Here is a 57,671-nt window from a genome sequence, read left to right as displayed (position 1 = left end):
TGGCCTCCGCGGTTTTGGGCTGTAATTTCTTCCAGTTTTCTATAATCTCCGGGTCGTTTTTATAAAGGAAATGGAGCATGGGGCCATCTTCCATTTTTAGGGTATCGTGTATGTAATCGGGATCTGCGGCCCACATGAAATCATGTACCATAGGGGCTTTAAAATGCCAAGTAAGTGTCTTCCCCTTTACTTTTTTGACCTTGGTGCCCGGGGCTTCATACCCATGGCCTATTTCTTGCGCATTTTGGAGATAACCCGTTCCGCCCACAACATAATCCTTATCCAAGGTCAGTTTTACGTCAAAATCGCCCCATACCCCATGAAATTCACGGGCGATATAAGGATCGGCATGCCATCCTTCAAAATCATATTCGGCCATTTTAGGGTACCATTGGCTCATCGATAAGGCTACGCCTTCGGCATTATTCCGCCCAGAACGGCGAATCTGTACGGGAACTTGACCTTTGAAATCCATCTCAAAAGTGGTTTTACCCCCAGATGGGATAGGCTTGGCCAATTCAACGACCAAAACAGTACCTTCTTCCTTGAATTCGACACTTTGTCCGTCCTGTGATAAGGAAGTTACATGTAAGTATCCTATTTCTTCGGGTGTCAATGCAGCAATCCTACTTTTACCTTCCTCTACCATCCTACGATCGGGATCCTCGATACTTTGAAGACGGATGTCCATTTCACTTCCGGGTTGGAAGGCATTGAAAAACAAGTGGTAATACACCCGGGACAACGCTTCCGGAGCATTGTTCGTATAGACCAATGTCTGCTTTCCGGTATATTGATAATTTTTGACATCCATATCGACGTTCATGGTATAGTCGACATGTTGTTGCCAATACGGAGTATTGTTTTGGGCTTGCCCAAATACAAAACAAGACAATAGGGTTAGGAAAAGGATGGTTTTTTTTGATTGCATAGTTATATCGAGGATTTAGATTTATTTACCACGGGCTATTTGTTGGGCCATGATCAATGCGTTGTAGGCATTCACAATTTTACCCGAGGTACAAATTTGATGAAATGTGCTGACATTGTTGGTGTCCCCTCCTAGTAGGATTGCGGTTTTGGTACTAAGTCCAGACTCCAAAATGATTTTCTTTATTTGGGAAGCACTTAGACTTGGATATTGCGACCAAACCAAAGCGGCTACGCCAGCCACTGCAGGTGAGGCCATGGATGTACCTGGCATAAATTCATATTCGTTATGGGGTATGGTAGAATAAATATCGGTTCCCGGAGCAAAGATATCAACATTCACTTTCCCATAATTCGAATAAGAGGCTACCATTTCAGAACCAAATTTAGGATCCAAGGCGCCTACGGTGATTACATTATCCGCAAATTCCGGACCGTTGTTGATTTGGTCGTTGGGAAAATTAGGGTTTTTGGGGTCATCCAGATCAACACCATCGTTACCGGCTGCATGAACGATCAATACGTCCTTTTCTGCGGCATATTTTATGGCATCGTACACCCATTCGGCATTTGGGGAATACGACTTCCCGAAACTACAATTGATGATCTTTGCCCCATTATCAACGGCATATCGTATACCTAAGGCGATATCCTTGTCATATTCATCTCCGTTGGGAACGGCACGGATACTCATGATTTCCACATTATTGGCTACCCCTCTGGCTCCTATGCCATTATCCCTTTCGGCAGCAATGATACCGGCAACGTGGGTACCATGACTTTCGTCCTCAACCCTGTTCTGGGGGTTTCCGTTTCCATATTTGGTATCCATGATGTCGTAGGGGTCGTCACCCACGACTTTTCTTCCGTCAAAATCAACATTAAGGTTATAATTCAACTGATCCGTAAAATGATTTATTCCGCCTTCGAGTTGTTCCATTATTTCAGGGATGCTATCCGCAAAACCCAACATTTGCGTCAAAATGGCCACATTTCTTTGCATGGTTGCATCCGTTGTTTCAATAGCGGCAAGATCTTCTTTGGTGTATTCCGTTTTGCCCAAATGTTCTTTTACGGCAGCATCGGCACCTTTTACGGCCTGGTAGATCTGCTCGTACTGTTGTTTGTTGGCAAGTGCCTCAGGGTATTCTTTGTCCAATTCGGCTTTGGCTTTGGCCTGTAATTCGGCATCCCCGATTTTTAAACGAACGATCCTGGCATATTCCAATTGTTCATTATAGGATTCCCCCAAAAGGTTATACCCATGAATGTCGTCTACAAAACCATTTTGGTCATCATCAATATTATTGCCCGGTTTTTCTTTGGTATTCGTCCATAGCACATCGTCTAAATCCTCATGGTCAAGGTCGATACCCGAATCCAGGACAGCGACGATGATCTTCGTTCCTTTCTTGTTACCGATAAGTTCGCTATAAGCTTTGTCAACGCTCATCCCCGGAATGGTGTCGGTAACCAAATCGGCATGGCTCCAGGATTTTTTTTGATTTTCGGTTATTTCCGCGATTTTCAGCGGCATGGAATCAATGTTTTCAATGGGGGTTGAAACCAAGGTGGTTGCACCACAACCCATTAAGATACTCGCTGTGAAAAACCCCAGTAGGGATTTGGACATATGATGTTTCATTTACTGTATTGAATTAGTGTTTGTAGTTTATGTTCAAAAAAGTTTTATCGAATGTTGTGAAATCCTTCACGTAGTGCATTAACCGAACAATTCATCAAAAGTGTATATTTTGTTTAAACGAGCCCCTCTTTCCGTGCTTTTAAGGGTACATATTTGATGGTGTGCATCGTGTTCCAAGAACAGATAGTATTCATCGGTTACGGCCTTGTCCACAAATTCCTGTTTTTCCTTTAAGCTCAATAAGGGTCGGGTATCATAACCCATTACATAAGGCACGGGGATATGGCCTGTTGTGGGAATAAGATCGGCGGCAAAGACCACGGTTTTCCCCTTATATTGAATAAATGGAAGCATTTGTTTGTCGGTGTGCCCGTCCACGAATAAGATATCAAAACCCAATTCGGGACTATGGATAAAGGAGCTATTCCCCCGATCCACGAATTTCAGCTGTCCACTTTCTTGTATGGGCAACAGGTTTTCCTTTAAGAACGAGGCTTTTTCACGCATATTGGGTTTGATCGCCCATTGCCAGTGGTCTTCATTGGTCCAAAAGTGTGCATTTTTAAAGGCGGGTTCGTAACCCGTTCGGTCTTTGTTCCATTGAATACTCCCCCCACAATGATCAAAATGCAGGTGGGTCATAAATACATCGGTGATATCATCGCGGTGAAAACCATATTTTGCCAAGGATTTATCCAAGGAATGGTCTCCCCATTGGTGGTAATAACCGAAAAATCTATCGGACTGCTTGTTCCCCATACCGGTATCGATGAGAATCAATTTCCCGCCATCCTCGATCAAAAGGCTTCGAGCGGAAATATCTATCATATTGTTACTATCAGCAGGATTGGTTTTGTTCCAGATAGCTTTGGGCACAACCCCGAACATAGCACCGCCGTCTAATTTAAAATTACCGGTTTCTATAGGATATAATGTCATATGAGGGAATGGTAAAAAACTGCAAATTAATAAAAGCTAGTGGTTTATTTATGGGGTCCCCCGTATAATTAATAGTTTTTAACAAATCGTACTGGCATTTCCCGTCTTTGGGGCAAATCGGGATTTTGTTATCCTTTGATATGCCACGGGTCATGAGCTGCGGTAAAAGCACCGATCCTTTTGGATGGAATGGCTTAGACGGAATGGCCGGGAAAAGACCCGGATACTTTGGGAAAATCCGCGGGGTATAAATTGTACATTAAGTAAGAAAGAGGTATTTTTCGTTAAAATTTGATGCATGATTGAATTAGCAGGGATCGTAATACTTGGAATAATAGCACAATGGGTCGCCTGGCGTTTGAAATTACCGGCCATTTTGCCCCTAATATTGATAGGATTACTAGTAGGACCTGTATCTACCCTTTTATCCGAGGACGGGAGTAAATTGATCGAACCGATCTGGAACGGTAAAAAGGGATTGTTTCCCGGTGAAAGCCTTTACTATTTCGTTTCTTTGGCGATCAGTATCATTTTATTTGAAGGGGGATTGACCCTTAAGCGGTCCGAAGTGAGTGAGGTAGGGCCCGTAATCACGAAATTGATCACGGTGGGTTCAGTGGTTACCTTTTTCGGTGCCGGTTTGGCCGCGCATTATATTTTTGGACTTACCTGGCAAATGTCTTTTCTATTCTCCTCATTGATCATTGTTACGGGACCTACGGTAATAACCCCGATCTTAAGGAACATTCCCTTGAAAAAAGATGTTTCCGCAGTTTTGAAGTGGGAAGGTATCCTTATAGACCCCATTGGTGCGTTGGTCGCGGTATTGGTGTTCGAATTTATCAGCGTAGGGGAAGGGGAAGCCTATACCATGACCGCTTTGATCGAGTTCGGGAAAATCCTGCTTTTCGGTTTTACCTTTGGATTTACGTTTGCACACGGTTTGGCTTTTGCCATAAAGAAGAACCTCATTCCCCATTATTTACTCAATGTGGTTTCCTTATCGGTGGTATTATTGGTTTTTGTGGAATCCGATATTTTCGCCCATGAATCGGGACTGTTGGCGGTAGTGGTCATGGGTATGGTCCTGGGGAATATGAATTTGCCCAATATTAAGGAGCTTTTGTATTTTAAGGAGTCGCTGAGCGTACTGCTGATATCCATTCTTTTCATCTTATTGGCCGCCAATATCAACATGACCGATCTTGAACTGATCTATAATTGGAACACCGTAATATTATTCCTGATCATCGTCTTTTTAGTTCGGCCCTTGGGGGTTTTCCTGAGCGCTTGGGGCTCCAATCTGAAATTCAACGAAAAACTGTTCATTGGTTGGGTTGGCCCAAGGGGTATCGTCGCTGCGGGTATCGCATCACTTTTCGGGTCTAAACTGATGTTACGGGGGGAGACCGATGCGGAATATATTACCCCTTTGGTTTTTATGATCGTTTTGGGGACGGTCTTACTCAATGCCACTACGGCACGGTTGTTCTCAAAGGCGGTAGGGGTGTTCCTTACAAAATCGGATGGTATCGCCATTATCGGGGCCTCTAAGGTTTCCCGGTTGATCGGGCATTATTTGAAAAAGAACAATAGGCATGTAGTGCTGATCGACAATAACGAAGCCAACATCAATAAGGCAAAGAAAATAGGGCTCGAAGCTTTTACGGCGAATATCTATTCCGATACCCTTACCGATAATATTGAACTGAACGATGTTGGATATCTTATGGCTTTGACCGGGAACTCCGACATCAATAAATTTGCCATTAAGAAGTTCGAAAAGGAATTCGGTGAAAATGGTTCGTTCCGTTTGTTGGATTCCGATGAAATGAACGACCCTGATAAAAATCCCGAGGAAGGCCTGTTTTCACAGACCGATGATTTCATCAAATTAATGGAGGCCGCAAGAAGATACCCGGCCATACATGAAATTACCTTGAATGGCCAAGAGCATTATCGGGATCTAATCAAAATTGCCGGTGACGATAACGATATCATCCCTATTTTTCTTAAAACCCATGATGGGGAATTAAAGATCATATCTTCGAACAGCGATCACTTCAAACAAGTGAAAAAGGGATATAAGCTGGTCTATTTGGGGAAAATGTTCGATATCGACGAGTCGGCCCTTAAAGCGGAGGTACAGCAGTAAGATCTAAAATCAAAGGGTCGGGCCACTGACTGTAAAACGGTTTGGCGTAAGGGGGCTGCTTTTGAAGTGCGTAAATGGACTACCCGTTAAAAGGTTCTGCCTTTAAGACGGTCACGCTGATATCCTCGAGTTTTATTTCATAATTGTTGCCGGCCACCATATTGAAGAAATGAACGGATGATTCTCTCTTGATCTTATCGCCAAGCATGGCGGTATCGATTTCACCACTTTCCTGTCGCCACAAAAAAACCGAATTTTCCTCTACTTGGATAATGCGGTGCTTGGCCGTAAACTGAGCAATATAAAGCGTCATTGACTAAGGGAATTTCGCACAAAGATACGGCGGAATTTTGAATTTTTGTAAAGGAAATCGTTTATGGTCATTGGGGTCCCATCAACCATCAAACCCATTAAAAACCGTAGTTTACGGTAAAGACGATCCTTTGCCTTCGCGTATAAAAGCACTTTACCCATAAAAAGACCCGAATACTTCCCTGGCCCTATGATTCGGCAAAAAAAGGGATTTCGAATCTAGTCGTTCAGTTTTAAAACGGCCATAAAGGCTTGTTGTGGAATTTCTACATTACCCACTTGTCGCATCCGTTTTTTACCTTTCTTCTGTTTTTCCAACAATTTACGTTTCCGGGAAATATCCCCCCCATAACATTTGGCGGTAACATCCTTACGAAGTGCCTTAATGGTTTCCCTGGAGATGATCTTTGAACCGATGGCGGCCTGGATGGGGATATCAAATTGCTGTCTCGGGATGAGCTCACGTAATTTCTCACACATTTTCTTCCCTATATTGGTCGCATTATCGGCATGTATAAGGGCGGATAAGGCATCTACAGGTTGTGCGTTCAGGAGGATATCGACCCGTACCAACTTCGAGGTACGCATTCCGATCGGGGCATAGTCAAAGGAAGCATAGCCTTTGGATACGGTTTTTAACCGATCGTAGAAATCGAACACGATTTCCGCCAAGGGCATATCAAAATTCAATTCCACCCGTTCCGTAGTCAGATAGGTTTGGTTGGTGATGACACCTCTTTTTTCGATACATAACGACATCACGTTCCCTACAAAATCGGCCTTAGTGATTATGGTCGCTTTTATATACGGTTCCTCAACGCGATCGATCGTTGATGGATCGGGAAGGTCAGACGGATTGTTCACGATCAAGGGAACCTCAGGATCCTTTCGGGTAAATGCATGATAGCTTACGTTGGGAACGGTAGTGATCACCGTCATATCAAATTCACGCTCCAACCTTTCCTGGATGATTTCCATATGGAGCATTCCCAGGAAACCACAACGGAATCCGAAGCCAAGGGCGGCACTACTTTCGGGGGTAAACACCAAGGAAGCATCGTTAAGCTGTAATTTCTCCATGGAAGAGCGTAGCTCCTCAAAATCCTCTGTATCCACTGGGTATATCCCCGCAAAAACCATGGGTTTTACATCTTCGAACCCCTCAATAGGGTTTTTGGTGGGATTGTTGGCATCGGTAATGGTATCCCCTACTTTAACTTCCCTCGCATCCTTGATACCGGTAATCAAATAACCCACGTCCCCTGTCCGGATCACTTGTTTGGGCTGTTGTGTCAATTTCAAGGTACCTACCTCATCGGCATAGTAATCCTTATCGGTTGCCACGAATTTAATTTTTTGGCCTTTTTTTATTTCCCCATTAATGACCCTAAAGTAGGTTTCGACACCTCTGAACGGATTGTAAACCGAATCGAACACCAATGCCTGCAAAGGTTCATCGGCAACACCCTTAGGGGCAGGGACCCGCTCTATGATGGCGGCTAGAATCGCTTCGATACCGATACCGGTCTTGGCACTGGCGGGAATCACCTCTTCGGGATCACATCCTAAAAGGTCTACGATATCGTCGGTTACTTCCTCCGGGTTGGCACTTGGTAGGTCAACCTTGTTGAGTACGGGAATGATCTCCAGATCATTTTCCAGGGCAAGGTATAGGTTACTTATGGTTTGGGCCTGTATACTTTGGGCGGCGTCCACGACCAACAGCGCACCTTCACAAGCCGCAATGGAACGGGAAACCTCATAGGAAAAATCAACATGCCCCGGAGTATCGATAAGGTTCAGGATGTATTCTTCCCCTTTATAAATGTAATCCATTTGAATGGCATGGCTCTTAATGGTAATACCACGTTCGCGTTCCAGATCCATACTATCGAGAAGTTGCGCCTTTTTTTCACGTTCTGTTACCGAACCGGTAAAATCAAGCAACCGATCGGCCAAGGTACTTTTACCATGGTCGATATGGGCGATAATGCAAAAATTTCGTATTTTTTTCAACTTCTCTATAGATTAAATATCGGTTATCATTGGTCTAGCTTCCATAAAGAAGACCTTTTCCTTTAAAAATGCAAATATAATGCAAAATAAACCTTACTTGTTTTAGGGGGTGCATTTTAAAGCCAAGGATGGTGTGTAAAATGAGCGTCCACTGGCCATAGACCGAAAATTTTATTGCACTGAACCAAGGGGCGACCAAAATATTCATACGGCAATCGTTTATCGATAGCCGCCGTGCGAACGATCTTTCAAACTCCTGGAAAAGAGTATTTTGTAACTCCGGGATCCATGAAAAGGCCTGATTACCCTTCAAGGCAAAGTAAATATGGGGCCTTTGGCACCTATAGGGAATGGGGCCAATATTGAAAATATTGATTGAAACTTACATAAATCTGTAGGATAATTCAGTTAAAATTTGTTAAATTCACCAGCCAATTCAGTGTCTTCGTGAAATATAGCGTTCTAATCTTTATTTGCATATACCTACAGTTAGCCGGCAACCTTCTGCATGCACAGGAATTTTCAATCGAAGGTAAGGTAATGGATACTGATAATGAAGTCGTATGGTTGGCCAATGTACTGTTGTTGAGCCCCAAGGATACCCTCCTGATCAACGGCTCTTCCACGGATGAAAATGGGGCTTTCAAAATCAACCATGTACCCATGGGGGACTATTTTCTCAAAGCCAGTTACCTAGACAATGAATCCGAATATGTAGCGGTAACCATTGCTGCGGATACCAATGTTGGGGTGCTTTCGATCTCCAATACCGCACAGGCTTTGGATGAGGTCGTTGTCACTACCCAGAAACCAAGGGTTGAACGTAAGGTAGACCGTCTGGTTTTCAATATCGAAAATACCGCCTTTTCGGACAGTGATATATGGGATGCCCTAAAACATGCGCCAGGGGTCGTGGTCATTAACAATGAACTTTCGGTCAATGGCAATAAGGATATTGGGATCATGATCAACGGTCGAAAGGTAAATATACCCAAGGCCGATGTCATTAACCTCCTTTCGGGAACCTCGGCAAGTAATGTGGAGGCCATAGAGGTCATAACGAATCCCCCTTCGAAATACAGTGCGGAAGATGGGATGTTGATCAACATTACCATGAAAAAAAACCTGATCTCGGGGTATAACGGGGCCGTATTCAATAGGTATACCCAAGGGGTTTATCCCAAACATACCTTGGGTACGGATCATTATTTCAAGGGCAAAAAAATGGGATTTTCCGTAAATTACAGTTTCAATAAGGAAAAATGGTATACCCGTTATACCGACATTACCAATTATATGGAGGATGGGGAAGTTACCTCCACGTGGCAGGCCCAGGAAGATTACCTTCGAAAACGGGAACGCCATAATTTCAATGCGTTTTTCGACTATGCGTTTGATGACCGGAATATATTGACGCTGTCCACGTTAAACCAGTGGAACCCGAGGGTAGACCGGTTTTACCATACGGTAACCGATATTACCGATGCCGATGGGGAGGATGTTTCCAGTTTTATCACCACGAACGATAGCGGGGAACAGCAGCTCAATTCATCGTTTTATCTCGATTTCGTGCATAAACTCAAGAATAAAGGGGCAGAGCTGTCCGTCAACAGTCATTTTACGTTTTATGATTACGAACGGGGCCAGGATTTGAATACCGTCTTTTATGATCTTGACGGTACCCAAACCGATCAGAATGATTTTCTGACCAATTCCGAACAGCGCATCAATCTATTCAGTATACAGACCGATTTTGTTACCCCAGTGGGCACTACGTCAAAGTTTGAGACGGGACTTCGGTTTGCGGGTATCCACTCGGGGAACGACATCGCCCAATCGGGTTTTGATCGGGACCAACCGGGAATCGATCCCACCGAATCGGCCACTTTCGATTATGATGAAAGTATCTTTGCCGGCTATGCCAGTATAGACAATTCATGGGATAAATGGGATTTTAAGGCCGGATTGCGGGGAGAGCATACCCATACCATTGCGTCATTGGATATTTCGGATGATATTACGAAAAACGACTATTTTAAGTTGTTCCCCTCCCTTTCGGTCAAATATACCCCCAATAAGAACCACGAGTACCATTATTATTATTACCGAAGGATCACCCGTCCCCGTTACAATAGCTTAAATCCGTTCCAGGTTTTCCAAAGTTACAATTCGGTGATCGAGGGCAATCCGGAACTTTTGCCCGCAACGCGCCACTATATGGCCGGGGGCTATACCTTTAAACGGGCCTATACCTTTGAATTGTTCTATAAAAATAGGGTGAACAATACCGAATTGCTGGTTTTTCAGGATAATGACAATGAACTGTTGCGTTTTATCAATTCCAATATGATCAGGGACATCGCCTATGGTTTTAATGTAACCGTAAGTAAGAATATCACCAATTACTGGCATTTCTATTTTATGGCCTCTACCTCCTATATGGAGAATAATTTTACGGATCTTGATTCTGGTGAAGCGGTTGAGAATGCCCTGTGGAATACCTATATACGATCCAATAGTGGATTTTCCCTTTTAAGCGATAGGAGCCTAAAGGCAGATATCAGCGTGCTTTATTCTTCGCCCGTAGCCATCGGTAATTCGAGGCAGGAAGATTATTTCAATATGGGAATTTCCCTAAGAAAAACCGTTTTCAACAAAAAGGGGAGCATTTCTTTGGGGATCGAGGATATTTTCAACGAGGCCAGCCTCTTTAATACCAGGAATTACCTAAGCCAGAACAACACTTCGTATTACAAACCCGAAAGTAGGTTACTGGTCATCGGTTTCCGGTATAGCTTTGGGAATACGAAAATCCGCAGTAATGAAAAATCGAAGCGGGTAGAGGAGCGCAGTAGGATCTAATCTTGCCATTCGGCAATGAACAGGTTGGTGTCCCTGCCACCGCCGTTGTTTCGATTACTCGAAAATGCCAAATACCTGCCATCATTGGAAAAAACGGGAAATGCATCAAAGGTCTCCCCATGGGTAACCCGTTCCAGATTCTTCCCATCAATATCGATCAGGTACAGATTAAAAGGAAATCCTTTCTCTGCCTCATAGTTGCTCGAAAACAATATTTTTTCCCCAGAGGGGTGAAAAAACGGACTCCAATTGGCATTCCCTAAAAATGTAAGTTGTTTTAAATCGCTCCCATCGGCATTGCAGATAAACAGTTCCATTTCGGTGGGTTGTACCAACCCTTGGGCCAAAAGGTCTTTGTATTCCTTTATGGCTTCCGGGGTTTTGGGACGTGAGGCCCTAAAGATCAATTTGGTACCGTCCGGGGAGAAAAATGCCCCACCGTCATAACCGAGCTCATCGGTAATCTGGGTGACCCCACTTCCGTCCAAGTTCATGGTATAGAGTTCCAAATCGCCGCTTCGGGTAGAAGTGAACACGATTTTATCACCTTGTGGGGAAACCGTGGCTTCGGCATCATATCCGGGTTCATCGGTCAATTGAGCGGTGATATTGCCTTCTAAATCGGATACGAAAATATCGAAGGAATCGTATACCGGCCATACGTATTTTCCGTTTTTACGTAAAGGCACTTCAGGGCATTCGGCATCGGCCAAATGGGTAGAGCCGTACACAAAATGTTCGTTATCGGGAAGAAAATAGGCACAGGTGGTCCTGCCCATTCCCGTACTGACCATTGGGGGTTGGCTGTCTTTAAAGGTTTCCCCTACCTGCATCAGAAACATTTGGTCGCACCCTAACCCCCAAGCGGGGTTGTTCGACTGGAATATCATTTGTCGGTCGTCAAAACTCCAATACGCCTCGGCGTTGTCGCCCCCGAAAGTTATTTGGCGTATGCTTTTGAAGTGTTTTTCCCCGGCATAGATCAAGGTATCGGAGCCCGCCATCAATGAGGTGGGTTTTTCATTTTCCCCACGAACTTTTTTGGGCTCACTTTTACAGTTGACAAAAAGGAATACAAGTGCGAAATAGGGTAAAAATCTCATAAGATGTTTATTTTTGGTATAAACTCGGTACAAAAATGGTAAAAAAGTTAGTATTCCTGCTTATTTTAGGTACTAGTGTTTCCTGTAAGCAAGAAAAGGCGACCACCTACGATCTTCGCGACGATGTATTTTATTTGGCCAGTGATAGCCTTCAAGGTCGTGAAACCGGTACCCCCGGGGAACTTGTGGCTGCGGAATATATCAAGGAAAGAATGGAAGGATTACACCTTAAACCCGCAGGGGATTCGGCATCCTATTACCAAACCTTTTCTTTTAGTCCAAGGAAAGACCCCCATCAACAGGTTTCCTTTGACAAGGGGAACGGTACCGTTACGGGCACCAACGTTATTGGGTTTGTCGATAACGAAGCGGAAAATACGGTAATCATCGGGGCCCATTACGACCATTTGGGTTTGGGGGGAGAAGGTTCTTTGTACCGCGAAGGTGCGGCGATCCATAATGGGGCAGATGACAATGCCAGTGGGGTTGCGGTCTTGCTTCAATTGGCCGATAGCCTGCAACGGCATGGACCAAAGAACAAGAATTACCTGTTTATGGCTTTCTCCGGGGAAGAGATGGGGTTATTGGGAAGTAATTATTTTGCCAAAAACCCCACCCTGTCTTTGGAATCGGTTTCCTATATGATCAATATGGATATGGTCGGAAGGCTTCGGGAAGACAAGACGTTATCGGTAAGTGGAACCGGTACCTCCCCCATATGGGCACAAGTGCTCAACGCCACGAATCCCGGCTTTGAATTGGTCCTCAAGGAGTCCGGGGTGGGGCCTAGCGACCATACCTCTTTCTATTTAGCGGACATACCGGTATTACACTTTTTTACGGGACAACATAAAGACTACCACAAACCTACCGACGATGCCGATAAATTGAATTATGACGGTATGCAAATGATTACGGGATACATCTTGGAGGTCATTGGTGAACTGGATGACGACCCCAAACTTGTTTTTAAGAAGACCAAGAACGAAAGTGAGGAAGTACCCCGTTTTAAAGTCGCTTTGGGTGTGGTACCCGATTATCTTTTTGACGGCAAGGGGATGCGTATCGATGGGGTCAGCGAAGATAAACCGGCCTGGAAAGCAGGCTTGCAGAAAGGCGATATCGTGGTGCAACTGGGAGATAGTACCGTGGTCGATATGATGGGCTATATGCGGGTCCTTTCCACTTTTGAAGAAGGAAATACTACGAAAGTGACTGTAGACCGCAATGGAGAGAAGATTACCGTAGACCTTACGTTTTAATACCAAAACATCAAGTTTAGGTTAACCTTGGGTTTTGTCGTTGTATGTCTTTTTTGGTTTGGATACTTTAGTCCCGATTAATAAAAAGAACATATGTCAGCGATGAAATCCAAGGGTTGCTTTGTTGGTGCTCTTGTAGTGCTTTTCACTTTTTCCTGTAAAAGTAAATCCCAGCCCAATGCGGTCACCCTTCAAGAACAGGGGCATGGTCATGTACATGACTCCTATCACGGCGATGTCCCCGCCCATAAATTGATTTTCCCGTCAAAAGTACCCGATAGGATCATTGCCAACCTTACGGAGGACCCATCCCATAGTTTTGCCGTCAATTGGCGCACCGATCAACGTGTACAACAAGGTTTTGTGGAAATCGCCAAGGAAACCCACGGGCCCGATTTTCTTTTGGAAGGACAAAGGAAACGCATAATGGCCACGACCCTGACTTTCGAGAATGAAAATACCAGGGACAACGAACCTTTGGTAAAGGCCGCCTACCATGCTGCCCTGATTGATGGTCTAGAGGCGGGTACGACCTATGTGTATCGCGTGGGTGACGGTACCGAAAGTGATGTGGCCTGGAGTGAGTGGTTCCAGATCGAAACCGCCAGTGCGGATGCCAACGAATCGTTTGGGTTCATTTATTTTGGGGATGCCCAGAACAACGTAAAATCGATGTGGTCCCGGGTCATCCGAAAATCCTATCAAATGATGCCCAAAGTGGATTTTATGCTGCATGCCGGTGACCTTATCAACCATAGCGAGGCCAATTTAGAGTGGGGGGAGTGGTTTTATTCGGGCGGGTACATCCATGCTTCGGTACCGAGTATCATGACCCCGGGAAACCATGAATACCATGACGGGACCTTATCTTCCCTTTGGAAACCCCAATTCAACCTTCCCGAAAACGGCCCCATCGATGCGGTTAGGGAAACCTGTTATGCCGTGGACTATCAGAACATGAAATTGATCTCGATAGACGCCATTAGCCTGCAACGGGATGAAGCCTCGAAAGCGGCCCAAGTAAAGTGGTTGGATTCCGTTTTAGCCACCAACACCAAAAAATGGACAACCCTGACGATGCACTATCCCATATATTCCACAGCCGAAGGCCGTGACAATACGGTATTGCGGGAGGCCATAAAGCCGTTGATCGACAAGTACGGGGTAGATTTGGTACTTCAAGGCCATGACCATACCTATGCCCGGGGATATGACCGGAACAAAGGGCAGGGGCTTACCGTGGTCGAGGATGCCGGGACGGTCTATGCCGTATCGGTCAGTGGGCCAAAGATGTATACGTCACAAGATCGGGACTGGATGGTAAAAAGGGGGGAATTCACCCAGCTGTTCCAAATCATCACGGTCACCCAGGATACGATCCATTATGGTTCCTATACCCCATTGGGCGGTTTGTATGATGCCTTTGATTTGATCAAGGATGCCAAGGGCAATAAAACATTGATCAATAAGGATGCGGAAATACCCACACGCTTTAAAACCGATTTTAGTAAGCAGGAATAGGGCCGACCGTCTTTTGTAAGGGATCGGTCAGGACCATGCCATGCACCTTTTCACCTTGGTTGGGAGGGGTATTGGCCTGACCGTAAGGGCCAAAAATCTTAATTTTTTGTCTTCGGGGCACTTTTCCCGTATTTTTGCCCTCCAAAACAAAGAGATGCCTAAGATCGGAGACATTCAATTACCGGATTTTCCCTTATTGCTTGCCCCAATGGAGGATGTGAGCGATCCCCCTTTTCGTGCCTTATGCAAGGAACAAGGGGCCGATGTCGTTTACACGGAGTTCATTTCTTCCGAAGGCTTGATCCGCGACGCCGCAAAAAGTGTCATGAAACTCGACATTTACGAAAAGGAGCGTCCGGTGGGGATACAGATCTTCGGTGCCAATCTCGACTCGATGTTACAATCGGTAGCGATCGTTGAAAAGTCGAATCCCGATATCATCGATATCAATTTTGGGTGTCCGGTCAAGAAGGTCGTCAGTAAGGGCGCGGGTGCGGGCATCTTAAAGGATATCGATTTAATGGTATCCTTGACCAAGGCCATGGTAGAGCATACCAAACTCCCCATTACGGTAAAGACCCGATTGGGGTGGGACCAAGATTCGATAAAGATCGTTGAGGTTGCCGAACGGCTTCAGGATGTGGGCTGTAAGGCCATCTCCATACACGGGCGCACCCGGGTACAGATGTATAAGGGCGTTGCCGATTGGGCCCCCATTGCCGCGGTAAAGAACAACCCCCGTATGCATATCCCGGTCTTTGGGAATGGGGATGTGGATACCCCGGAAGCCGCCATGAAAATGCGCGATGAATTTGGGTTGGACGGTGCCATGATCGGAAGGGCCAGTATCGGCTATCCTTGGTTTTTTAAAGAGGTAAAACATTATTTTGCCACAGGTACCCATTTGGCGCCCCCCACAATGCAAGAACGGGTCGCTGCCGCCCGTAGGCATTTACAGATGGCCATTGATTGGAAAGGCGAAAAACTAGGGGTTTTTGAAACCCGTCGCCATTACACCAATTACTTTAAAGGCATCCCCAATTTTAAGGAGTACCGGATGAAAATGGTGACCAGCGACGAGGCTGCCGACGTGTTTGCGGCCTTTGATGAGGTATTGGACAAGTTCGGGGATTACGCCTTTTAGGGCTAATGGATGGAAATCAATTTTTTGGTGATCCTACTACTTGCAATTTTGGAGGCGATGATCCCCAGTACAACGATCGTTGCCAAGACAATCACGATATTGATCCACTGGTATTCTACGGGATAGGCCAGGGAAGGGGTGATCTTCAACCACCCAAAGGCCAATTGCGACCAGATCAACAACGATGCCAAGAGTACCCCAATGAGTCCGCCTGCCCCGGTAACGAGGACGCCTTGTACAAAATAGACCCTTCGTAGGTCCTTGATGGTGGCGCCCAAACTGTAGAGCGTTTTGGAGTTCTGTTGTTTGTCCAAGATCATCATGATAATGGCCCCGACCACATTAAAAAGGGCGATGATCAATACCAAGGTAAAAATGAGATAGGTGGCCAGATTTTCGGTATTGAGCATACGGTATAAGGAGCTGTTTTGTTCCTCACGGTCCTTTAGGGTAATCGTATCATCGAATACGGCAGTGATCTGTTTCCGAAGTTCCGGGGTATCGGCATCGGGAAAGAGTTTAAAGTCGATGCCGGAAACTTGGGTAGTGTCTTTTTCCAAAAGGGCCTGTACGAGGGCCAGATCGGTGAAAACGTATTTATGGTCCAGGTTTTCTTCCACCGAATAGACCCCACTGATCACCAGGGGGAGCTCATTATAGGGTTTTGATTGGGAAATGGAACCTTTGCCGGGTTTTGGGGCGATGACCACCAAAGGGTTCCGGGTTTGGTTAATGGTCAACCCCAATTTATTGGTCAGTCCAATGCCCGCCACCCCCTGTTGTGGCACAAAAAACCAATTCCCGAAAATGAGGGCGCTGTCGATTGCCGTGGTTTTGGTATAGCCTTGATCAACCCCTTTGATATAGGCAAAATGGTTCTTGCCTTTATGGGTAAAGGAAACCTGTTCTTCCAACTCCTTGGCATAGGAAAGAATACCTTCGATCTGTGAAAGGGCCTTATCCTGTTCGGGGGTAACGCTAAAGAACTTTCCCGTCGTTGGGGTAGCTTTAAGGTCGGGGTCGAAGATATTGGTGTAGGATAGGCTAAAGGTCTTTAGGCCGGCAAATCCCGAAAGAACGATGAACAAGGAAGCCGATCCGATGACGATCACCAAAAAAGTGACAAAATTAATGATGTTCACAGCGTTTTGGCTGCTTTTGGAACGTAGGTATCGTTGTGCTATGTAGAACGGAAAATTCAATGGGTCGGCCTACTTTTTTTTACGTTTATCCAGAAGGTCCCGGTTTACGATCGGGTTTTCATCCCCTTTCAAGGATTTTTCTATTTTTTCGATATAGTCGAGCGAATCGTCCAAGAAGAACAATAGTTCGGGCACCCTTCTGAGTTGGTGTTTGGTACGTTGGGCCAGCTCGTGTTTGATCAGGGGTTGGTTCGATTTGATGCCTTCCATCAATTCCTTGGCGTCTTTATTGGGGAAGATACTGAGATAGACCTTGGCGATGGAAAGGTCTGTCGTCACATTCACCTTGGATACCGAAATCAAAATACCGGTCAACCCCCCATCCAAGGCGGCCCGTTGTAAGATTTCAACGATATCTTTTTGAATTACCCCTGCGATCTTTTTTTGTCGTTGTGTTTCCATAGGGCAAAAATACGCAGAAATACGGGTAAAATGGATTTATGGCACCATTTCGGTAAAAATGGGGTGTTTTGAGGCGGTTTATGCTTGCGACGTTTAAAAATAAACACTAATATTGCATCCGCAAATTGCGGGTCCCATAGCTCAGCTGGTTAGAGCATCTGACTCATAATCAGAGGGTCCTTGGTTCGAGCCCAAGTGGGACCACGGTAACAACGACAAGCCTTTCGAGAAATCGAGAGGCTTTTTTGTTTTTGGTGGGTCGAACGTTTCATTTTTCTTTTGTACCAAAGATTATTTATTCATCTATAAATTAGGAACAATGAGTAATAATATTTGAAAGACAATTTGTTATTATTGTCCGGCACGCCATAAAACTTCAAATTCATTTATCTGATTTTAAGCCTACACGAAAGGAAGTAAAGTCTTTGGCATATATGATTTGGGATTGAGTTGCTGTATACGGTTTTTGCTCTTTTAACGTAGTAAATAGTATCGTTTATATTCTTACTAAAGTAATTGTTTCACTGATTTACGGAATTGGATGTAGTTTTTGTCTTTACGTTCTTATTTCTATTTCAATTATTGGAAGTTGTGACCTCGCGGACGAATTTTTTACCCAACCGACCGTTTACAAAGAAGGAAAACAGTTGTACAAAAACCTTGGTTTTTCTTTTTCAGAGGACAAATGAAACGAATGTATGCTAAGTTACTTTTTAAGAGTTCATTAATTCTGTAACATCTTTTGAATCTTTTTTCGCAGTTTTTGTTTCTGGTTTTGGACACGGACTCCAGGCCCAATGGAATATCACTTATGGTCAGGCTGATTGAATATTTAGTGATTTTGGAAGGTATTCTGATTCCTTTTTTCCTTTATTAGTGTAGCCTTCCCTATGATAAGCCTTGGTCATTCCCGATAGTCCCGATTGTTATTCGGAGGGATTAAAAGGTCAAATAAAGGATGAAATAAGACTCTTTCTCGGCGATCCAAAACAAAATTAAAAGTTCAAAAAAAGGATTGGTTTTTAACCACACCAAATTATCTTTGGGTTCGTCTAAATTTAAAATGGCACCTAGACTGCCAATCTGTGGTAGTAATTTGATTATTTTTACATATATCGTAAAAAATAGGAAATTGCCTACAAATACTCTTAATGTTACACGTTGATTAATGTTAAATTTGGAATTGAACCCAACCACAAAATGACTTCAAGGAATTATATGAGAGTAATGGTTATTCATTTATGGGCATTTTTATTCTTGATTTTCGGCAATGCACAGGAAAATCGAATTAAGTCAAGTAATCAACGAATTGAATCATTTAAAAGCGAACAAGGATTTTACCAGAATTCGGTAAATGATATTGTAGCTGATTCTAAAGGTTATATATGGATTGCTACTCCAAATGGCCTAGTCCGATACGATGGGTATAACTTTGAGTATTATTACCACAATCAGGAAGATCCCGAATCCTTGGCAGAAAATCATATCTCCAAACTTTTTAGTGATTCGAAAGGGAGATTATGGATAGGGTCCCGAAAGGGGTTAAGTGTCTTTTTAACGGATAAAGAGCAGTTTGTACCAATAAAAAGTTCTGCCGAAAAGGAAATTTTAATAAAGGAGGATGCTCTAAAACGGGTATGGGTCGGAAACGGTTCCGGTTTAACCGTTTATAATTCCAACTCGAGTCTTTTAACTCAGGTAGATGTACTTGCGGAAATCAGCTTTGAAAAAGATTTTGAAGGAAATCCAATCACTGATATGATTTTTCTTTCCCATTCAGAATTATTGATTGCCACCAAGCTTAAGATCTATAAGGTGGAATTGGAAGCGGGTTCTTTTCATCCGGAAACGATTTCAGAATTGAAAATAGATTTCAAGGTCGATGAAATAAAAAAACTGATTAAAATCAACAATTCAATTTGGATAGGGACCAGTTCAGGGCTTTATCATACGTTCAATGAAAATAATCACCTGATAACAGTAGGTGATTATTTATGTACGGATATAGATGCTTTAGATAAAAAATGTGAAATCCTGGCCCTTTACCAGGATAGGGAAAAAAATTTATGGATTGGCACAAAACAGAATGGTGTTTTAAAATATGATTCAAAAAATACTGCTTTTACATCTTTCAAATTTGATGCGAAATATAAAAATGGTTTAACAAGTAATCGAATTAATTCATTCTATGAAGATGCCTTTGGAGTTCTTTGGATCGGAACTGCGCATGGAGGATTGAACAAGTTTGATAAGAACCAGAAACCTTTCCAGAATTATTCCCATAATCCATACGATGATAAATCCTTATCCAGCAATTTGATTACGGATATTACGGAAGATAACGAAGGGAGGGTCTGGTTTTCTTTTTTTCAAAGTACAATATGTAGAACCCAGGAAATATTCGATTTCAAAATGGGGACTCAAGTTCATTTTAAAAGACTTGATGAACAATTGGGAAGACTAAAAGATGAATGGGTACTACGGCTCTATCAGGATAGGAAAGGGTTTTGGTGGGTAAGCACCACTAAAGGGCTCTATTTATACGACGAAAAAAGGGATACGTTAATTAAAGTTCAATTGGAAATAGAAGGTGAATTGGTTGATCCGACCTTTAATAGGGTAATTGATCAGATCGCCCCTAATCAAATCCTATTGGGAGGATCCCATATCTATATGCTGAATGATCCTTGGTCGAAAATCCTAGATTATAAACCAGTGAAGGTTGAAAAGGAATTAGTGCATTTAGGTGCGAACAGTCAAATCAACGACTATGTTAAGGATAGTTATGGCAATTGGTGGTTTGCTTCTGTTAATGGTGTTTTCAGGGTGGTTAAAAAGGAAGGTACATGGGTTGTAAAGGACCACATGACAAGTACGGCAAGGGAAGAAGGCCTAAAGCTTTCACATAATCGAATTTTCACCATCCATGAAAATAAAAATAAAGATATATGGTTAGGGAGTTTTGGAGGGGGATTGATGAAAATAAAGCTAAGCGAAATAGGAGAGCCCTTAGAAATAAAAAAGTACCAACGAAAAGATGGTCTTCGCGATGATGTTATTTATGGAATCCTAGAGGATGATAAAGGTCTATTGTGGATGAGTACCGATATGGGCATTTGTTGTTTTGATCCCTCGAACGATACTTTTAATTTCTACGATATTAATGACGGGACTTCAAGTAACAATTTTCGTCAATCCGCTTACCTCAAAACCAAGAATGGAATCTTTTTGATGGGCGGGGTAGATGGGTTAACGATTTTCGACCCGAAACAAATAACAAAGAATGTCATTCCTCCCAAAATTTCAATTTCTAGATTAAGAATAAATAATCAACCGGTAGTCCCAGGTAAAGAAATCAACAATGAGGTTATTCTCGAGCGTTCAATTTCAGATACCGATACTATAATCCTTAATCATGAAAATAGAAATCTTTCATTGGAAATTATAGTACAGCATAGTGCCACGCCGAATAAAAATAAACTCGCATACAAATTGGAAGGGGTAAACCAGGATTGGATTGAAATCGATGCTGGTAAAGCATCCGCAACATATACCAATTTAGGTGCAGGTACTTTTAATTTCATATATAAGGGGAGTAATGGAGACGGAATTTGGACCGAACAAACCGGAAATTTTACAATAAAGGTCTTAGCACCATGGTACCTAAGGTGGTGGAGCATTTTGATTTTGGTATTGTCATTGATTGCGATGATATACGCGATTTTCAAATATTTGGTAGGGTTTGAGAAATTGAATCAGAAACTGAAATTTGAGCAGTTGGACAAAGAAAGGGTTCATGAGATGAACCAAGCGAAATTGCGTTTTTTCACCAATATTTCACATGATTTCAAAACCCCATTATCACTGATTATGGGGCCTTTGGAAAAGATCGAGGAGCGAAATATAAACGTTGAGGACAAAAAATATTTTTCAATCATAAAAAATAATATCTCAAGGCTTCAAAGGTTGATCGATCAGCTCATCTCTTACAGGAAAGCTGAAACCGGTCATTTGGAATTGGACTATTCAAAAACCACCTTGGGTAATTTCATTTATCCCTTAATAGAAGCTTTTGAAGATTATGCACAAAGAGCAGGGATCAACTTTTATTATAAGGTACAGTCCCCGAACAAATCGATTGTTTTGGATTTGGATAATACCGAACGTATCTTATTGAATTTGTTTTCCAATGCGGTTAAATATACCGAATTGGACCGTGAAGTGAGCATTGAAGCCGGAGTACTCAATACCGGGAAATCAAAGTCTTTTTATATTGAAGTTTCCAATAGTAGTAAAGGGATTCCAAAAGATAAAATCGAAAAAATATTCGATCGTTTTTATAGGGGGGTAGATGACTATGGTAGTTGGAGAGGGACCGGAATTGGTCTTGAACTCTGTAAAACATTGACCGATTTAATGAATGGATCCATTTCCGTAAAAAGTGAAGTGGACAATAAAACGGTTTTTAGGGTAGAACTTCCCTGTAATAAAAAATTATATACCGAAGAAAAAGAAAATAAAGGTCAGCACAGGAATATAGTCATTGATTGGTTGCCCACTGAAATCCAAAGTACCCAAGCACACACAATTGATAATTCCCTCCCTAATTTATTGATTATTGATGATGAGAAAGATGTGCGATCGTTTTTGTTCGAGGCCTTTAAAAACAAATACCGGGTTACCTTGGCCGTTGACGGTGAGGACGGGTTGGAGAAATTGAAGGAAAATCCTCCCCAATTAATAATTTGTGATGTATTGATGCCTAAATTGAATGGCTATGAATTTTGTAAGAGGGTAAAAAACAATACGGATTTTTGTCATATCCCCGTGGTTTTACTAACCGCTATGGAGGATAGTGCAAAGAAAATCAAAGGATTCGAACTTGGTGCTGATGATTATATCATCAAACCTTTTTCAGTTAAACACTTAGAGGTCCGTGTTGAAAAACTCATAGAGAACAAACAACGGATTTTTGAGCATTACTCTAGGAATAGTTTCATTCCGAAAGACTCCCTAATACCTTCTGAAAGAGACAAAGAATTCTTGGAAAAAATCAACCGCTCCATAGAAAAAAATATGTCGAACTCAATATTCGGGGTAGAGGAACTAGCCTCGGATATCAATATGAGCACATCCCATTTTTATAGAAAGCTAAAAGAACTGACCGGACAGGCCCCGAACCTATATCTTAGGAATTTCCGATTACAAAAAGCTGCACAATTATTGACCGAAAATAAAAATTTGACAGCAGCCGATGTTATGTTCGAAATAGGAATAGAATCAAAGTCCTATTATTCGTCTGCATTCAAAAAAATACATGGTCTTTCCCCTTCCGAGTTTGTGAAAAAAATAGTTGATTAGAGGATAGAGTATCTTTAAAGCCCTGTAAAATGGGCGTTTTATGATGCTCATTTCGATCTGCGTAAATCTTGCAGGCACAAAGCATGATATGAGTAGATCTTCTACCTATTGTATTTGCAAATTTGATACCGTACAATGAATCCCATGAAAATCCAGTGGTTGAGACCTTGGCCCCTTTTCGGGAATAAAGATTGCCAACCGTTAAGTGATCAACCCGATTTTAGAATCATCCATAACCGGATACACCTTTGAAAAGAATACATTGTAACTCTTTCCCAAGGTATTTTTAGGATATTCAATTGGATCTTTATCGATTTATTATTTGATGGGAATCAAAAGATTCTTTTAAGTTAATTATATGGCAAACACAGGGAAAATCCTATTACAACTATTTGTAGTACTACTTTTTACGAACCATGCTTTTTCGCAAGTAAAAGATGAAAATTCCCAAGGTATGGATGAGATGTGGGGGGAGGCTTCCGCTGTAGGTTCTGCATTACGGGATGGTAAAGGCAGGTTTTTTGACGAAAGTAATTTCGGAATGTTCATTCATTGGGGGTTATACTCTGACTTAGCTGGCAGATGGGAGGGTAAAACCTATTATGGTATTGGGGAATGGCTTATGAATCCCAAAGTAGCGAACATTCCGCCTAAAGAATACCAAAAAGAGGCAAAGGAATTCAATCCATCAAAGTTCAATGCCAAGGCCATTGCACAACTTGCCAAGGATGCAGGCATGAAATATATTATCATTACAAGCAAGCATCATGATGGATTTGCGATGTTCGATTCTAAAGTAAGCGGGTTTGATATTGTCGATGCCACTCCTTTTGGAAGAGATCCAATGAAAGAATTGTCTGCCGCATGTCATGATTTAGGATTGGGATTTGGTTTTTATTATTCACATTATCAAGATTGGACAACCCCAGGAGGTGCCAACGGGCCTAAAATCAATGAAGATGGTAGCGCGGCATCATTTAAAGAGTATTTCTATAATAAATGTAAACCCCAGGTAGAAGAAATCTGTACCAATTATGGGGACATCGATTTTGTATGGTTTGATACCCCTGGTGGAATGCCAAAAGAATACGTAGTGGAATTGGCAGATACGGTAAGGGCACTGCAACCCAATGCCATGCTATGTAGTAGACTTGGTTACGGATTGGGGGATTATGTAAGTCATGGAGACATGGAGGTGCCTCCCGTAAATTTGGATATTTTATGGGAAAGTTGTGACACCAATAATGATTCTTGGTCTTATGCTTGGTACGATAATAACTTTAAGAGTCCAAAAGAAATATTGCACAGGCTGATTTCAACCGTGGGTAGAGGGGGGACTTATTTATTCAATGTAGGGCCGAATGGAGAAGGGGTCATTCCGAAAATCGGGGTACAATTTTTAGAACAGGCAGGACAATGGATAAAAAAGTATCCCCAAGTTGTTTACGATGCCGGGAGTTCACCTTGGGGCCATGCCTTACCTTGGGGAGATGTTACAACACAAGGAAATTCATTGTTCCTTTCGGTATTTGATTGGCCACAGAATGGAAAATTGTATCTACCAGGTCTAGAAACCGATATCGTTTCCGCAACAATAATTGGAGGTAAAAATACGAAAGAGCTGAAATATGCAAAGAAAGGTAATTGGATCATATTCGATGTGCCTTATAAAATACCGGATTCTCCAGTTGCTGTAATCGAGGTCAAATTAAAAAATGAGGCAGAGGTTGATCAAACACATGGTATTTATCCAAATATTGAAACCACGATATTAACCGATTTTGCCAAAGTTTCCGATGTAGAGAAAAAATCAATCCGATGGATGGAAAAATTTGGAGAATGGAAAAAAACAACCCAAGTCTCTAAATGGGGAAAAAACGGAGTAGCTGAATGGGAAGTGGATGTTTTGGAACCTGGTTATTACTATTTAGAGTTAAACTACAAGGGAGAAGGCCGGTTGGTTTGGGGAACAAGGACAGATGAAGGTATTTTGGTTCAAAATGAGCAGGCAGCCACGAATAAATACCAAGCTTACCCTATGGGGATCTTAGAATTTAAAACAGCCGGAAAGCATACTATTTCTGTTTCATTAATTGAGGGAAACCCGGAAACCTCAAGCTTGAAATCCTTAAAAGTAATGCCTATAAACTAAATAAAAATAATACCTAGAATAATCAATTAGCTATTAATTTAAATAAACTAACTTAAATTATGAAAAGAATTCTATTTGCATTTATGGTTACTTTATCCATTTCTGTTTTTTCCCAAGAAAGAACAGTGACGGGTATTGTGACAGATGATACCGGACAGCCACTTCCAGGTGCAAGTGTAGTTATCAAAGGGACGACTAACGGTACCCAAACAGATTTCGATGGAAATTTTTCCATTATTATTAACGACGACAAATCCATTTTAGAAGTTTCTTATGTAGGTTTTGCCAAGCAAGAACTTGCTCTTAAAGGTAAAAGTTCGCTAACGATAATATTGTTGGAAGATGCTGAAGCTTTGGATGAAGTCGTAATTATTGGCTACGGAACGGTGAAGAAGAAGGATTTAACAGGTGCAGTGGCTACTGTAGATACTGATAAAGCTTTTATAGTACCAGTGTCCAACCCACAGAATGCGCTTCAAGGAAGGGCTGCGGGTGTTCAGGTTACTTCTTCCAGTGGGGCCCCGGGTAGTACACCGGAAATAATCATACGGGGTGGTAACTCAATAACCGGAGGTAATTCCCCATTGTATGTGATTGATGGCTTTGTAGGGGCGGATAATATATCTTCATTGAACCCTAATGATATTGAGTCTATGCAAGTATTAAAAGATGCATCTTCAACTGCAATATATGGCGCAAGGGGAACAAATGGTGTAATCATCATTACTACAAAAAAAGGTAAAACAGGTAAGCCTGTAGTGAACTTCAGGGCTTCTTCCGGGGTTCAAAATTTACCAAATGAGATTGATGTGCAATCAACGTATGAATTGGCGTCATGGTTTAATGATATTTCTACAGACCAAGACAATTTGCCTTTTGACTTAAATGACCTTCCGGAAACAAATACCAATTGGCAAAAAGAGTTGACAAGATCGGCTGTTGTATCGGATTATCAGTTATCTGTAAGTGGAGGTAGTGAAGCAATAAAATACTATGTATCCGGGGGTTACTTAAACCAAGAAGGTATAGTAATAGGTTCTGGTTTTGAAAGGTACAGTTTGCGTTCCAATGTTGATTTTAAGTTGTCAAAAGTTTTTAAAGCGGGGCTTAACGTTTCACTTTCCAGAACCGATAAAGAAAATAATACCGTAAGTTTCACAGATTTGCTTAGAGAAGATCCGTCTAAGCCTCTTTATGATGATGAAGGTAATTATTATATCGGTACAAACCCTATTCTAGGGACCCAAACGGATCATGTGTTGGCCGATGCGTTATTGAATGATGATAATACCACTTTAGATAAGATTTTTATCAATACGTATGTTCAGGCAGGACTCTTTGATAATAAGCTAATTTGGAAATCTACTTTTGGTGGAGATTTCATTAACAACAAACGTCATCGTTTTACGCCTTCGACCAATCCAAGTTATATTATGAATGACAATCAATTGGCAACAGCAATAATTAACAGATCCAATAATGAAGAATTCTTAAATGAAAACACCCTTAATTATTCTGAAACGTTTGGTGACCATGCTATAAATATTTTGGCAGGAGCCTCTTTTCAGACCCAGAATGGTGAAAGTGTTCAGATTAGGGCAGCCGATATACCCAGTGATGGTGTAGGGGTAAATGCCATTCAGCTGGCACCTTCGGAAAGTGTTGCAATAAATTCCAGTTATAGTGAAACCCATCAACTTGGTGTTTTCGGTAGAATAGGCTATATCTATAAAGACCGATATGTTTTCAATGCATCGCTTAGAAGGGACGGTAAGTCAAGTTTAGGAGTTAATGAAAAATATGAGAACTTTCCGTCTGCGTCTTTTGCATGGAAAATAAAAGAAGAATCTTTTTTAAAAAATGTAGATGCTATCAGTGACCTTAAATTGAGGTTAAATTATGGTAGGACGGGAAATTCTGGAGTCAGTCCATTTTCTACAATCGCAAATTATAACATCGATAACAATACAATAGTTGTCGATGGGGTGGCACTGGCAGGTGTAACACAGGGTAACCTTGCAAAACCGAATCTTGGTTGGGAAATCACAGATCAATATGATGCCGGTCTTGAAATTTCTTTGTTCAAAAGAAGGCTTTCTGCAGAGATTGATGTTTACTATAAAAAAACATCGGATTTGTTATTGAACGAGAATTCGCTCGATTTTACAGGATTTACGACGATACTAACGAATATCGGTTCCGTTGAGAACAAGGGTATCGATATCAATTTAAAAGGGACGATAATTCAAACGGATAATTTTCAATGGAATGCTTCCCTGAACGTCTCTACATATAAAAATAAAGTATTGGATTTGGGACAGAGCGATTATCTTTCGGTTAAAAACCTAACTGCTCCTGCTTCCGATGAAAGTAGTAGGTTGATTGTCGGTCAGCCGGTTGGGGTGTTTTGGGGCGCTAAATATTTAGGCTTTGACCCTGATACGGGCGATGCCATTTTTGAGGACATAAGTGGCCCAGATGGGGTGCCCGATGGGGTATATAGTGGGGATTATGATGATCAAATTATAGGAAATTCCAATCCTGACTTTTATGGCGGCCTACAAACCAATTTTACATATAAAAATTTCGATTTGGGAGCATTCTTTGCATTTAGTGTAGGTAATGAAAACTATAGTGAAGAATTTTTTCGTGTAAATGAGATATCAGTCAACAGCTTTGCTTCTATTCGCAGTGGTATGTACTCTGTGAATAATACTACCAACGCAAAGTACCCTGCCTTTAACAGTGATAATTATGACCTTTCTAGTAGTCTATACGTACAAGATGCCAGTTATTTACGGTTAAGCTCTTTACAATTGGGGTATAATTTACCTTCTGATTTGATTGGTGGAATTGACAAATTTAGGGTCTATTTTACAGGCAGTAACTTATTCTTGGTTAAATCCAATGATTATGTAGGTTTTGACCCCGATGTAAACACGGGTGCCACAGGCCAATTACAACGAGGTTTTGATGCCATAGCATACCCACAAAGTAGGTCTCTGCTTATTGGGGTTGATGTTTCCTTCTAAACCGAATTTTAACTATAAAAACATTAAAAATGAAAAGTAAAAATATAACCAAGGTTTTGATAATGGCCTTCTTGGGCCTTACCGTCAGTTGTAGTGATTATTTAGATGAAGATGCAAGAGGGTTATTAACCCCCGAAACATTCTTCCAAAATGAATCCGAAGCCATTTTAGCCTTAAACAAGTTAAATGAAAATGTAGCATCGGCAGGGTTTCTTTTTTTCTTGGGAACGGATTTGGGGGTTTCGGGTAGAATAAGTTTAGCGGCCGCACACAAGTTTGGTGCCTACGATTATGATACCAGTAATAGTCGCCTTAATTGGGACACTGAATATGCAACAATAAGGGATGCTAACTTAGTCTTGGCAAGTATTGAAAAATCTTCCTTATCAGAAGAAGTAAAAGGAATGGTAACTGCCCAGGCACTTTTCTTTAGGGCATTTCAATATATAAATCTTGCAACTACGTATGGAGATGTACCATACGTAATAGAAGAGTTGACCAATATTGAAGAAGTCTCTTTATACGGGCAAACAGACGATACAGTAATTATTTCAGATATGATTGATGATTTGGACCAGGCTATTTCCTCTGGATATTTATCTACCGATACATGGGGAGATAATGACGGGAGGCCTACAGTTTGGGCAGCGCGTATGCTAAAGGCCCATGCTCATATTTGGTTGGAAGAATGGGATGAAGCTCGCACGGAACTTATTGAAGTAACTACCAATTCTCCACATGTATTACATGCTGATTATGCGGATAAGTATAGGGATGGTAATGAAATTCATTCAGAGATTATTTTTGGTAAACAATACCTTCAGGATATCTTAAGTACTATTAATACCGTGGCACGTCCTAATCTTGCCGGTGATGCAAGTGCAAAACCCGCATTTAGTGAAGTAGGTGTCACCAATGGATCAGCTCCCTATACACTAAGAAAGAGTTTTGCCAATACTTATAGCGATGGTGATGAAAGAAAAATATATAACGTATGGGATAACTATACCTTAGAGGGTACTACAGAAGCCATTCAATTTGCTTGGACGTATATGCCAAAGCTTATGCGGGGACCGGTACCTATTGAAGATCCTTTATTTATTGAAGAAGAAGCAACCAATAATTCAAGTCAACCTGATCGTATATTTCTTTTGGCAGATGCCTATTTATTGCTTGCAGAGGCAGAGTTTATGATAGGAGGATCTACAACTGCGGCACTTTCTGCCATTAACACGGTTAGGGAAAGGGCCAATCTTTCGGATTTAACTACCTTAACTATGGAGGATATTCGCAATGAACGTGCTTGGGAGTTGGTTGGCGAAGGCTATTGGGGCAGAAAAAGGGATCTTATTCGCTGGGGGATATTGGATGCTACCGTTCTAGGTTTGCCAGCGGCTGAAACGGCTGCAGGGGCCACTACAGAGGCAGTGTCGCGTGCGCAGGGAGAAGCGGATATTATTGCCAATGCTCCTGCAGGTAGGTTTACGCAATATCCAGTGCCACAGGCTGAAATTGAACAAAGTGAGGCTATTGGGGGTAGTTTGGTTCAAAACCCACTTTGGCAATAAATAAAGGTCAAAATCATTTAGGTTTGAATAATTGAGTAAGTGTTCTGGATATACTTTTATTCAATGCCTTTAATTGCCAATGAACCTAAATTCATGATTGAAAATTTAAACTTCTTTAGTAGTGATAGGTTAAAGATAAAGTTCATGTAATATATGAAGAATTTCAAAAAATACATTGGGGTATTGGCCATATTTACCTTATTCATTTCTTGTAAGGACAAAACATCCGAGGAGACAAAAAAACCACCTAATGTTATCGTTGTAATTACAGATGATCAAGGGTATGGGGATTTGGGACATACAGGTAATTCAATTATCAAGACCCCTACATTGGATAAGTTTGCGACACAAGGGGTTAGCTTAACCAATTACCATGTAGGAACAACATGTGCGCCTACAAGGGCAGGATTGTTAACAGGAAGAAACTGTAACAGGAATGGGGTTTGGCATACCATCATGGGCGCTTCTATTTTAAACAGGGAGGAAGTTACCTTTGCAGACGTATTTAAAGATAACGGATATAAGACCGGTATGTTCGGCAAATGGCATTTAGGTGATAACCATCCATTTGCCCCTTATGAACGTGGGTTCGAAGAAACTTTTTACCACGGCGGTGGTGGTGTAGGTCAAACACCGGATTATTGGAACAACGATTACTTCGGTGATACCTATTTGAGAAATGGCAAGCCGGAAAAAGTAGAGGGGTATTGTACCGATGTATGGTTTAGTGAAGCTATTAAATTCATTGAAAATAAAAAGGACATTCCATTTTTATGTTATTTGAGTTTAAATGCCCCCCATTCCCCATATAATGTTCCACAGGAATATTATGATATGTATAGAAACGAAGAAAGTCTGTTAGAGACCCAAAAGCGTTTTTATGGCATGATCACCAATATAGATGATAATTTTTCCAAACTTTTGGAAAAATTGGAAGAACTTAAAATAGCGGATAATACCATTGTCATTTTTACTACGGATAATGGAACCTCAAACGGATATAAAGTTGATACACAAACTGGGGAGGTTCATGGCTACAATGCGGAAATGCGCGGTACTAAAGCCAGTGAATATGAAGGGGGCCACAGAGTACCTTTTATCATAAGATGGCCAAATGGCGGTATCGAAGCCGGGAAATCGCTTTCAGAATTAGTTGCCCATGTAGATATGTTACCGACATTGACCTCATTGGCAGGAATTGATTATCAATCGGAAAAAGTGATGGATGGAACCGATGTAAGTACATATTTATTAGGTGCTTCCACTATTCCGGATCGTTATTTGGTAACTGACACACAACGTATTTCATGGCCCGAAAAAGGGAAAAACAGTTGTGTGATGGATGGTGAATGGAGATTGGTAAATGGTGATGAACTATACAATCTTGCTCAGGATCCCGGACAAAACATCAACCTCTCGGAAAAGTATCCTGAAAGGGTTGCCGATATGAATGCCTTTTATGAGACTTGGTGGGAAAGTGTCATAAAGGAAACTAAATATTCAACCATTGATTTAGGGGTAGAAGACAATGATGTTATTACATGTCATGATGCTAGAACGATAGATTACCTACCACCATGGAATCAACAAATGATAAGAAAAGGGGAGCCAATGAAACCCGCACCGTTTTTCGTGAATTTCATTCAATCGGGTAAGTATACCTTTAAATTAAGCCGTTGGCCAGCAGAAAGTGGAATGTCTTTGGGAGCAGAACTTTCGGATGAAAGGCCAGCTACCGAAACAACGGATGCCATTAGTAAAGGAAAAGCCATGAAGTTTAAAAAAGCTTTTTTGAAAATCGGGGATAAGGAAGTTTCCGTAGCTGTCGATAATACCGCTAAATCCGCCAATTTGGAATTGGAGGTCGATCAAGGGAAAACGGAATTATTGGCTTGGTTTGAGATGGAAAATGGAACATTGACGAATGCGTTCTATGTCAACGTTGAAAGAGCAATCGAATAGCATTGGCCTATATGCCAGGCGAAAACAAAATATTGTTTTTTCGACTTTGTCCTAATAAGGTTATCGGTCAGGGTAGGATTTTCCTTATCAATGTAAACTAGGGTGTTATGAACAGGTTGTTATTGTATGTTTTATTAGTCGGTTTGGCAGGTACTGTAAAAGCACAGACGTCCAATAACATTGCGTTGGCCAAAAATGAATTCCCAAAACTGGACAGTAATAAAAATGGCGTACTTGAAAAGGCCGAAATAAACCAAATTTGGAGACGTATAAGTAAATATGACGCAGATAAGAACGGGGTACTTACCCTAGAGGAATTTTCAAATTTTGAAATTCCACATTTGAAAACCGAAGGGGATATCAAGTTAAATGTTAAGTACAAAACAACAAAGGAAGAAGATTTGTATTTGGATATATACTACCCCTCCCAAAAGCCTAAAGGTGAAAAATGTCCTATTGTGCTTTACACTCACGGCGGTGGCTGGTTCAATGGTAGTAAGGAAAACATAGTTAAAACACCGGTAGACGGTCCTTTTTTGGAACTTGTGGCGAAGGGTTTTGCGGTGGTTTCCATCAATTACCGTCTTACCGGGCAAAAGTCCGTATTGATGCGTGATTGTGTTACAGACGCTATGGATGCCTTGCGGTATCTTTCCAAAAATGGGAAAGCATTGGGACTGGATGCCAATCAGGTTTTTGTTTTGGGGGATTCGGCGGGTGGTCATATTGCCCAAATGATAACACTTGCAGATCCCCATGATTTTAAAGGGGATGAAAATCTTTATGGATACGCTTACAAGGTCGTTGCCGGGGTTTCATGGTATGGACCTTCTGATTTTACGGTAAAGGAATTATTTGAAACGGATGACCCCACGAAAGAAGCGGACCGATTTGGTTCCAGGATTACGAAAATGGAATCCGATCCATCTAAGATAGCCGCTATGTATAAAGAGATGAGTCCCATTTTTTACTTAACCCCAAATAGTCCTCCATTATTTATGATGGCAGCCGACAATGATACCACCATACCGGTAGCCCATGCATACCACATTAAAGAAAAAGCGGATCACATAGGTGCCAATGTTGAAACGTTCATTGTAAAAAATGCGGGGCATAATTGGCGTAAGGCAGGAGGGGACATCGAGCCAACACTAGAGGTAATAACCCAAAATACAGTGGATTTTATATTGAAATTTAAAAAGAACCCGCTTTAAAACCCAAATAATGACATTTAACAATTAAGCATGATCAACTATAAAATAATTTTATTCGCATTTTACCTGATATCCTCAATCGGATTAAATATACATGCACAATCAAACACGCAAAAGCCTAATATCATTTTCATTTTTGCCGATGATTGGGGTTATGGCGATTTAAGTGCGCATGGAAGCACTTGGATAAAGACGCCGAATATAGATAAAATGATTGGCGAAGGTATGGACTTTGCCAATTTTACGGTTAATAGTCCGGTTTGTTCACCAAGTCGGGTGGCCGTTATGACAGGGCAATTTCCAGCGAGACAAAGTATACACCAACACTTTCAGGGTTGGAAAGCTCATGAACAAAGGGATATGCCGGATTGGATGGATCCGAATGGAATGTCCTTGCCCAGGGAATTCCAAAAGGCAGGATATGTTACCGGACATTTCGGGAAATGGCATTTGGGTTCGGCTCCTGATATGCCACACGAAAGTGCCTACGGAATCGATTCTTACGCTACTTTCAATGGTTCAAAAGCCATCGATATTCCTAAAGCAGGTTCTGTAGGGGTCGATTATGCCGTTGAGTTTATCAAAAAACATAAGGATCAGCCCTTTTACGTGAATTTATGGCTTCACGAAGCGCATCTTGCACATTTTCCCTTGCAAAAGTTCATGGACGAGTTCGGTGAATTGGATAAACAAAAACAGGTATATGCATCTGTAATTGCAGAAGGGGATGAGGCCGTGGGCAGAATCATGGCCTTGTTGCAGAACTTGGGTATTGCAGAGAATACGTTGGTCGTATTTTCTACGGACAATGGCCCGGAATGGGAAGGTACGGAAAAAGAAAAATCCCATAAGGGAAATGGATTGGGTAAATATTACTCCGTAGGGGAAACCGGAGGGCTTAAAGGGCAAAAACGCTCGTTGTTCGCAGGAGGGATTCGTGTGCCTTTCGTGGCTAAATGGCCAAAAGTCATTCCCCAAGGTGTCAAAGATGATACTTCCGTCATTACCGCCGTGGATTTATTGCCAACCTTCTTTGAAGCTGCGGGTATCGATATGCCCAAGGATTATCAACCTGATGGGGAAAGTATGATGGCTGCATTTAAAGGAGCGGGATTTGAAAGAAGTAAACCTATTTTCTGGGAATGGAGAGGTGGTACAAGTAATGAATATACATGGCCTACACTTGGAGTCAGGGATGGTGATTATAAATTGGTCGTAGATGTTACAGGGGATAAATATGAGTTGTACAACATAAAGGAAGACTGGAAAGAAGAAAACGATCTTGCAGGGAAAGATCCGGAAAAAGCCAAAACGTTATTGAAGCTTGTGAATGAATGGAAAGAATCCTTGCCCAAAGAACCAAGGAAAACCTGTTTGTCCGCTGCTAGAAAAAAATCAACCAAAGCGAATAAATCCGGTCATAAGAAAGAGGCGACAAAGAATGCTAAGATTAAGGGTTGATAATAGGTTTTTTAAATACGCATAACTAATAAATAAAGGAAAGAGCTATGGCGCAAAGAATAAAAATAGGGATACTTCTGTTGTTTTTTGGGTTTATTGGTTGTAAACAAAACGGAAGCAAAAATGTTGATGAAAATCAGACACTAACCTATGACCAAATGACCGCATCCAAAGAAGAAGCCAAAGAGGCTTTTAACGATGCAAAATATGGGATGTTCATTCATTGGGGGTTGTATTCGATTCCGGGAGGTATCTGGAAAGGTAAAAAAATGGAAGAGTTGAGTGGTCCTAAAGTTGCGGAATGGATTCAATTAGGCGCGAAAATCCCTAGGGCCGAATATGCGGAATTGGCAACCCGATTCAATCCAACGGAATTTGACGCGGATGCCATTGCAAGATTAGCCAAGGATGCAGGTATGAAGTATTTGGTCATTACTTCCAAGCACCATGATGGTTTTGCGATGTATGATTCCAAAGTAAGTGAATATGATATTATGGATGCAAGTCCTTATCCCAAGGATATTGTACAGGAATTATATGATGCCTGTCAAAAATATGACATCGATTTTGGGTTGTACTATTCGCACAATATAGATTGGATGGATGGCAATGATTGTGGTCTTTCGGAATATCTGGCTTCCGGAGGGGAAATACATGATAGGGTAAAGCGTAAAGCCGGGGTCAATACTTGGGATCCAAGCCCGAATACCTTTACGGAATACTTAGAGAACAAAGCGTATCCACAGGTAAAGGAGATATTGACAAAATTTCCCAATATGACCACCCTATGGTACGATTATCCACATTATGTGACTCCGGCCGAAAGCTTGGAATTTTACAAAATAGCTTACGATTTACAACCTAAAATGTTGGTCAACTCAAGAGTTGGCAACGGATTGGGTGATTTTGATATTCCTGGGGACAATAAAATCCCTGAAGACCATTTAGCGATTACCAAACCATGGCAAACGGTGGGTACTACCAACAATTCTTGGGGTTATAAGTCGTATGACCATGATTGGAAATCTGTAAAAGAACTATTGTTTTGGCTTACTGAAATAGTAAGTAAGGGAGGTAATTATATGTTGAATATCGGACCAAAAGCTTCAGGCGAAGTGCCTCAAGAATCCATAGACAACTTACTAACCGTGGGTAAATGGTTAGATGTAAACGGGGAAGCCATTTACAACACCCGAAAATGGACCATAACCCACGAAGGACCGACCAAATTGAACATGGGGGGTACTAGAGATAGGGAAAAAAACGGCTTTGTTGTGGAGTTTACCTCAGAGGATTTTTGGTTTACCCAAAAAGGGGACAGTGTTTATGCCATCGCTTTTCAATATCCTGAAAAAAAAGTGCTTATAAGAAGTTTAAGCCCAGATAAAGATATTGTGGTTAAAAATGTGGAGATGCTCGGCGCAACCTCCGAAATTTCATGGAAACAAACCACCACAGGCCTAGAGGTTGATTTAAAAGGTCAACAAGTAGATCAACACGGTTATGCACTTAAAATCACTTTAAACTGAAGGATCGGGAATGATTGGCAGAAGACAATCCTTTAAAATGATTTCAGCTTTTGGCTTGGCATCCTTGTTTGCAACAAGGGCATTGGGTCAAATGCTGATCACCGGTTGTGATGTTTGTAAAAAGGCATGGGAAAGCTTAGGGAGATTTACAAAAACAAGATATCAATTTAGATATATTGAACCAGAACCAGGGTTACCCAATGTTTTTATTTATGGTGATTCCATCTCCATAGGATATTCGGAATATGTAAGGGAATCATTAAAAGGTAAGGCCTGTGTATATCGTTTGCATACCAGGGGACCGTCAAGTAACGATTTTATGGAAAGATTGGGGCAGCCATTAATATTACACCGGTCACATGCCCTTCAACGGAAGTGATTACGGCTAAATTTAAAGAATATGAATCTTAAAAGAACAAGTGGGAAAATGAGGCATAAATATGTATTGGCCTTGTCATTGATCGTAGGGTTTTTGGCCTTGCAATCGTGCAATGTCCAAAAAGAAAAACAAAAGGAAAAACAAAAAGAAGAAAAGCCGAACATCATTTTCTTTTTGACCGATGATCAATCGTATGATTCCCAAAGGGACTACGGGAATAATGTGGTGAAAACACCAAACTTGGATGTTTTGGCAGATAATGGGGTTGTGTTCAAACGCCACTATAATACCACTGCGATTTGTATGGCCAGTAGAGCCAATTTAATGACCGGTCAGTTCGAATATAAAACCGGCTGTAATTTCGATCATGGTTCATTAGGCACCAAACAATGGTCAACATCCTATCCGATATTACTTAAAGAAGCAGGATACAAAGTCGGTTTTGCAGGTAAGTTCGGTTTTTCGGTTTCTGATACCAATGGCGGTTGGGGAAAGGAAGGTGAATTTGCGAAGAAGGATTTTGATTTTTGGGCAGGAAGTCCACATCAAACTTCGTATAAAACCATAGAGAACAGATCCATGGTTAAATATGCAGGGCAATACCCGCATAGTACACGTGCTTACGGGGCTGCCACAATAGACTTTATAAATCAGTCCGTAGAAGAAGGGCAACCATTTTGCATGAGTGTTTATTTTAAAGCCCCGCACAGACCTGTGGAACCAGATCCGATTTTTGACAGCATTTATGCGAATGCAACATTCGACAAACTACCTAACTATGGTCGTGAAGCAGGCAAACATTTGGCCAAACACTCTAGAATGGGAAGACAATACCAAAGATTCACAGAATGGGGCTACGATAAAGAGGATACCTATCAAGAAGCTTTACGTAAATACCATCAGCTTATTTACGGAGTAGATTACTCAATAGGAATGGTGTTGGAGGAATTGAAAAGATTGAATATCGATGACAACACCATTATCATTTTTTCTTCGGATAATGGCTATTTCAATGGTTCCCATGGTCTGGGTTCAAAAGTTTTGCCTTATGAAGAAGGAGCAAGAACACCACTGATTATTGTAGATCCCAGAAATGATCAATTAAAAAAAGGGAGTAAATCAAGTTCATTATCCGGTAATGTGGATATCACGGCAACCATTCTCGATTTTGCAGGGGTAGAAATTCCTTCTATTTACGATGGTAAGAGTTTACGACCGGTTTTAGGGAATACGAATATACAAATACGGGAAACCCTTCCAATTATTCAAGTTTGGGGTCCCGAGGCCACGCATAGCCTTACGGTTATGGATGAACGGTACAAATATGTCTATTGGTATTACGAGGACAATGAAAAAGGGCTGTACCCTACCGAAGAATTATTCGATATAGTCAATGATCCCTATGAATTGGTGAATATTGCCGATCAAGAGGAAAATGAATCCACTCTGATAAAAATGAGGGAATTATATGATAAGGAACTGCAACATTGGGTAAACGAAGGCGTAAAATATAATGGGTATGAAAAATATGACTCATTATTTATCAGGAAAGTATATTAAGGTTATTAATGAATAAAACATATTGGATGAAGGCAATACAGTTGCTGGTAACAACATACTTATTAGGTCACGCTGTCATTTTTGGTCAGACCAAAAACAATGAAACAGTACCAAAAATTGAAGCAAATTGGGAATCTATGGTTGACAATTATCAGGTTCCGGAATGGTTGATAGATGGTAAATTAGGGGTTTGGTTTCATTGGGGCATACCCTCCGCTGTCGATGAGGATCGGCCACTTGATGGTTCATGGTATGGCAGAAACATGTATGGCGGAGGAAAAAAAATGGCTAAAGAATTGTCTGAATGGCACATTAAGCGATATGGTCCTTTGGATGAATTCGGTTACGAAAAACTGATTCCTTTGTTTAAAGGTGAAAATTGGGATCCAGATGCCTTGGTAGCTTTTGTCAAGGACAATGGGGCCCGTTTCATTATGCCGGTTGCAACCCATCATGATAATTTTGATATGTACGATTCGTCGCATCCATGGAACTCCGTAGATATGGGGCCCCATCGAGATGTTCTTGGGGAATGGAAAGCCGCGGCAAGAAAATATGGACTAAAATTTGGGGTTTCGACACATTTATACTGGTCTCCAGGCTGGTGGCGCCCCGCACGGAAATATCAGAAAGAAGGAACCTTAGAGTGGAAACTCTTTAACATGGATTATGATTCTAAAAATTATGCTAGTCAGGATAGTTGGAATGAACATTGGTATGCACGTTGTTGGGAGATAATCGAAAAATACGATCCAGATATGTTTAATAACGACGCACCTTTTCCTAAAATAGGTCCGGGGAAAGGAATAGGGGTCAAGCTTTTTTCTGAATATTTAAATCGTGATCTAAAGAAGCATAATGGCAAACAAACCGTAGTACTTTCCTTAAAGGATAAAACCTTGAATAGAAAAGCCTTCACCTATAATCTTGAAAGGGGTGGAGCAGGGGAGATTAAACCGGAACCATGGTTATGGGCCACAGATCTTTCCGGGGATTGGTTTTATAATAAAAATTCCATAAACAAAATGAGCGTGCCTGTAATGGTAAGTAATGCCGTGGATGCCATAAGCAAGAACGGAGTGGTTATGTTGAATATCGGGCTTCGTGGCGATGGGACAATACCAGAAAAACAGAAAGGCTATCTAAATGCTTTTGGTGATTTTCTTAAGATTAATGGTGAGGGTATATATGGTTCCCGTCCATGGAAAATCTTTGGGGAAGGGCCTTTGGAAGTGAAAGATGGGCGTCAAGGGGAAAACCATAAAGACTATACTCAAGAAGATATCCGATTTACAATCAAAGATGGAGTGCTTTATGCTTTTGTTCTTGCCATTCCAACTCAAGATATTGTCATAACAACATTGGCTAAAGGGGGACTTCTTGATTCTGGAATTTCTGCTATTGAACTGATGGGAAGTGACAAAAAAGTTAAATGGAAACGAACCAATGATGCACTGACCATTAAGTTGCCAAAGTATTTGCCAGGTAATATTGTCAATGGTTTTCGGATAAAGATTTCAAAAACGAATAATTAATCAATCGTGTTAATGGATTTAAAATCATTAAAATACGGTATCGGTGGGATAATAAATATAACCTTTGTTTTATTTATCGCCACTTCTGCATTTAACGGGATGGCCCAATCAAAATCCATAAAAAGCGATGCACCGAATATCGTCTATATTTTGGCCGATGATTTGGGTATTGGGGACCTGGGTATCTATAATGAAAACAGTAAAATACATACCCCCAATCTGGATAAAATGGGGGCGGAGGGAATGAAGTTCACCGATGCGCATACTTCCTCGTCGGTTTGTACGCCAACCAGGTATGGAATTTTAACAGGCCGTTATAACTGGAGAAGCCCATTAAAACAATTTGTGACCTGGGGTACTTCTCCGATGCTCATAAAGGATGACCGCTTAACCGTAGCGGATTTGTTACGGCAACACGGTTATAAAACCGCCAATGTAGGTAAATGGCATCTGGGATTAAATTGGACGCTGAAAGATAGTCGTCAGGAATTGGAATTTTACTCGGCCATTGAAGACAAGTATCCATTTGAACAAATAGATTATTCAAAACCTTTACGAAAAGGGGCACTTGATTTAGGGTTCGACTACTCTTACCTATTACCAGCCTCTTTGAATATGCCCCCCTTTGTATATGTGGAGAATGATAAAGTGGTGATGGAGCCAACAGCTGTTTCGGTAAGGACCAGAGCCGAAAACCCTTATGCTTATTGGATAAAAGGTGATATTTCAGAGGATTTCAAACACGAAGAAGTATTGCCGGTATTTGTTGAAAAGTCGGTTTCCTTTATAAAAGAAAATGCAGGAGGGGATAAACCGTTCTTCCTTTATCTTCCTTTGCCTGCACCGCATAATCCAATTTTGCCTATTGAACCTTGGAAAGGAAAAAGCAACATTAATCCGTATGCGGATTTTGTATTGATGATCGATGATTTAATGGGTAATATCCTTAAAGCGATAAAGGATTCGGGCATTGAAGATAATACGCTTGTGATTTTCACCAGTGATAATGGTTGTGCTGCCAATGCCAATTTTTCTGTTTTGGCAAAGAAAGGTCATAATCCCAGTTACATATACAATGGATCAAAAGGGAGTTATTTGGAAGGAGGACATCGCGTACCGTTTTTAGTGAAATGGCCTAATAAAATCATAGGGAATTCGGTTTGTGATGAAACGATTTGTACCACGGATTTTATGGCTACCTGTGCGGATATTGTTGGTTACAGTTTCAAGGATAATGAGGCAGAAGACAGTTATAGTATGATGCCTTTGTTTACCCAAGAAAAGATATATCAAAGAGAATCGACCATACACCATAGCAAAACGGGCATTTTTGCCATACGCAAGGGAGATTGGAAATTGATACTCTCTCCAAATTCAGGTATCAACGCGAATGGTAAACCGGAAAGATCAAAAAAAAAGCTTCCTGAGCATATTCTGTTCAATTTGAATATGGACATTGGGGAGAAAGAGAATGTGGCTGAAGAATATCCCGAAAAAGTAAAAGAATTAAAAGCGTTGTTGGTTAAACAAATTAAGGAAGGTAGAAGTACACCGGGTAAAGTTCAGGAAAACGATGCTATTTCATCACCATGGGTGCAGGCCGCTTTTGCTTATTAATCTTCAATACAATACGATAGCTTATGCAAATGACGGGATGTAGAAGACGTATTTTAAGAATCTCAAATCCATTCTTACCGGTATTTGCTTTTGCAACCCCATGTACCCATCCGGAAAAAGAGGTGGGTATTCAATCGCTTTTAAATGAAATGATCGATCGGGAAGCAGTAGCCGGATTTCCTGGAGAGGATTTTCGCCAAAAACAGGAAAGCAGTTATAATAGGGTATCCAAAAGTCCGAACGATACCATAGGATGGTTTGCCAATTGCGATAAGAACCCAAAAGATACGGATGCCGGTTTTATCCTTGTCGAAGAAAAAGCTGGTAAAAAAGAATGGAAATTGATGGGTCATCAGGGATCTGGGACCATTGTTTGTGCCTGGATGCCATATCGAACCCTGAAAAAAAGTACAATGGATAGCTTTATCAAATTTCATTTAGCCGGTTCAACCGAACCTGTCCTTAAAGGAAATATGTCGGGACTTATAGGGGGTACCGGTTTCCCCCCTTCTCCTTTGTCGCAACATTCTTTACCTTCGGCAGTTTCTTTTTTTCCAATTCCTTATGCAAAAAGCGGTAAGGTCAGGGTTTCAGAACATCCATTTTTTTATCCATTTACATATAGGGAATATCCCGAAGGTACCGCTGTCAAAACCTTTACCATTGAAGGTTATCTAAATGCTTTTGATGATTTTCTTAAGATTAATGGCGAGGGTATATATGGTTCCCGTCCATGGAAGATCCTTGGGGAATGGCCTTTGGAAGTGAAAGATGGGCGTCTAGGGGAAAACCATAAAGATTATTCTCAAGAAGATATCCGATTTACAGGCAAAGATGGGGTGCTTTATGCTTTTGTTCCTGCCATTCCGACACGGGATATTGTCATAGAATCATTGGCTAAAGGGGGACTTCCTGATTCTGGAATTTCTGCTATTGAACCGATGGGAAGTGACAATAAAGTCAAATGGAAACGAACCAATGATGCACTGACCATTAAGTTGCCAAAGGATTTGCCAAGTAATATTGTCAATGGTTTTCGGATGAAGATTTCAAATGCGAATAATTAATCCACCACATGTATGATTAGTCAATCCATAAAATTCTTGGCAGTTATTCTTATAGGGCAGTTGAACTTCGCTCAAAACCCTATTTTACGGGAAAGCGATCCTAATTTCCTTTATGTAGCTGATCCAGCAGCTGAGGTTTTTAACGGCAAAGTATATGTTTACTGTTCACACGATCAGCCAGATGCAGTGAATTATGAAGGAATGAAGGATTATGTGATTCTTGAATCGTCGGATATGGAAAACTGGGTGAACCACGGTGTATCATTAGACCCTCAATTAGACAAGGGATTTGAATATGCCCAATCTAACATGAATGCACCTGATGCCGCCTATAAAGATGGTTGGTATTATTGGTATTTCCCTAGTGATATAACTTATGTTGGCGTAGCAAAAAGTAGAACCCCAATAGGGCCTTGGGAATCTGCTGTGACGAATGAAATAACAACAATTTTTGATCCAACCGTATTTGTTGACGATGACGGCCAGGCTTACATTTATGGTAATGATCATTGGGTAGATATTGGAGATCAAGGTTCTCATGTAATGGGCGCTAAATTAAAGGACAATATGGTTGAGTTGGATGGGCCATGGGTTCGCTTAAGTAAAGAAGTGGTTAACGAGGCTGTCCATGTTTTTAAGCGTAATGGCATTTATTATTTTTGTGCAAGAGTTGGTAAAGTGACTAAATATTGGATGTCCGATTCGCCTTTGCCTACCGAATATGCAAAATTTAAAGGTGAACTTGCACCAAATTCTCCATACTCCCCAAATCATACTTCTGCCATTGAATTTAATAATGAATGGTATCTCTTTTATCATAGGGGAGATGTGAATCATGGGAGTAATTACCGACGTTCCGTTTGTTATGATAAAATGACATTTCGTGAAGATGGTTCTATAGAACCTATTTTTTATACGATCGATAAAGGGGTGGAAATTACCGTGCCAAAGCCCGTTAAGCGTTCAAAAAAAGGAACCAAAAAGATAAAAGCACCTACGGCCGGACTAAGTATACGTCATGAAGCTGAAGCATTTACAGAAAAGTCAGGCATAAAGGTAATACAACAAACAGATCGCATTAATTGTCAAGATATCGGAGACATTTCAACTGGGGGTTGGACTAGTTATAAAAACATCCATTTTGGCAACAATTATGAACCTACTTCTTTTAGCGTTAGGGTTGCAACACCTAATCATGGTGGAAGTATAGAATTGCGTTTAAACGACCCTAAAGGGACACTAGTAGGTTCAATTCCTGTTGATTCAACTGGTGGCTGGAATGATTATAAAACGTTGTCAACATCCTTACTCGGAATTAGGGGTAGTCATACACTATACCTGTGCTATGTTGGTGAAGCTGAAAAACTGTTTAATCTGAATTGGTTTGAATGGACCCCGCCTGCTAAAAAAATAGACAGTACTAAATTCTTAAATGAAAAAAAGAATAATGAAAAATAATTATATGAAGTTGGAAAGCGTAACAATTATTTACGTGTTGCTATTTTTTGGTATTTCCAGTCGTGGAATGGCACAGAATGAACAATCTAAAAGCAAATCGCTCAAAAACAGTCGTCCGAACATCATTTTGGTCATGACCGACGACCAAGGTATGGGAGACTTATCCTGTATGGGGAATGAAATTCTTAAAACACCCCATATTGATGATTTTCACGAAAACTCAACACGATTAACGGATTTTCAGGTAAGCCCTACCTGTGCCCCTACACGCTCTGCAATTATGAGTGGCCGAGTTCCTTTTAAAAATGGCGTAACACATACGATTTTTCAAAGAGAACGTATGGCTTTAGATGTCTATACTTTACCTCAGGCATTACAAAGTGCAGGATACAAAACAGCACTTTTTGGTAAATGGCATTTAGGGGATGAAGAAGCTTATTTGCCGAATAATCGTGGTTTTGATGAGGTATTAATGCACGGGGCTGGCGGAATTGGACAATCAAAATACGGGGATTTCCCTACCAACTCCCATGATACTTATTCTGATAATGTTTTGTTACATAATGATACCATTGTTCAAACTAAAGGCTTTTGTACAGACTTGTTTTTTAAAGCATCACTTGCGTGGATAAAAGAGCAGCACGAAACCGAACATCCGTATTTTGCTTATATCTCTTTAAATGCACCGCATGGTCCTTTTTATGACAATGCTCCAGAAGAATATCAAAAGAGGTTTTTAAAAGCTGGTTATGATAAAAAAACAGCGGTACGTTATGGAATGATCGAAAATATTGATGACAATTTTGGCATCATGATGTCTAAACTAAAGGATTGGGATGCCTTGGAAAACACCATCGTTATTTTTATGACAGATAACGGAATGTCCATGCCGCCAATTACTCACAATGGTGAAAAGTTTAGGGCTTATAATGCAGGTATGAAAGGGGGTAAAAATTCTCCGTATGAAGGCGGAACCCATGTGCCATTTTTTATGCAATGGGAAGGTGTTTTGGAAAAAGGTGTTGATATAAATGCACTTACGGCCCATATCGATTTATATAAAACATTCAGCGAGTTGGCAGGTGTTGAATCACCGGAAAAAATGCAGGATATAGATGGTCGTTCTTTAGTGCCGTTACTGGAAAATAAGGATGTGGATTGGGACGAAAGAGAGTTATTCGTGCATTGTGGTCGTTGGAATACAGGCGAACGGGAAAATTATAAATTCAAAAAAAATGCCGTACGCACGGATCGTTGGAGATTTTCCAATAACAAAGAGCTTTATGATATTTTGGTCGATCCGGGAGAAACTAAAAATGTTTATGGTTCCTATCCTGATGTGGTTAAAGAGTTGCAACAATCCTATGATCAATGGTGGGAATCTGTAAAACCTATGATGGTTAATGAAAACTTGCCAGAAGTCGCTCCAGAAGATCAACCATTGGTAAGGCGTTATCACAGGCAGTTAAAGGAGTATGGAATTCCCAATTGGGCTCCCGAAAACTTAAAGTAAATTAAGAAATGAAAAATAAAGTCACTTGCTTTTTTTGTTCTGTATTATTGTTTTTAACAGGATTTTCGTCAGCCCAAAATTCAAATGGGGCTACGAAAGATGAATTGATGGAATGGTTTAGAGCGGCTAAATTTGGAATGTTCATTCATTTTGGAGCTTCTACTTCCGAAGACTATTTAGAAGAAGGCCTCAATAAAACGGAACGCTATGAGAAGTCTGTCAGGGATTTCAATCCTGTGGATTTAGATGCCAAGGAGTGGGTGCGTATTGCCAAAGATGCAGGCATGAAATATATTGTTTTTACCACCAAACATCATGATGGCTTCTGCAAATGGGATTCTAAGTTGACCGATTGGGATGTCATAGATCAAACCCCGTTCAAAAGGGATATCGTTGGTGAATTGGCAAAGGCCTGTAAAGAAGCAGGAATTGAGCTTGGTTTTTATTATTCCATTGCAGACTGGCATCATCCGGAATACAACCCAGCATACAGTAACCGTCAAGGGTTTCATTTTAGGCCCAATCCAGATGCGGATATTACCAAATACATGGATTTCATGTATGGGCAAATAAAGGAATTATGTGAAAATTACCAACCCAGGTTATTCTGGTTCGATGGTTCTGCGGGTTTTAGGAAACCCAGTAAAAAGCGGTTATTGGGACAACAGGAAATGGTGGATCTGCTGAATTCTTATGGAGCCATCTCCAATAGTCGTTTAGGGGATGATGATGCCTTGGATTATGTGAACTACTTATCCATGGGAGATAATATGACACCTTCAGGAAATATAGGTGTCGATTTCGAATCTGCTCAGACCATGAACGATTCTTGGCATTTTACCAAAGGTGACGATAACTGGAAATCGGCAGCAACAATGTTGGCAAAACTTGTGGATATTGCAGGAAACGGAGGGAATTATTTACTTAATGTTGGCCCGGATAGTAAAGGTGTTATTCCCGAAGCATCGCAATCGAGGTTGAAAATCATGGGTGAATGGCTTAAAAAAAATGGAAAAGCCATTTACGGTACCCACGCAAGTCCCTACCCTTATGAATTTAATTGGGGCGCTATTACCCAACGCACCGACGAAGGGGTAACGACCTTGTATTTACATGTGGTCGATTGGCCGAAGGATGGTGTTTTTAAATTATATGGGCTCAATAATGCCATAACCAAAGCCTCTCTTTTAGCCAATGGCCATGTTCTTTCCTTTACGTCTAAATTTGATGCTTTAGCAGGTGCAAATGTGATTTCGATCAAGGTTCCCGAAACGGCTCCAGACCCTTATGTATCGGTGATTTCTTTAGAAATGGAAGGGGCACCGCTGATGGATCGGGTTTTTGTGCAACAACAAGATGGTACGGTCATTTTAGATGCATTTAGATCTATGATTCATGATGAGGAATTTGTTCCCGACAAACCGTTACGGCCGTTAGACCAAAGAACGTTCACGGTCTTAAAAAAAGGGAAAGGCATTATGCCGACTCGAGGTATGACCGTTGGCCTTGAAAAGGAAGGTCAAGCCTTACGTTGGGATTTTAGGATGATGAAACCGGGCACCTACCAAGTGGCTGTTTTAAGTAGTGTTAAGGAGGAGGATGCATGGAAAACAGATGGTAAAATGCGGGCAACTGTTGCCGGACAATCGGTTGAAAATAAATTAAAGGAGCAAGAACGGTTCGATAATATAAGAATGGCCACAGAAATGAAGTGTTCCGTTGCCATCTTAGGGAAGATAGAAATTCCCAATCCCGGTATGCAAACGCTTACACTTGAAGTCACTTCGAATTTTACCGATTTAACCCCCAATGTCATAAGTGTCCAACTTTTACCAATCAATAATTAATACCCTCTTTAAAATGAAACGACTTGCATTAAATTTTTTATATGTCTTTTTAGCTTTTATGTTGACCCCAACGTACGCTTTGGAAATATACGTGAGTCCAAAGGGTTCGGATACCAATACTGGTAGTTTCAAGAGCCCATTGGCCACTTTTTCGGCAGCGCAACGAATGGCAAGGTCATATGCCGGTAAGGAGGCTGTGACCGTTTATTTTGATGATGGTACGTATTATTTACAAGAAACCCTGGTCTTTAAACCGGAAGACTCCGGTACCGTAAAGTATCCTATTGTGTATCGTGCACAAAATGAAGGGGGTGCAGTGTTAAGTGGAGGGTTAAAATTGAAATTAAAATGGAAACGCTATCGCGATGGTATATTCCAGGCGAAAACCCCTAAAGGTATGCGTATTGATCAGGTTTTTGTCAATGGGTTGAATCGGCGTATGGCACGCTATCCCAACTACGATGCCAGTAAAAAAACGGAAGCTTATCAAGGCTATGCGGCCGATGCTTTTTCAAAAGAACGGGCTGCTGGATGGAAAAATCCGGAAGGAGGATATATTCATGCCATGCATTCCAAACGTTGGGGAGGATATCATTATTTGATTACCGGTAAGGATGCTGATGGTGAGGTAACGTATGAAGGAGGTTGGCAAAACAACCGTCAGTTGGGGATGCACGAGGAATACCGCATGGTGGAAAATATTTTTGAGGAACTGGATACCGTGGGGGAATGGTTCCATGATGAAGATTCACAAACCTTATATTATAAGCCTGAAGCCACTACGGATCTACGGAAGGCTATCGTTGAAGTAGTACGATTAAAACAACTGGTGGATTTTCAGGGAACGATGGAAAATCCCGTTAAATACATTTCCCTACAAGGATTTGTGGCGACCCATACGGCAAGGACTTTTATGGAGACCAAAGAGCCAATGGTACGTTCGGATTGGACGATTTTTAGAGGCGGTGCCTTTATGCTTACCGGTACTGAGCAGGTTCAAATTCTGGATTGCGAGTTTGATCAGGTTGGTGGTAATGCCATTTTTGTGAATACCTATAATCGTCACACCCTGATCAAAGGATGTTACATTCATCATACCGGTGCAAGTGGCATTTGTTTTGTCGGTGATCCAAAGGCGTTACGCAATCCGTTGTTCGAGTATGGGGAGAAAAACGATATCTCAGAAATAGATACGACCCCAGGTCCTAAAACGGAGAATTATCCGGCCCTAGGTGTGGTAGAAGATTGCTTGATCCACGATATAGGAACGGTAGAACGCCAGCCTGCTGGCGTACAGATCTCCATGGCAATGGAGATCACAGTAAGGGATTGTTCCATTTACAATTGTGCCCGTGCTGGAATCAACATCGGCGATGGTGCTTTTGGTGGGCATGTCATTGAGCGTTGCGATGTATTCAATACGGTATTGGAGACCCACGATCATGGTTCTTTTAATTCCTGGGGAAGAGATCGCTATTGGCGCCTTAAAAACCTGGATTTGGAAAAATATCCCGATTTACCATTTGCAGATGCCATAAAGACAACCATAATCCGTAACAGTCGTTGGCGTTGCGATCATGGTTGGGACATAGATTTGGACGATGGTTCTACCAACTACGATATTTATAACAATTTAATGTTGGCAGGTGGTTTAAAGCTTAGGGAAGGGTTTCGAAGACGGGCTTGGAATAATATCACGGTCAATAATACATTTCATCCACACGTATGGTATGAAAACAGTGGGGATGAGGTGTTTTCCAATATTTTCATGTTCGTTTATAGGGGCGTGAACGTTCCAAAACCAAACAAAACCGGAAAACGTGTGGATAGTAACCTGCTGTTCAATGCTGCCTTGACAGAAGAATATGGATGGGATGAAAATTCCATTGTTGCCGACCCTAAATTTGTCGATCCGGCAAATGGGGATTTTAGGGTTCAGGAAGACTCCCCAGCCTTTGGTATTGGTTTTAAAAATTTTCCAATGGATCAATTTGGCGTGAAAAAACCGGAACTTAAGGCGATTGCCGAAACACCGGAAATCCCTGCTTTAGGTGTTTCAGAAAAACTTAAAAAGAGTGACCGTACCAAAAAGAACCCCAAAGCCACGAGTTGGATGGGAGCAACGATCAGTGGTTTAAGTGGAATGGAGTTTTCAGCCTATGGGGTCTCAAAAGAAGATGGTGGTATTGCCTTTATAAAAGTACCGCAAAATTCCCAGGCCGCTATGGCTGGATTGTTGGAAGGTGATCTTATTTTATCTGTAAATGGTAAAAAGGTGGGAAATGAAAAGCGGTTTTTAAAGCTATTGGAGACCATTGAATCCTCTCCAATTACACTAAAAGTCGTTCGTGAACAAAAAGAGATTGAAATAAAGGTCACATTATGATTCTGGGTATAGCCCTGAAAACAAAGGCATTATGAAATTGAATTATATCAATTTATACATAACAATAATAATTTTCGGAGCATTTTACAGTAATGCCCAGGAAAGACGTTCCAACCCATTCGTTAGTCATATGTTTACGGCAGATCCGTCTGCACATGTTTGGGAAGATGGTCGTTTGTATGTGTATCCTTCAACGGATAACGCACCACCAAGAGGCTATAAAACCATGGATGGTTATCATGTGTTCTCAACTGAAGATATGATAACATGGAAAGACCATGGAGAAATTCTCAATTCGGATCAAGTAGCGTGGGGACGTAAGGAAGGCGGTTTTATGTGGGCCCCGGATTGTGCCTATAAGGATGGAGTGTATTATTACTATTTTCCGCATCCAAGTGGAACCGATTTCAAAAAAACCTGGAAGATAGGGGTTGCTACCAGCACCAAACCGGCTTCGGATTTTAAAGAGCAAGGCTATATCGAAGGACTGGAGGCGTTTATCGATCCTTGCGTTTTTATCGATGACGACAATAAGGCTTATTTATATATAGCAGGACATAACCAGTGTTACGGTGTTAAGCTCAAGGAAAACATGACAGAACTAGACGGTGAACTCATCAAGCAAACAGGTCTTGATGGTTTTCGGGAAGGGCCTTTTGTATTCAAACGTAACGATATATATTATTTGATTTACCCGGATGATTTTCCAAAATTCAACAAAATGCGCTATGCAATGGGTAAAAATCCGTTAGGACCTTGGGAAAATAACGAAGTCTTCCTGAATAGTACGGATGTGATTACGACCCATGGCTCTGTAGTGGAATACAAAGGGCAGTGGTATTTATTTTATCACAATGGCAATCTATCGGGTGGTATAGGACCCAACCGTTCCATTTGCTTCGACCCCATTTATTTTAATGAGGATGGCACCATTAAAATGGTAGAGCAAACGTTAGGTGTGCAATTACCGACTGTTCATAAGGATATCAATTTCAATGGTATGATGGGCACATTGGCTGTAGGCGATTATAAGCAGGATGATTTGGGAAAACTAGGTATTCTGTCCCATGCAATGGCATCTATCCAGGTTCCGGAAGGATATCGGGTTGAAGTTTTCGAAAAAGATGAATTTAAGGGGAAATCATGGGTGTTTGAAGAAGATGGGATCGATTTGAATGCCATTGGTTGCACGGATGCCATCAAATCGATAAAAGTTTCAAAATATATCGTTGAAAACCTGGTGAAAAATGCATCTTTTGAACTTGCCACCCAAGAGCAGATCAAAAATTGGATAAGTCGTACTTCAAAAGTATATAAGAGCTCCTTGGATAATACGACGAAAGGCTATAATGCCATGCAATATAAAGGAAACGGAGATGCAAAACCGATCGCTCAAAATGTTGAACTGACCCCAAATACGAACTATGAACTTAGTGTGCAGATGAAAGTTGATTCCGGTACTATAGGGAAGGTGATTTTTGATACCAACGGTAGCTTTGATGACAGCTGTAAATTTGAACTGGATCCAAATGCCAAAACCGGTAAGTGGGTGAAATTCAAAGGGGATTTTAATAGTGGTGATCTCTCCAAAATAGAGTTGCGTTGTCTGATTTCAGATGATTTCAATGGAACTGCTTATTGGGACAACGTCGTTTTAAAAGTGAAACCATAAAAGTAGACGAATGAAAAAAACATTTCTATATCTATTGCTTATTTCAGTAAGTGCGTTTCAAGCACAGGAAAAGGAAAGCGGGGATCGATCTTTGGTCATTAGTGACGGTAGTATCTTTAAATCAAAGGATCTCTTTCCGAAATTTAGTTGGGAGACCACGCCCTTGTACTTTATGTTCGGTGATAAAGAAAGGGTGCTACATCCTGAAGAAGTTGAATTCATTGCAAAACGTACGGCATTCTTATGTATTGAAAAATCTCATGGATATGGTACTTTAGGAGCCGCCGAATTGGGAGCTAAACATGAGGTAGCGGCTTTTAAGGATAAAAAGCCCGATATGAAAATCCTGTTTTATTTCAATGCAGCATTGGCATGGCCTTACACCTCTTATAGTAAAGATTTTACAAAAGAGAATATTGATGCATCCGAGAACCTTAGAAACTTCCTGCTTAAAAATCCTAAAACCGGGAAATTGGCGGAAAAACACACCGCTTTTCTTTTTGATGTATTAAATCCCGAGTTCCGCGATTGGTGGGTTGAAACAGTAGCTAAAGGTGTTAGGGAATCGGGTAGTGATGGGGCCTTCATTGATCAAATGCACGGCAACGTCAATTTAAGGAAAGATAAAAAAAATGATATTGAAATAGCCATGGGGGAAATGATGGCCGGTCTTAAAAAAGCGTTGGGGGACGATAAAATACTATTGGCCAATAATGCATGCGATGATAATGCGAAATTTGTTTACCCAGTAAGTGATGCCATAATGTTTGAAAATTATAGCGCTGTTCATTACAATAAAGAAAAGCTGCTTTCCGATTGGGATAATATGCTCAGAAATGCCAAAGCGGGTAAAATTTCCGTATTTCGCCTAGGTGTTGAGGGGCACAATCGACGATTTCTTCGCAGTATGACCCAGGAGGAAAAGTATAAGGTGATGCCAAAGATCTCACAGGAAAAATTGGAATATGCTTTGGCTTGCTTCTTGATCGGCGCACAGCCTTATTCCTATTTTATGTATAGCTGGGGATGGGGATTGGCAGATGGCGCCCTAGTAGATTATCCAGGGTTGCAAAAGCCATTGGGAAAACCTAAAGGAGCTTACAAAAGAATAAAGCCTGAAGGTTGGGAGTTCACCCGGGAGTTTGAACATGCCAGTGTTTGGGTAGATACGGAAAGCAGACAGGCTAAAATTACTTGGATATAAATGTTAAAGACAAATAAGCACATGAAATTACCATTGATTATCATTTTGACCCTAATATTGGGATGTAGAAGTATTGATTACAAAAAAGAACCTGAATTAAAGGCTGATTTTTACGTATCGACCCAAGGGTCGGACGATTGGTCCGGAACATTGGAAAACCCCAATTCGGCAGGTACGGATGGTCCATTCGCAACTTTGGAACGCGCCCGGGATGCCGTACGGGACTTAAAAAAGAACACATCGGATGACATTGTGGTTTTTATACGGGAAGGGATTTATACGTTGGAGAAAACGGTGGTGTTTGGTTTGGAGGATTCAGGAAAGGGGGAATCAACTATTACGTATGCCGCTTACCCAGGTGAAATACCTGTGTTCAGTTCAGGAAAGGAAATAACAGGGTGGGAAAAAGTGACAGGTAAACTCCCCGGCTTACCCGATGTAGCGGACGGAAAGGTTTGGGAAGCCAATGTATCCGATCGGTTTTTAACGCTCTATGATGCAGAAGGTATGCTTCCTCGGGCACAATCGGAAGGTTTTATTGCAGAAGAAAAAACAAACAGCAAAAGTAGACTCCATTTTCCGGATGAGGCTTTCAAGAATTATACGAATATGGAAGATGCGGAAATCAAAGTACGGCCACATCATGCCTGGATAACCAATATGCTTCCGGTAGAATCTTTCAATGCAAGCGAACAAACGGTCAAAACGTCAATTGATGCAACCTATGCCATGAATGTGTTGCATTTTCTCAAAGAAACCAAAAATATTTGGGTAGAGAATGTAATCGAGGAACTTGATAAACCGGGTGAATGGGTGTTGAACACAAAAGCAGGTAAAGTTTACCTTTGGCCACGTAATAAGTCAGCGGTATGGGCACCACGACTTTTGGAATTTATCCGTGTAGAAGGGGATATCGATAAAAAAGGCCCTAAGGATGTTCCGGTTCGTAATCTTCATTTTCGTGGGCTAACCTTTAAACATGGGGAGCGATACACCTTGACCAAAGACGATGCCGGCTTACAACACGATTGGGATATGTTCGATAAGGATAACGCCTTGGTCCGTTTCAGGGGAACCGAAAATTGTGTTATTGAACAATGCCATTTTCTTGATAGCGGTAGTGGGGCCATACGTGTGGATTTACATGGTATGGATAATAAGATTTCCGGTAACCATATAGAACATATGGGAGGTGCCGGTATTCTTATTTGTGGGTATGGGCCAGGAACCAAGGATGTGAATAAAAGGAATTTGGTTTATAATAACGAAATTCATGATATAGGTAAGATTTATTGGCATTCCCCTGGGATTTTTCTATGGCAGAGCGGGGAAAATCGTATTGCGAACAATCTCATCCACCATACCGATTATACGGCGATCATCCTATCGGGTTGTATGACCGATTTCTTCAAAAAGAATCCCAATGGACGGGAATTGACACGAACCATTCGTCGTAATGAAGTCCCAGAATTCACTGATGATATTTCATTGGAGGACGTATTGCCTTATTTACATACCAAAGACAATATTGTTGAATACAATGAAATCCATCATGCAATGCAGCGACTAGGGGATGGTAATGCCATTTATATTCGTGGTTCCGGTAAGGGTAACCATATTCGTCGTAATTATATCCACCATATGATGGCCGACATGATCATGCAGGCCGCCATTCGTACCGATGGAGGTCAAACGGGAACGTATATAACCGAAAACCTGATTTATAAGGCGACCTCACAAGGTATTCTTACCAAACTGGATAACAAAGTGGAAAATAACGTCGTTGCCGATATCATTGCACCTCCCCGTGGTTATTTTTTATCGGTTAGGGAAGGACCTTTGACTGGGGGCACTATTAAAAGGAATATTTTCTATTCATTATCCGCATCGGACACATTCATAGATGAGTTGCCTCCAGGAAAGGAAGGTAGTTCCGAAGATCGCAGGGGAAGATCGCTTGCCCGAGCGATGGATGCGGATACCGATTATAATATATATTTCTGTAAACCGGATATCGATAAAGGGGTAGAACTCATTAAAAAGAATCAAAAAAATGGTGTGGATATGAATAGTTTATCCGTAGATCCTATGTTTGTAGATCCTGAAAATGGTGATTTTAGGTTCAAAACGGGATCTCCCGCCATAGAAATGGGGATTGTTCCAATCGATTTATCAAAGATAGGTTTAATCAATACGAAGAAGTAACTTATTATGAATACACCTATTTAATTAAACAAACCCGTTGTGCATTTTGAATTGTATAATTCAATGGCCGTCAGTTCGAGTGATTTTGAGGTACGAAAAATTGTATAGAGAATCTTTTTTAACCATAATTCTTGTTCTCGATACAAATTCCCCTCATTTTCAATGGTAGCCTTACCCATTTTTGTACCACTTAAAACCCCTTATAATCCGTGATTTTAAGGGGTTTTTATTTTCACACTTTGCTGTCCGTGTTTTTTATTCCATAAAATATTGATCATGCCTAGTCAATGCCATAAACCTATGGCTAAACGGTTTCTAATAAATACCCTCAGTCATCTTCAGACAATCCTTAAGAAATCTTTCGTGTTCCACTAGACTTCCTACACTATTGATCATGGTCATTCATCTGCTTAGGTTCTTCTCTTGCCAGCGTATGTTTTCAAGAAATTAGTTCGGAAGTAAAATCATTCTTATAAATGGTTGGTTTATTAACGTCTTATTTACGTTTAATGTTTGGTATTTTAATAATCTTAAAATTTAATATACGTTATATTTTCGTTTTAAATGGGGTTTTTACATGTATCATGTAGTTGTCATTTCAAACGTTTAAATAACATTTAATAGTCATATAAATCTTTTGAAACGATTTATTTTTTATTTTAGCTAGATTTAATTTCAAGGTGTTGAATTGGAAAATTCAAAATATATCGGTAGACTGCGTAGTGTTAGGATATGACACAAAATCAAAGTCCCTGAATGTTTTTATTGAGTAGGAGGTATTTGTAGTCTCAAAACAAGGTAGCGGTTTTGGTAGACGACCATGTGATAACGGGTTATCATATGTATGGGAATGAAACTTTGGACGAAACTGTGACCAGCGGCTTGAAGGAACTGAGGGGATTGACAAATCTATACAAACAACGGTTTAAAGCTTTTGGAGACCAAGATAGGCGAACGGGGGATAAAGACCTGTTAGGGATAAACAATGAAAAATATAATCAAAGGACCATAACTGGTGCGTATTACTTTTTATTGAAAATCGAAGAAGTAGCTATAAAAAAATAATCCATACCAGGCTAATTGGTTTTCAGTAAAGGAATTGCCACGTTTGGGGTTTGATCATTAACAAAAAATAATCGAGGCGATGGAAGACTTGAAAACAAAATGTCTTTCTGAACCCATAAAGTTTGAATTAGTACCAGATAGGTTTACCATTAACGAAGTACAAGATGCATACCAATCCATTCTGAATATTGAATTGGACAATCGTAATTTCCGAATGAAACTGATAAGTAAAAAATACATCATTGCGCTTAACGAGAAACAAACAGGTGTCTCAAAGATACCTTTACAACTATATAGGTTCAGTAAGGATATTCATATGAAGTTGTATCGCAAAAACTTTTTAATCAATACTTAGTAAGGATATTACTTATGTTTTTAGGCAGAACAAATTATAAGAGCGGATTAAAGTCTGGGGGTGTATTTCACCCCACCAGAAAAGTAGTTTTATAGAAAAACTAGCCACTCATTTTAAAAAGAAAGATAATTATATCTCACAACGAATCAGATAACGAAAACAATACAAATAGATAAGCTATGTTAAAACCGTTCGTTCCACCAATTGAATACGAAGAAGCAAAAGAGCAGGCAATCGATATTCTTACCCAGATGACCCTTGATGAGAAAATTTCAATGATTGCCGGTCATAATATGTTTTTTACCAAAGGTTTGGAAAGGTTCAATGTGCCCTCCATGTACATGTCAGATGCTTCACAGGGGGTAAACATTAGGAGGGAACTTGACGACCAGTTAGAAAAATCAGTAGCCTTCCCATGTTCCATTGCCCTTGCCAGTACTTGGAATACAGAGCTCGCAGGCACCTATGCCAAATCAATTGGTGAAGAATGCCGAGCTGGTGAAATCGCCGTATTGCTGGGGCCGGGCATAAACATATATCGTGTGTCCCAAAACGGGAGAAACTTTGAATACCTTGGAGAAGACCCCTACCTAACCTCTAGAATAACGGAAAACTATGTGTTGGGTATGCAGGGTACGGGTACGATAGCCACACTAAAACACTTTGTTGCTAACAATACAGATTATAAAAGAAGAACGTCAAATTCGGTAGTGGACGAAAGAACAATGCATGAAATATACCTACCCGGTTTCGAAGCTGGTATTAATGCCGGTGCCATGGCGGTTATGACTTCTTATAACTTGGTTAATGGTGAGTATGCAGGACAGAATAAAGATCTGATCACAGGAATATTGCGTGAGAAGTTAGGGTTTAAATGGTTGGTTATGAGCGATTGGTGGTCTGTCTGGGATGCCCAAAAAGTGATAGCGTCCGGACTGGACTTGGATATGCCAGGGGAACCACGACAAGAGTACCCCGATTATACTAAAAAGCCAGAACATTTTGTACGCTACTCTGCTAAATCCCTTATCCAAGAAGGAAAGGTAAAGGAAGCTGATATTGATAAAATGGTCACCAATGTACTTACGACAAAGATTGCCATGGGATTATTGGAACGGCCAATAAAGGACACCTCTTTCCTAAAGAACTATGCTGCGCATGAAGCTGTGGCGCTGCAGACGGGACGGGAAAGTATCGTACTGCTAGAAAATAAGAATGTGCTCCCTATTATTCCATCAGATGAAATATCCATCTTAGTTACAGGTGAGTATGCAGATAAAATTCCTTTTGGGGGTGGTGCGGCAGAAGTGGTAGGGTATGATCAAATCACCATGATCAATGGCCTAAAAGAGATGTATGGGGATAAAGTAGCTCTTTTGGATAATCCAACAGATGAAGAGATTAAAGCGGCAACCCACGTTATTTACAGCACTGGAACATTTGATTCTGAAGGTTGGGACAGACCATTCGATCTACCGGACACGATCAATCAAGAAATTCAGCACATTTTATCGTTGAATAAGAACACCATAGTTTCCGTTAGTTCTGGCGGTGGTGTAAACATGAGTGCCTGGAATAAGGATGTTGGTGCACTTTTGTACAATTGGTACCCGGGACAGCTTGGTTTCAGGGCTTTTGCAGAGATTATTGCAGGTAAAACCAACCCGTCGGCCAAATTGCCGATCACCATTGAGAAAAAATTCGAAGACTCCCCAGGTTATGGCTATATACCATCTGGATCCGAATTATATACTGGCTGGGATCAAGATCATAGGATAATAGACCCGATACAAGATGTAGTATATGATGAAGGCGTATTTGTAGGGTATCGATGGTATGAAAGCAAGCATATAGAGCCGCTATACGCTTTTGGGTATGGACTTTCCTATACAACCTATGCCTATGGTAATTTGGTGTTGGATCAAAAGGTGATCCCTGCTGGATCTCCCCTTCATCTATCTGTTCGTTAATATACATGGTTTACAAAAGTTATAGATTAGAGTTTACACTAAATTAGTTTCTAACCTCACTGATTG

Annotated in this window: 35 protein-coding genes and 1 tRNA gene (1 of these 36 running past the window's edge); 28 read left to right on the top strand and 8 right to left on the bottom strand. The window is 41.1% G+C overall.

What is annotated here, in order from left to right:
* From PHU20_RS09925 to PHU20_RS09915, 3 genes are all read right to left on the bottom strand, one after another.
* Nucleotides 1-931, bottom strand: the 5' portion of a protein-coding gene (locus tag PHU20_RS09925) for a M1 family metallopeptidase (protein ID WP_274825218.1). Its footprint begins 929 nt before the window's first position; only the first 931 of its 1,860 coding nucleotides appear in the window; its start codon is at nucleotides 929-931; its stop codon lies beyond the left edge, outside the window.
* A gap of 21 nt (nucleotides 932-952) precedes the next feature.
* Entirely contained in the window at nucleotides 953-2,575 is a 1,623-nt protein-coding gene (locus PHU20_RS09920) for a S8 family peptidase (RefSeq protein WP_274825217.1), read from the bottom strand.
* 78 nt (nucleotides 2,576-2,653) lie between these two features.
* The gene (locus tag PHU20_RS09915) at nucleotides 2,654-3,514 is read right to left on the bottom strand and encodes an MBL fold metallo-hydrolase (RefSeq protein ID WP_274825216.1); all 861 of its coding nucleotides are present in this window, start codon (nucleotides 3,512-3,514) and stop codon (nucleotides 2,654-2,656) included.
* 298 nt (nucleotides 3,515-3,812) lie between these two features.
* On the opposite strand from PHU20_RS09915, the gene PHU20_RS09910 reads away from it, so the two are divergent.
* Nucleotides 3,813-5,669, top strand: coding sequence for a cation:proton antiporter (locus PHU20_RS09910; RefSeq protein ID WP_274825215.1), 1,857 nt, complete (start codon nucleotides 3,813-3,815; stop codon nucleotides 5,667-5,669).
* A 79-nt stretch (nucleotides 5,670-5,748) separates the two neighbouring features.
* Here PHU20_RS09910 and PHU20_RS09905 read toward each other — a convergent pair whose 3' ends face one another.
* On the bottom strand, nucleotides 5,749-5,982 hold the full coding sequence (locus PHU20_RS09905; protein ID WP_274825214.1) for a GTP-binding protein LepA: 234 nt from the start codon (nucleotides 5,980-5,982) through the stop codon (nucleotides 5,749-5,751).
* Nucleotides 5,983-6,200: 218 nt separating this feature from the next.
* Entirely contained in the window at nucleotides 6,201-7,997 is a 1,797-nt protein-coding gene (lepA, locus tag PHU20_RS09900) for a translation elongation factor 4 (RefSeq protein ID WP_274825213.1), read from the bottom strand.
* 447 nt (nucleotides 7,998-8,444) lie between these two features.
* Between lepA and PHU20_RS09895 the strand changes: the two genes are divergently transcribed.
* Nucleotides 8,445-10,859, top strand: a complete 2,415-nt coding sequence (locus tag PHU20_RS09895; RefSeq protein ID WP_274825212.1) for an outer membrane beta-barrel family protein — start codon at nucleotides 8,445-8,447, stop codon at nucleotides 10,857-10,859.
* Here the strand turns inward: PHU20_RS09895 and PHU20_RS09890 are convergent.
* On the bottom strand, nucleotides 10,856-11,962 hold the full coding sequence (locus tag PHU20_RS09890; RefSeq protein WP_274825211.1) for a TolB family protein: 1,107 nt from the start codon (nucleotides 11,960-11,962) through the stop codon (nucleotides 10,856-10,858). The two genes, PHU20_RS09895 and PHU20_RS09890, sit on opposite strands and share 4 nt — an antisense overlap.
* Before the next feature lie 35 nt (nucleotides 11,963-11,997).
* Between PHU20_RS09890 and PHU20_RS09885 the strand changes: the two genes are divergently transcribed.
* The 3 genes from PHU20_RS09885 to dusB all read left to right on the top strand — a co-directional run bounded on the left by PHU20_RS09885 (nucleotide 11,998) and on the right by dusB (nucleotide 15,889).
* A complete protein-coding gene (locus tag PHU20_RS09885) occupies nucleotides 11,998-13,224 on the top strand; it encodes a M28 family peptidase (RefSeq protein WP_274825210.1) in 1,227 nt (408 codons plus the stop codon).
* A gap of 93 nt (nucleotides 13,225-13,317) precedes the next feature.
* Nucleotides 13,318-14,745 (top strand): purple acid phosphatase family protein, encoded by a 1,428-nt coding sequence (locus tag PHU20_RS09880; protein ID WP_274825209.1) that lies wholly within the window; start codon nucleotides 13,318-13,320, stop codon nucleotides 14,743-14,745.
* 154 nt (nucleotides 14,746-14,899) lie between these two features.
* Nucleotides 14,900-15,889 carry a tRNA dihydrouridine synthase DusB gene (gene dusB / locus PHU20_RS09875; RefSeq protein ID WP_274825208.1) on the top strand — a complete coding sequence of 330 codons (990 nt, stop codon included), beginning with the start codon at nucleotides 14,900-14,902 and terminating at the stop codon, nucleotides 15,887-15,889.
* A gap of 2 nt (nucleotides 15,890-15,891) precedes the next feature.
* On the opposite strand, the gene PHU20_RS09870 is transcribed toward dusB, so the two are convergent.
* Together PHU20_RS09870 and rbfA are read right to left on the bottom strand one after the other, a co-directional pair.
* The gene (locus PHU20_RS09870; protein ID WP_274825207.1) at nucleotides 15,892-17,091 is read right to left on the bottom strand and encodes an ABC transporter permease; all 1,200 of its coding nucleotides are present in this window, start codon (nucleotides 17,089-17,091) and stop codon (nucleotides 15,892-15,894) included.
* A gap of 9 nt (nucleotides 17,092-17,100) precedes the next feature.
* Entirely contained in the window at nucleotides 17,101-17,493 is a 393-nt protein-coding gene (rbfA, locus tag PHU20_RS09865; protein WP_274825206.1) for a 30S ribosome-binding factor RbfA, read from the bottom strand.
* Between the two features lie 130 nt (nucleotides 17,494-17,623).
* On the opposite strand from rbfA, the gene PHU20_RS09860 reads away from it, so the two are divergent.
* The 23 genes from PHU20_RS09860 to PHU20_RS09750 all read left to right on the top strand — a co-directional run bounded on the left by PHU20_RS09860 (nucleotide 17,624) and on the right by PHU20_RS09750 (nucleotide 57,605).
* Nucleotides 17,624-17,697, top strand: a tRNA-Ile gene (locus PHU20_RS09860).
* A gap of 1,014 nt (nucleotides 17,698-18,711) precedes the next feature.
* Nucleotides 18,712-22,854, top strand: a complete 4,143-nt coding sequence (locus PHU20_RS09855) for a hybrid sensor histidine kinase/response regulator transcription factor (protein WP_274825205.1) — start codon at nucleotides 18,712-18,714, stop codon at nucleotides 22,852-22,854.
* Nucleotides 22,855-23,212: 358 nt separating this feature from the next.
* The gene (locus PHU20_RS09850) at nucleotides 23,213-25,006 is read left to right on the top strand and encodes an alpha-L-fucosidase (RefSeq protein WP_274825204.1); all 1,794 of its coding nucleotides are present in this window, start codon (nucleotides 23,213-23,215) and stop codon (nucleotides 25,004-25,006) included.
* 59 nt (nucleotides 25,007-25,065) lie between these two features.
* Nucleotides 25,066-28,038 (top strand): SusC/RagA family TonB-linked outer membrane protein, encoded by a 2,973-nt coding sequence (locus PHU20_RS09845; RefSeq protein WP_274825203.1) that lies wholly within the window; start codon nucleotides 25,066-25,068, stop codon nucleotides 28,036-28,038.
* A gap of 29 nt (nucleotides 28,039-28,067) precedes the next feature.
* The gene (locus tag PHU20_RS09840; RefSeq protein ID WP_274825202.1) at nucleotides 28,068-29,606 is read left to right on the top strand and encodes a RagB/SusD family nutrient uptake outer membrane protein; all 1,539 of its coding nucleotides are present in this window, start codon (nucleotides 28,068-28,070) and stop codon (nucleotides 29,604-29,606) included.
* A 153-nt stretch (nucleotides 29,607-29,759) separates the two neighbouring features.
* The gene (locus PHU20_RS09835; RefSeq protein WP_274825201.1) at nucleotides 29,760-31,568 is read left to right on the top strand and encodes an arylsulfatase; all 1,809 of its coding nucleotides are present in this window, start codon (nucleotides 29,760-29,762) and stop codon (nucleotides 31,566-31,568) included.
* 107 nt (nucleotides 31,569-31,675) lie between these two features.
* The gene (locus PHU20_RS09830) at nucleotides 31,676-32,782 is read left to right on the top strand and encodes an alpha/beta hydrolase fold domain-containing protein (protein ID WP_274825200.1); all 1,107 of its coding nucleotides are present in this window, start codon (nucleotides 31,676-31,678) and stop codon (nucleotides 32,780-32,782) included.
* Nucleotides 32,783-32,812: 30 nt separating this feature from the next.
* A complete protein-coding gene (locus PHU20_RS09825) occupies nucleotides 32,813-34,243 on the top strand; it encodes a sulfatase family protein (protein WP_274825199.1) in 1,431 nt (476 codons plus the stop codon).
* 47 nt (nucleotides 34,244-34,290) lie between these two features.
* On the top strand, nucleotides 34,291-35,772 hold the full coding sequence (locus tag PHU20_RS09820) for an alpha-L-fucosidase (RefSeq protein WP_274825198.1): 1,482 nt from the start codon (nucleotides 34,291-34,293) through the stop codon (nucleotides 35,770-35,772).
* 400 nt (nucleotides 35,773-36,172) lie between these two features.
* A complete protein-coding gene (locus PHU20_RS09815; RefSeq protein WP_274825197.1) occupies nucleotides 36,173-37,711 on the top strand; it encodes a sulfatase-like hydrolase/transferase in 1,539 nt (512 codons plus the stop codon).
* 26 nt (nucleotides 37,712-37,737) lie between these two features.
* Nucleotides 37,738-39,246 (top strand): alpha-L-fucosidase, encoded by a 1,509-nt coding sequence (locus tag PHU20_RS09810; RefSeq protein WP_274825196.1) that lies wholly within the window; start codon nucleotides 37,738-37,740, stop codon nucleotides 39,244-39,246.
* Between the two features lie 12 nt (nucleotides 39,247-39,258).
* Complete coding sequence (locus tag PHU20_RS09805) at nucleotides 39,259-40,863, top strand: sulfatase family protein (RefSeq protein ID WP_274825195.1); 1,605 nt, start codon at nucleotides 39,259-39,261, stop codon at nucleotides 40,861-40,863.
* A gap of 23 nt (nucleotides 40,864-40,886) precedes the next feature.
* On the top strand, nucleotides 40,887-41,930 hold the full coding sequence (locus PHU20_RS09800) for a hypothetical protein (RefSeq protein ID WP_274825194.1): 1,044 nt from the start codon (nucleotides 40,887-40,889) through the stop codon (nucleotides 41,928-41,930).
* Nucleotides 41,931-41,966: 36 nt separating this feature from the next.
* Complete coding sequence (locus PHU20_RS09795) at nucleotides 41,967-43,388, top strand: family 43 glycosylhydrolase (protein ID WP_274825193.1); 1,422 nt, start codon at nucleotides 41,967-41,969, stop codon at nucleotides 43,386-43,388.
* Nucleotides 43,363-44,901: an arylsulfatase gene (locus PHU20_RS09790; protein ID WP_274825192.1), complete on the top strand. Its 1,539-nt coding sequence runs from the start codon at nucleotides 43,363-43,365 to the stop codon at nucleotides 44,899-44,901. Before PHU20_RS09795 ends, PHU20_RS09790 begins: the two co-directional genes overlap by 26 nt.
* Nucleotides 44,902-44,909: 8 nt before the next feature.
* The gene (locus tag PHU20_RS09785; RefSeq protein ID WP_274825191.1) at nucleotides 44,910-46,748 is read left to right on the top strand and encodes an alpha-L-fucosidase; all 1,839 of its coding nucleotides are present in this window, start codon (nucleotides 44,910-44,912) and stop codon (nucleotides 46,746-46,748) included.
* 13 nt (nucleotides 46,749-46,761) lie between these two features.
* Nucleotides 46,762-49,134 (top strand): right-handed parallel beta-helix repeat-containing protein, encoded by a 2,373-nt coding sequence (locus PHU20_RS09780; RefSeq protein WP_274825190.1) that lies wholly within the window; start codon nucleotides 46,762-46,764, stop codon nucleotides 49,132-49,134.
* A 31-nt stretch (nucleotides 49,135-49,165) separates the two neighbouring features.
* On the top strand, nucleotides 49,166-50,806 hold the full coding sequence (locus tag PHU20_RS09775) for a family 43 glycosylhydrolase (RefSeq protein ID WP_274825189.1): 1,641 nt from the start codon (nucleotides 49,166-49,168) through the stop codon (nucleotides 50,804-50,806).
* Nucleotides 50,807-50,816: 10 nt separating this feature from the next.
* Nucleotides 50,817-52,010 carry a putative glycoside hydrolase gene (locus PHU20_RS09770; protein WP_274825188.1) on the top strand — a complete coding sequence of 398 codons (1,194 nt, stop codon included), beginning with the start codon at nucleotides 50,817-50,819 and terminating at the stop codon, nucleotides 52,008-52,010.
* Nucleotides 52,011-54,215, top strand: a complete 2,205-nt coding sequence (locus PHU20_RS09765) for a right-handed parallel beta-helix repeat-containing protein (RefSeq protein WP_274825187.1) — start codon at nucleotides 52,011-52,013, stop codon at nucleotides 54,213-54,215. It abuts the gene before it with no gap.
* A gap of 807 nt (nucleotides 54,216-55,022) precedes the next feature.
* Entirely contained in the window at nucleotides 55,023-55,280 is a 258-nt protein-coding gene (locus PHU20_RS09760) for an NUDIX hydrolase (protein WP_274825186.1), read from the top strand.
* Between the two features lie 79 nt (nucleotides 55,281-55,359).
* Nucleotides 55,360-55,635: an NrtR DNA-binding winged helix domain-containing protein gene (locus tag PHU20_RS09755; RefSeq protein WP_274825185.1), complete on the top strand. Its 276-nt coding sequence runs from the start codon at nucleotides 55,360-55,362 to the stop codon at nucleotides 55,633-55,635.
* Between the two features lie 179 nt (nucleotides 55,636-55,814).
* On the top strand, nucleotides 55,815-57,605 hold the full coding sequence (locus PHU20_RS09750) for a glycoside hydrolase family 3 protein (RefSeq protein ID WP_274825184.1): 1,791 nt from the start codon (nucleotides 55,815-55,817) through the stop codon (nucleotides 57,603-57,605).
* The last annotated feature ends 66 nt before the right edge of the window (nucleotides 57,606-57,671 follow it).

It is taken from the genome of Maribacter polysaccharolyticus, assembly GCF_028882255.1.
In the GTDB taxonomy this organism is placed as follows: domain Bacteria; phylum Bacteroidota; class Bacteroidia; order Flavobacteriales; family Flavobacteriaceae; genus Maribacter_A; species Maribacter_A polysaccharolyticus.
The sequence above is the reverse complement of the archived record's forward strand: the minus strand, read 5'-3'. Positions and strand labels throughout refer to the sequence as shown.

Excerpts from the sequence above, each read along its gene's own strand:
- PHU20_RS09910 (WP_274825215.1), top strand. The coding sequence starts at position 3,813 with ATGATTGAATTAGCAGGGATCGTAATACTTGGAATAATAGCACAATGG.
- PHU20_RS09805 (WP_274825195.1), top strand. The coding sequence starts at position 39,259 with ATGGATTTAAAATCATTAAAATACGGTATCGGTGGGATAATAAATATA.
- PHU20_RS09920 (WP_274825217.1), bottom strand. The coding sequence starts at position 2,575 with ATGAAACATCATATGTCCAAATCCCTACTGGGGTTTTTCACAGCGAGT.
- PHU20_RS09755 (WP_274825185.1), top strand. The coding sequence starts at position 55,360 with ATGGAAGACTTGAAAACAAAATGTCTTTCTGAACCCATAAAGTTTGAA.
- PHU20_RS09825 (WP_274825199.1), top strand. The coding sequence starts at position 32,813 with ATGATCAACTATAAAATAATTTTATTCGCATTTTACCTGATATCCTCA.
- PHU20_RS09815 (WP_274825197.1), top strand. The coding sequence starts at position 36,173 with ATGAATCTTAAAAGAACAAGTGGGAAAATGAGGCATAAATATGTATTG.
- PHU20_RS09810 (WP_274825196.1), top strand. The coding sequence starts at position 37,738 with ATGAAGGCAATACAGTTGCTGGTAACAACATACTTATTAGGTCACGCT.
- PHU20_RS09845 (WP_274825203.1), top strand. The coding sequence starts at position 25,066 with ATGAAAAGAATTCTATTTGCATTTATGGTTACTTTATCCATTTCTGTT.
- PHU20_RS09770 (WP_274825188.1), top strand. The coding sequence starts at position 50,817 with ATGAAAAAAACATTTCTATATCTATTGCTTATTTCAGTAAGTGCGTTT.
- dusB (WP_274825208.1), top strand. The coding sequence starts at position 14,900 with ATGCCTAAGATCGGAGACATTCAATTACCGGATTTTCCCTTATTGCTT.
- PHU20_RS09800 (WP_274825194.1), top strand. The coding sequence starts at position 40,887 with ATGCAAATGACGGGATGTAGAAGACGTATTTTAAGAATCTCAAATCCA.
- PHU20_RS09830 (WP_274825200.1), top strand. The coding sequence starts at position 31,676 with ATGAACAGGTTGTTATTGTATGTTTTATTAGTCGGTTTGGCAGGTACT.
- PHU20_RS09780 (WP_274825190.1), top strand. The coding sequence starts at position 46,762 with ATGAAACGACTTGCATTAAATTTTTTATATGTCTTTTTAGCTTTTATG.
- PHU20_RS09790 (WP_274825192.1), top strand. The coding sequence starts at position 43,363 with ATGAAAAAAAGAATAATGAAAAATAATTATATGAAGTTGGAAAGCGTA.
- PHU20_RS09850 (WP_274825204.1), top strand. The coding sequence starts at position 23,213 with ATGGCAAACACAGGGAAAATCCTATTACAACTATTTGTAGTACTACTT.
- PHU20_RS09840 (WP_274825202.1), top strand. The coding sequence starts at position 28,068 with ATGAAAAGTAAAAATATAACCAAGGTTTTGATAATGGCCTTCTTGGGC.
- PHU20_RS09820 (WP_274825198.1), top strand. The coding sequence starts at position 34,291 with ATGGCGCAAAGAATAAAAATAGGGATACTTCTGTTGTTTTTTGGGTTT.
- PHU20_RS09880 (WP_274825209.1), top strand. The coding sequence starts at position 13,318 with ATGTCAGCGATGAAATCCAAGGGTTGCTTTGTTGGTGCTCTTGTAGTG.
- PHU20_RS09885 (WP_274825210.1), top strand. The coding sequence starts at position 11,998 with ATGGTAAAAAAGTTAGTATTCCTGCTTATTTTAGGTACTAGTGTTTCC.
- PHU20_RS09750 (WP_274825184.1), top strand. The coding sequence starts at position 55,815 with ATGTTAAAACCGTTCGTTCCACCAATTGAATACGAAGAAGCAAAAGAG.
- PHU20_RS09775 (WP_274825189.1), top strand. The coding sequence starts at position 49,166 with ATGAAATTGAATTATATCAATTTATACATAACAATAATAATTTTCGGA.
- PHU20_RS09915 (WP_274825216.1), bottom strand. The coding sequence starts at position 3,514 with ATGACATTATATCCTATAGAAACCGGTAATTTTAAATTAGACGGCGGT.
- PHU20_RS09905 (WP_274825214.1), bottom strand. The coding sequence starts at position 5,982 with ATGACGCTTTATATTGCTCAGTTTACGGCCAAGCACCGCATTATCCAA.
- PHU20_RS09765 (WP_274825187.1), top strand. The coding sequence starts at position 52,011 with ATGTTAAAGACAAATAAGCACATGAAATTACCATTGATTATCATTTTG.
- rbfA (WP_274825206.1), bottom strand. The coding sequence starts at position 17,493 with ATGGAAACACAACGACAAAAAAAGATCGCAGGGGTAATTCAAAAAGAT.
- PHU20_RS09890 (WP_274825211.1), bottom strand. The coding sequence starts at position 11,962 with ATGAGATTTTTACCCTATTTCGCACTTGTATTCCTTTTTGTCAACTGT.
- PHU20_RS09785 (WP_274825191.1), top strand. The coding sequence starts at position 44,910 with ATGAAAAATAAAGTCACTTGCTTTTTTTGTTCTGTATTATTGTTTTTA.
- PHU20_RS09835 (WP_274825201.1), top strand. The coding sequence starts at position 29,760 with ATGAAGAATTTCAAAAAATACATTGGGGTATTGGCCATATTTACCTTA.
- PHU20_RS09855 (WP_274825205.1), top strand. The coding sequence starts at position 18,712 with ATGAGAGTAATGGTTATTCATTTATGGGCATTTTTATTCTTGATTTTC.